Origin of the sequence: Agromyces mediolanus, assembly GCF_023715325.1 — a bacterium.
GTDB lineage: Bacteria > Actinomycetota > Actinomycetes > Actinomycetales > Microbacteriaceae > Agromyces > Agromyces mediolanus_A.
Window position 1 is genome coordinate 680031 of record NZ_JAMBNX010000001.1, and the last position, 54898, is coordinate 734928.

The 54898-nt window shown below is 71.9% G+C and carries 59 protein-coding genes, 2 tRNA genes and 1 other RNA gene (2 of these 62 only partly in view); 32 read left to right on the forward strand and 30 right to left on the reverse strand.

Annotation, left to right across the window (positions count from 1 at the left end):
* Positions 1–553: the 5' portion of a hypothetical protein gene (locus M3147_RS03135; protein ID WP_251201996.1), read on the reverse strand. The gene continues 389 nt to the left of window position 1, outside the view; only the first 553 of its 942 coding nucleotides appear in the window; it begins with the start codon at positions 551–553; the stop codon falls past the left edge of the window.
* Positions 554–681: 128 nt separating this feature from the next.
* Between M3147_RS03135 and thrC the strand changes: the two genes are divergently transcribed.
* Positions 682–2106 (forward strand): threonine synthase, encoded by a 1425-nt coding sequence (gene thrC / locus M3147_RS03140; protein ID WP_251201997.1) that lies wholly within the window; start codon positions 682–684, stop codon positions 2104–2106.
* A 19-nt stretch (positions 2107–2125) separates the two neighbouring features.
* On the opposite strand, the gene M3147_RS03145 is transcribed toward thrC, so the two are convergent.
* Positions 2126–2914 (reverse strand): ABC transporter ATP-binding protein, encoded by a 789-nt coding sequence (locus M3147_RS03145; RefSeq protein ID WP_251201998.1) that lies wholly within the window; start codon positions 2912–2914, stop codon positions 2126–2128.
* Positions 2914–3696 (reverse strand): ABC transporter permease, encoded by a 783-nt coding sequence (locus M3147_RS03150; RefSeq protein WP_251202151.1) that lies wholly within the window; start codon positions 3694–3696, stop codon positions 2914–2916. Before M3147_RS03150 ends, M3147_RS03145 begins: the two co-directional genes overlap by 1 nt.
* A gap of 98 nt (positions 3697–3794) precedes the next feature.
* On the opposite strand from M3147_RS03150, the gene M3147_RS03155 reads away from it, so the two are divergent.
* Positions 3795–4343, forward strand: a complete 549-nt coding sequence (locus tag M3147_RS03155) for an ECF transporter S component (RefSeq protein WP_251201999.1) — start codon at positions 3795–3797, stop codon at positions 4341–4343.
* Between the two features lie 86 nt (positions 4344–4429).
* Here the strand turns inward: M3147_RS03155 and M3147_RS03160 are convergent, their stop codons facing one another.
* Positions 4430–5122: an NTP transferase domain-containing protein gene (locus M3147_RS03160; RefSeq protein WP_243567939.1), complete on the reverse strand. Its 693-nt coding sequence runs from the start codon at positions 5120–5122 to the stop codon at positions 4430–4432.
* A gap of 283 nt (positions 5123–5405) precedes the next feature.
* On the opposite strand from M3147_RS03160, the gene M3147_RS19855 reads away from it, so the two are divergent.
* From M3147_RS19855 to M3147_RS03175, 3 genes are read left to right on the forward strand one after another with little or no spacing between them, the layout of a single operon-like run.
* Positions 5406–7136, forward strand: a complete 1731-nt coding sequence (locus tag M3147_RS19855) for an ABC transporter ATP-binding protein (RefSeq protein WP_439954178.1) — start codon at positions 5406–5408, stop codon at positions 7134–7136.
* Entirely contained in the window at positions 7112–8686 is a 1575-nt protein-coding gene (locus M3147_RS03170; RefSeq protein WP_251202000.1) for a hypothetical protein, read from the forward strand. Before M3147_RS19855 ends, M3147_RS03170 begins: the two co-directional genes overlap by 25 nt.
* A gap of 39 nt (positions 8687–8725) precedes the next feature.
* Positions 8726–9013 (forward strand): DUF3039 domain-containing protein, encoded by a 288-nt coding sequence (locus M3147_RS03175; protein WP_251202001.1) that lies wholly within the window; start codon positions 8726–8728, stop codon positions 9011–9013.
* Between the two features lie 30 nt (positions 9014–9043).
* Here M3147_RS03175 and M3147_RS03180 read toward each other — a convergent pair whose 3' ends face one another.
* The gene (locus M3147_RS03180; protein ID WP_251202002.1) at positions 9044–10363 is read right to left on the reverse strand and encodes a nicotinate phosphoribosyltransferase; all 1320 of its coding nucleotides are present in this window, start codon (positions 10361–10363) and stop codon (positions 9044–9046) included.
* 94 nt (positions 10364–10457) lie between these two features.
* Here M3147_RS03180 and murI point away from each other — a divergent pair, with 94 nt between their 5' ends.
* The 4 genes from murI (at position 10458) to M3147_RS03200 (ending at position 13681) form a co-directional block, all read left to right on the forward strand.
* Positions 10458–11297, forward strand: coding sequence for a glutamate racemase (murI, locus tag M3147_RS03185; RefSeq protein ID WP_251202003.1), 840 nt, complete (start codon positions 10458–10460; stop codon positions 11295–11297).
* Positions 11294–12058: a ribonuclease PH gene (rph, locus tag M3147_RS03190; protein WP_251202004.1), complete on the forward strand. Its 765-nt coding sequence runs from the start codon at positions 11294–11296 to the stop codon at positions 12056–12058. The genes murI and rph overlap by 4 nt, the downstream gene beginning before the upstream one ends.
* Positions 12055–12690 (forward strand): RdgB/HAM1 family non-canonical purine NTP pyrophosphatase, encoded by a 636-nt coding sequence (gene rdgB / locus M3147_RS03195; RefSeq protein ID WP_251202005.1) that lies wholly within the window; start codon positions 12055–12057, stop codon positions 12688–12690. The genes rph and rdgB overlap by 4 nt, the downstream gene beginning before the upstream one ends.
* Before the next feature lie 64 nt (positions 12691–12754).
* Positions 12755–13681, forward strand: a complete 927-nt coding sequence (locus M3147_RS03200) for a cation diffusion facilitator family transporter (RefSeq protein ID WP_251202006.1) — start codon at positions 12755–12757, stop codon at positions 13679–13681.
* 168 nt (positions 13682–13849) lie between these two features.
* On the opposite strand, the gene M3147_RS03205 is transcribed toward M3147_RS03200, so the two are convergent.
* Positions 13850–14596: a DedA family protein gene (locus M3147_RS03205; protein WP_251202007.1), complete on the reverse strand. Its 747-nt coding sequence runs from the start codon at positions 14594–14596 to the stop codon at positions 13850–13852.
* Between the two features lie 156 nt (positions 14597–14752).
* Positions 14753–15406 (reverse strand): heme oxygenase (biliverdin-producing), encoded by a 654-nt coding sequence (locus M3147_RS03210; protein ID WP_251202008.1) that lies wholly within the window; start codon positions 15404–15406, stop codon positions 14753–14755.
* A gap of 100 nt (positions 15407–15506) precedes the next feature.
* Between M3147_RS03210 and M3147_RS03215 the strand changes: the two genes are divergently transcribed.
* From M3147_RS03215 to M3147_RS03225, 3 genes are read left to right on the forward strand one after another with little or no spacing between them, the layout of a single operon-like run.
* Complete coding sequence (locus M3147_RS03215; RefSeq protein ID WP_251202009.1) at positions 15507–16376, forward strand: LLM class flavin-dependent oxidoreductase; 870 nt, start codon at positions 15507–15509, stop codon at positions 16374–16376.
* Positions 16377–16404: 28 nt separating this feature from the next.
* Positions 16405–17049 (forward strand): hypothetical protein, encoded by a 645-nt coding sequence (locus M3147_RS03220; RefSeq protein ID WP_251202010.1) that lies wholly within the window; start codon positions 16405–16407, stop codon positions 17047–17049.
* A 43-nt stretch (positions 17050–17092) separates the two neighbouring features.
* Positions 17093–17827 carry a YcnI family copper-binding membrane protein gene (locus M3147_RS03225; protein WP_285873033.1) on the forward strand — a complete coding sequence of 245 codons (735 nt, stop codon included), beginning with the start codon at positions 17093–17095 and terminating at the stop codon, positions 17825–17827.
* 106 nt (positions 17828–17933) lie between these two features.
* Here M3147_RS03225 and M3147_RS03230 read toward each other — a convergent pair.
* Positions 17934–18018: transfer RNA gene (locus tag M3147_RS03230), tRNA-Leu, on the reverse strand.
* Positions 18019–18130: 112 nt separating this feature from the next.
* On the opposite strand from M3147_RS03230, the gene M3147_RS03235 reads away from it, so the two are divergent.
* The 7 genes from M3147_RS03235 to M3147_RS03265 all read left to right on the forward strand — a co-directional run bounded on the left by M3147_RS03235 (position 18131) and on the right by M3147_RS03265 (position 22846).
* On the forward strand, positions 18131–19360 hold the full coding sequence (locus M3147_RS03235; protein WP_251202012.1) for a CpaF family protein: 1230 nt from the start codon (positions 18131–18133) through the stop codon (positions 19358–19360).
* Between the two features lie 35 nt (positions 19361–19395).
* Positions 19396–20271 carry a type II secretion system F family protein gene (locus tag M3147_RS03240; RefSeq protein WP_251202013.1) on the forward strand — a complete coding sequence of 292 codons (876 nt, stop codon included), beginning with the start codon at positions 19396–19398 and terminating at the stop codon, positions 20269–20271.
* Positions 20268–21191, forward strand: coding sequence for a type II secretion system F family protein (locus tag M3147_RS03245; protein ID WP_251202014.1), 924 nt, complete (start codon positions 20268–20270; stop codon positions 21189–21191). Before M3147_RS03240 ends, M3147_RS03245 begins: the two co-directional genes overlap by 4 nt.
* Before the next feature lie 72 nt (positions 21192–21263).
* Positions 21264–21440 (forward strand): hypothetical protein, encoded by a 177-nt coding sequence (locus M3147_RS03250; RefSeq protein WP_251202015.1) that lies wholly within the window; start codon positions 21264–21266, stop codon positions 21438–21440.
* 29 nt (positions 21441–21469) lie between these two features.
* Positions 21470–21871 (forward strand): TadE/TadG family type IV pilus assembly protein, encoded by a 402-nt coding sequence (locus tag M3147_RS03255; RefSeq protein ID WP_308201042.1) that lies wholly within the window; start codon positions 21470–21472, stop codon positions 21869–21871.
* Complete coding sequence (locus tag M3147_RS03260; RefSeq protein ID WP_251202017.1) at positions 21846–22343, forward strand: hypothetical protein; 498 nt, start codon at positions 21846–21848, stop codon at positions 22341–22343. Before M3147_RS03255 ends, M3147_RS03260 begins: the two co-directional genes overlap by 26 nt.
* Positions 22340–22846: a pilus assembly protein TadG-related protein gene (locus M3147_RS03265; protein WP_251202018.1), complete on the forward strand. Its 507-nt coding sequence runs from the start codon at positions 22340–22342 to the stop codon at positions 22844–22846. Before M3147_RS03260 ends, M3147_RS03265 begins: the two co-directional genes overlap by 4 nt.
* A gap of 165 nt (positions 22847–23011) precedes the next feature.
* On the opposite strand, the gene M3147_RS03270 is transcribed toward M3147_RS03265, so the two are convergent.
* Both M3147_RS03270 and M3147_RS03275 read right to left on the reverse strand, forming a co-directional pair.
* A complete protein-coding gene (locus tag M3147_RS03270; RefSeq protein WP_251202019.1) occupies positions 23012–23710 on the reverse strand; it encodes a hypothetical protein in 699 nt (232 codons plus the stop codon).
* A 4-nt stretch (positions 23711–23714) separates the two neighbouring features.
* On the reverse strand, positions 23715–24578 hold the full coding sequence (locus M3147_RS03275; RefSeq protein WP_251202020.1) for a hypothetical protein: 864 nt from the start codon (positions 24576–24578) through the stop codon (positions 23715–23717).
* 58 nt (positions 24579–24636) lie between these two features.
* Between M3147_RS03275 and M3147_RS03280 the strand changes: the two genes are divergently transcribed.
* On the forward strand, positions 24637–25035 hold the full coding sequence (locus M3147_RS03280) for a TIGR03618 family F420-dependent PPOX class oxidoreductase (RefSeq protein ID WP_251202021.1): 399 nt from the start codon (positions 24637–24639) through the stop codon (positions 25033–25035).
* Between the two features lie 33 nt (positions 25036–25068).
* On the opposite strand, the gene M3147_RS03285 is transcribed toward M3147_RS03280, so the two are convergent.
* Together M3147_RS03285 and M3147_RS03290 are read right to left on the reverse strand one after the other, a co-directional pair.
* A complete protein-coding gene (locus tag M3147_RS03285) occupies positions 25069–26355 on the reverse strand; it encodes an MFS transporter (protein WP_251202022.1) in 1287 nt (428 codons plus the stop codon).
* Positions 26356–26430: 75 nt separating this feature from the next.
* Positions 26431–27291, reverse strand: a complete 861-nt coding sequence (locus M3147_RS03290; protein ID WP_251202023.1) for a DUF3592 domain-containing protein — start codon at positions 27289–27291, stop codon at positions 26431–26433.
* An 86-nt stretch (positions 27292–27377) separates the two neighbouring features.
* Here M3147_RS03290 and prfB point away from each other — a divergent pair, with 86 nt between their 5' ends.
* Entirely contained in the window at positions 27378–28487 is a 1110-nt protein-coding gene (prfB, locus tag M3147_RS03295; protein WP_251202024.1) for a peptide chain release factor 2, read from the forward strand.
* 18 nt (positions 28488–28505) lie between these two features.
* Here the strand turns inward: prfB and M3147_RS03300 are convergent, their stop codons facing one another.
* Positions 28506–28805 carry a hypothetical protein gene (locus tag M3147_RS03300; protein ID WP_251202025.1) on the reverse strand — a complete coding sequence of 100 codons (300 nt, stop codon included), beginning with the start codon at positions 28803–28805 and terminating at the stop codon, positions 28506–28508.
* A 288-nt stretch (positions 28806–29093) separates the two neighbouring features.
* On the opposite strand from M3147_RS03300, the gene ftsE reads away from it, so the two are divergent.
* From ftsE to M3147_RS03320, 4 genes are all read left to right on the forward strand, one after another.
* Complete coding sequence (gene ftsE / locus M3147_RS03305) at positions 29094–30206, forward strand: cell division ATP-binding protein FtsE (protein WP_251202026.1); 1113 nt, start codon at positions 29094–29096, stop codon at positions 30204–30206.
* Positions 30203–31114 (forward strand): permease-like cell division protein FtsX, encoded by a 912-nt coding sequence (gene ftsX / locus M3147_RS03310; protein WP_251202027.1) that lies wholly within the window; start codon positions 30203–30205, stop codon positions 31112–31114. Before ftsE ends, ftsX begins: the two co-directional genes overlap by 4 nt.
* A 115-nt stretch (positions 31115–31229) precedes the next feature.
* The gene (smpB, locus tag M3147_RS03315; RefSeq protein WP_251202028.1) at positions 31230–31706 is read left to right on the forward strand and encodes an SsrA-binding protein SmpB; all 477 of its coding nucleotides are present in this window, start codon (positions 31230–31232) and stop codon (positions 31704–31706) included.
* A gap of 89 nt (positions 31707–31795) precedes the next feature.
* Complete coding sequence (locus M3147_RS03320; RefSeq protein ID WP_251202029.1) at positions 31796–32533, forward strand: tyrosine-protein phosphatase; 738 nt, start codon at positions 31796–31798, stop codon at positions 32531–32533.
* Positions 32534–32537: 4 nt separating this feature from the next.
* On the opposite strand, the gene M3147_RS03325 is transcribed toward M3147_RS03320, so the two are convergent.
* The 6 genes from M3147_RS03325 to M3147_RS03350 all read right to left on the reverse strand — a co-directional run bounded on the left by M3147_RS03325 (position 32538) and on the right by M3147_RS03350 (position 38021).
* On the reverse strand, positions 32538–33395 hold the full coding sequence (locus M3147_RS03325) for a siderophore-interacting protein (RefSeq protein ID WP_251202030.1): 858 nt from the start codon (positions 33393–33395) through the stop codon (positions 32538–32540).
* The gene (locus M3147_RS03330; protein WP_251202031.1) at positions 33392–34234 is read right to left on the reverse strand and encodes an ABC transporter ATP-binding protein; all 843 of its coding nucleotides are present in this window, start codon (positions 34232–34234) and stop codon (positions 33392–33394) included. The genes M3147_RS03325 and M3147_RS03330 overlap by 4 nt, the downstream gene beginning before the upstream one ends.
* Positions 34227–35288 carry a FecCD family ABC transporter permease gene (locus M3147_RS03335; protein ID WP_251202032.1) on the reverse strand — a complete coding sequence of 354 codons (1062 nt, stop codon included), beginning with the start codon at positions 35286–35288 and terminating at the stop codon, positions 34227–34229. The genes M3147_RS03330 and M3147_RS03335 overlap by 8 nt, the downstream gene beginning before the upstream one ends.
* Complete coding sequence (locus M3147_RS03340) at positions 35285–36337, reverse strand: FecCD family ABC transporter permease (RefSeq protein WP_251202033.1); 1053 nt, start codon at positions 36335–36337, stop codon at positions 35285–35287. Before M3147_RS03340 ends, M3147_RS03335 begins: the two co-directional genes overlap by 4 nt.
* Positions 36334–37272 carry an ABC transporter substrate-binding protein gene (locus tag M3147_RS03345; RefSeq protein WP_251202034.1) on the reverse strand — a complete coding sequence of 313 codons (939 nt, stop codon included), beginning with the start codon at positions 37270–37272 and terminating at the stop codon, positions 36334–36336. The genes M3147_RS03340 and M3147_RS03345 overlap by 4 nt, the downstream gene beginning before the upstream one ends.
* A 77-nt stretch (positions 37273–37349) precedes the next feature.
* Positions 37350–38021 (reverse strand): SIMPL domain-containing protein, encoded by a 672-nt coding sequence (locus M3147_RS03350; protein WP_251202035.1) that lies wholly within the window; start codon positions 38019–38021, stop codon positions 37350–37352.
* 195 nt (positions 38022–38216) lie between these two features.
* Here M3147_RS03350 and ssrA point away from each other — a divergent pair.
* From ssrA to M3147_RS03365, 3 genes are all read left to right on the forward strand, one after another.
* Positions 38217–38584: a transfer-messenger RNA gene (ssrA, locus tag M3147_RS03355) on the forward strand.
* A gap of 112 nt (positions 38585–38696) precedes the next feature.
* Positions 38697–39722 (forward strand): DUF3137 domain-containing protein, encoded by a 1026-nt coding sequence (locus M3147_RS03360; protein WP_251202036.1) that lies wholly within the window; start codon positions 38697–38699, stop codon positions 39720–39722.
* A gap of 75 nt (positions 39723–39797) precedes the next feature.
* Positions 39798–40853 (forward strand): aldo/keto reductase, encoded by a 1056-nt coding sequence (locus tag M3147_RS03365; RefSeq protein WP_251202037.1) that lies wholly within the window; start codon positions 39798–39800, stop codon positions 40851–40853.
* A 52-nt stretch (positions 40854–40905) separates the two neighbouring features.
* Here the strand turns inward: M3147_RS03365 and M3147_RS03370 are convergent, their stop codons facing one another.
* Both M3147_RS03370 and M3147_RS03375 read right to left on the reverse strand, forming a co-directional pair.
* The gene (locus M3147_RS03370; protein ID WP_251202038.1) at positions 40906–41289 is read right to left on the reverse strand and encodes a hypothetical protein; all 384 of its coding nucleotides are present in this window, start codon (positions 41287–41289) and stop codon (positions 40906–40908) included.
* Positions 41290–41369: 80 nt separating this feature from the next.
* Complete coding sequence (locus M3147_RS03375; protein WP_251202039.1) at positions 41370–42170, reverse strand: inositol monophosphatase family protein; 801 nt, start codon at positions 42168–42170, stop codon at positions 41370–41372.
* A gap of 152 nt (positions 42171–42322) precedes the next feature.
* Between M3147_RS03375 and M3147_RS03380 the strand changes: the two genes are divergently transcribed.
* Positions 42323–42398 (forward strand) — tRNA-Lys (locus M3147_RS03380).
* 49 nt (positions 42399–42447) lie between these two features.
* Here the strand turns inward: M3147_RS03380 and M3147_RS03385 are convergent.
* The 9 genes from M3147_RS03385 to M3147_RS03425 form a co-directional block, all read right to left on the reverse strand.
* On the reverse strand, positions 42448–43491 hold the full coding sequence (locus M3147_RS03385) for a YihY/virulence factor BrkB family protein (protein ID WP_251202040.1): 1044 nt from the start codon (positions 43489–43491) through the stop codon (positions 42448–42450).
* Between the two features lie 9 nt (positions 43492–43500).
* The gene (locus M3147_RS03390) at positions 43501–43974 is read right to left on the reverse strand and encodes an SRPBCC family protein (protein WP_251202041.1); all 474 of its coding nucleotides are present in this window, start codon (positions 43972–43974) and stop codon (positions 43501–43503) included.
* Positions 43975–44036: 62 nt separating this feature from the next.
* Complete coding sequence (locus tag M3147_RS03395; protein ID WP_251202042.1) at positions 44037–44630, reverse strand: energy-coupling factor transporter transmembrane component T family protein; 594 nt, start codon at positions 44628–44630, stop codon at positions 44037–44039.
* On the reverse strand, positions 44627–45352 hold the full coding sequence (locus M3147_RS03400; protein WP_251202043.1) for an energy-coupling factor ABC transporter ATP-binding protein: 726 nt from the start codon (positions 45350–45352) through the stop codon (positions 44627–44629). The genes M3147_RS03395 and M3147_RS03400 overlap by 4 nt, the downstream gene beginning before the upstream one ends.
* Entirely contained in the window at positions 45349–46473 is a 1125-nt protein-coding gene (locus M3147_RS03405; protein WP_251202044.1) for a thiolase family protein, read from the reverse strand. The genes M3147_RS03400 and M3147_RS03405 overlap by 4 nt, the downstream gene beginning before the upstream one ends.
* Entirely contained in the window at positions 46470–47693 is a 1224-nt protein-coding gene (locus tag M3147_RS03410; RefSeq protein WP_251202045.1) for an AMP-binding enzyme, read from the reverse strand. The genes M3147_RS03405 and M3147_RS03410 overlap by 4 nt, the downstream gene beginning before the upstream one ends.
* Positions 47690–48364, reverse strand: a complete 675-nt coding sequence (locus M3147_RS03415) for a biotin transporter BioY (protein WP_251202046.1) — start codon at positions 48362–48364, stop codon at positions 47690–47692. Before M3147_RS03415 ends, M3147_RS03410 begins: the two co-directional genes overlap by 4 nt.
* Before the next feature lie 133 nt (positions 48365–48497).
* On the reverse strand, positions 48498–48992 hold the full coding sequence (locus M3147_RS03420; protein WP_251202047.1) for a hypothetical protein: 495 nt from the start codon (positions 48990–48992) through the stop codon (positions 48498–48500).
* Positions 48993–49084: 92 nt separating this feature from the next.
* Positions 49085–49270, reverse strand: a complete 186-nt coding sequence (locus tag M3147_RS03425; RefSeq protein ID WP_189084681.1) for a hypothetical protein — start codon at positions 49268–49270, stop codon at positions 49085–49087.
* Positions 49271–49433: 163 nt separating this feature from the next.
* On the opposite strand from M3147_RS03425, the gene M3147_RS03430 reads away from it, so the two are divergent.
* The 3 genes in view from M3147_RS03430 to M3147_RS03440 are tightly spaced (at most 13 nt apart) and all read left to right on the forward strand, a layout consistent with a single transcriptional unit that may run on beyond the window.
* Positions 49434–50039, forward strand: a complete 606-nt coding sequence (locus M3147_RS03430; protein WP_251202048.1) for a TetR/AcrR family transcriptional regulator — start codon at positions 49434–49436, stop codon at positions 50037–50039.
* Positions 50040–50052: 13 nt separating this feature from the next.
* A complete protein-coding gene (locus tag M3147_RS03435; protein ID WP_251202049.1) occupies positions 50053–52998 on the forward strand; it encodes an MMPL family transporter in 2946 nt (981 codons plus the stop codon).
* Positions 52995–54898: the 5' portion of a YhgE/Pip family protein gene (locus tag M3147_RS03440; RefSeq protein ID WP_251202050.1), read on the forward strand. The gene runs 55 nt beyond the window's last position; the window shows 1904 of its 1959 coding nt (coding positions 1–1904); it begins with the start codon at positions 52995–52997; its stop codon lies beyond the right edge, outside the window. Before M3147_RS03435 ends, M3147_RS03440 begins: the two co-directional genes overlap by 4 nt.

Below are 54898 nucleotides of genomic sequence, written 5' to 3' on the forward strand. Positions count from 1 at the left end.
TCGGGAGGGTGTTCGTGATGAGCTCGCCCCAGTAGGCGCTGCGGGCGACACCGGTGCCGCTCGCCTGCGCGGCGAACTGGCGGACGAGGTCGCTGCCCTCGCTGCCGAGCATCAGCGTCATCACGAGCGCCCGCGCCCGCTCCGGGTTCTCCACCGGGATGCCGTGCACCTCCGCCACCGACTGGGCGAACAGCGCGGTCGCCTCGAGGAAGCCGGCGGTCTCGACGCCGGAGAGGGCGAGCGTGATGCCGGTCGAGATCCCAGGGATGACGGCGGTCGCGCCGACCGCGGCCCCGCCGGTCGTGACGGCGGCGAGGTAGCGCCGCTCGAGGATGCGGACGAGCTGGTCCGGCGTCGCCTGCGGGGCGCGCCGACGGATGCCTCGGAGATGCGCCAGCACGACGGGGCGATGGATCGCGAGGACGCGGTCGATCGTGCGCTCGACGCCGTGGGCGCGGCCCTCGTCGACGGGCGGTGCCGAGTCGTCGCCCGGGGCGCCCTCGCTCGGGGCGTCCCGTCCCAGGGAGGTGATCCGGTGCACGCGCTCGGGCATGCAGCGATTGTACGCACACGTCCATGCGCGGTCGCTGAGTCGCGCGTTGCGCGTCGTCATGCGTTCGTCGCTCCGCCGGGCGCCCGATACGATCGAAGCTCAGCCTCTCGTCGACCCGCAGGAGTCTCGTGAAGTACCGCTCGACCCGCGGCGGTCTGTCGCCCGCCCAGTTCACCGAGATCCTCATCGAGGGGCTCGCGCCGGACGGCGGCCTCGTGGTCCCCGAGGTCGTGCCGGCCGTCACCGCCGAGGTGCTCGAGGCCTGGCGCGGGCTGGACTACGCCGGTCTCGCGGCCGAGGTGATCGGCCGCTATGCGAGCGGGGTGCCGGCCGACGCGCTCGAGCGGATCTGCCGGGCGGCCTACGACCCCGCGGTCTTCGGCGGCGACCCCGTCGTGCCGCTCACTCCACTCGGCGAGGTGACGCTCGTCGGACTCTCGGAGGGCCCCACGCTCGCGTTCAAGGACATGGCCATGCAGTTCCTCGGCCAGCTCCTCGAGCACGAGCTCGCGAAGCGCGGGACGACGCTCAACATCCTCGGCGCGACCTCCGGCGACACCGGCTCGGCCGCGGAGTACGCGCTGCGCGGCAAGCACGGCGTCTCGGTGTTCATGCTGTCGCCGCAGGGCAGGATGAGCGCCTTCCAGCGCGCCCAGATGTACTCGCTCACCGACGAGAACATCCACAACATCGCCGTCGAGGGGGACTTCGACGACTGCCAGCACCTCGTCAAGGTGATCGCCGGCGACACGGCGTTCAAGCGCGAGCACCGGCTCGGCGCCGTCAACTCCATCAACTTCGCACGCATCGCGGCGCAGCTCGTCTACTACTTCTGGGCGTGGCTGCGGCACAGCGACGGCGTCGACCCCGAACGCCGTGCCGAGCACCGCGTGTCGATCACCGTGCCGTCGGGCAACTTCGGCAACATCTTCTCGGGCTGGCTCGCCCGCCGGATGGGGCTGCCGATCCACCGGCTCGTGCTCGCGACCAACGAGAACAACGTGCTCGACGAGTTCTTCCGCACCGGCGTCTACCGCCCGCGCACCGGGGAGTCCACCTTCGCCACCTCCAGCCCGTCGATGGACATCTCCCGGGCCTCGAACCTCGAGCGCTTCGTCTTCGAGGTCGTCGGCCGCGATCCGGAGGCCCTGCTCGAGCGCTGGGGCGGTCTCGAGCAGGGCGGTGTGCTCGACCTCGCGTCCGAACAGCCGCGCTTCGCCGAGGAGTTCGGGATCGTGAGCGGCTCCAGCACGCATGCCGATCGGGTGGCGACCATCCGCGAGACGTATCGCGAGACGGGGGTGGTGGTCGACCCGCACACCGCCGACGGTCTCGCCGTCGCCGCACGCCACCTCGAGCCCGGCATCCCGATGCTCGTGCTCGAGACCGCGAAGCCGCAGAAGTTCCCCGAGATCGTCGCCGAAGCGATCGGCACGCCGGCGGAGCTCCCCGAAGAGCTCCAGGCGCTCCTCGAGGCGCCGCAGCACGTCGTCGAGGTGGCCAACGACGCGGTCGCCATCCGGAACCTGATCGCGCGCGACGCCGCACGCTGAGCGGCCGCGCGGCTCAGCGTCAGCGGCTCGCGTGCTCCGCGTTGTAGCGGTCGAGCACGGCGTCGATCGAGGAGTCCAGTGCGAGCCGGCCGCGGTCGAGATAGAGGCCGCGCGTGCAGAACCGGCGCAGGTCGCGCTCGTTGTGCGACACGAAGAACAGGGTGCGCCCGCCCGCGAGGAGCTCGTCGATGCGTCGGTAGCACTTCTCGCGGAACGCCTTGTCGCCGACCGCGAGCACCTCGTCCACCAGCATGATCGGCTCCTCCAACTGGGAGATCACCGCGAAGGCGATGCGCACCTTCATCCCGCTGGAGAGGTGCTTGTACGGCGTATCGAGGAAGTCACCGATCTCCGCGAAGTCGATGACCTCGTCGAACTTGCCGTCGATCTGCGCCTTCGACATGCCGTGCAGGCCGGCCGTGAGGTAGACGTTGTCGCGCACCGTGAGGTCGTCGACGAACCCGCCGGTGATCTCGATCAGCGGCGCCACCCCGCCCGCGACGGTGACGGAACCCTCGTCGGGCAGCAGCACACCGGCGACGAGCTTCAGCAGCGTCGACTTGCCCTGTCCGTTCCGGCCGACCACGCCGATCGCCTCACCCGGTCGCACGTCGAAGGAGACGTCCCGCAGCGCCCAGAACTCGTCGGGTCTGCTGCGGCGCCGCCGGCCTGCGAGCAGGTCCTTGAACGAACGGCGCCCGCGACGGTTGCGGCGGAACCGCACGCCGAGATCGGCGACCCGGATGGCATAGCCGTCGGCACCCGGGACGTCGCTCGTCTGGCGGCCGGCCGTGACGGAGTGCGTCATCAGATCTCCTTCAGCACCTGGCGCTCGGAGGCGCGGAACACGAGCAGGCCGGCGATGAGGAACGCGATCGACATCAGCGCGGAGATCAGCACCTCGAACCAGATCAGCTGCTGCGGGAAGAACGCCGCGCGGTAGAGCGAGAAGATCCCCGAGAGCGGGTTGAACGCGGCCCAGAACTGCACGCCGCCCGGCAGATCCGTCGTCGCGTAGATGATCGGCGTCGCGTAGAAGAGGAACCGCAGGATGAGCTTCACCGCGCGCTCGAGATCGCGGAAGAACACGACGAGGGGGGCCACCATGAGGCAGATCCCGGCGGTGAGGATCGCCTGCAGCACGATCGCGAGGGGGAAGAACACGATCTCCCAGCTCGGCGGGGTGCCGAAGATCACGGCGAACAGCGCGAGCACCGGCAGCGCGAAGATGAACTCGATGCCCTTCGAGAGCACGATGCGGTTCACCCAGATCGTCCGGGGGATCATCGTGGACCGCACGAGCTTCGCGTCCTTCAGGAAGGCGCGGGTCGAATCGGAGACGGAGCCGTTGAACCACATCCACGGCAGCAGGGCCGTCAGCAGGAAGACGATGTAGGGCTGGAAGCCGGCCGACCGCTCGAAGACCTCGGTGAACACGAACCAGTAGATGCCGGCCATCACCAGCGGGTCGAGCACCGACCAGACGTACCCGAGCACCGAGGTCGAGTACCGCACCTTGAGATCGCGCGTCGTCAGCAGCCACAGCGAATGCCGGTAGCTGGCGAACGGCTTCCGCCGCAGCGGATGCACGTCGCCTCCGACGCGAGTGGTGGCAGCAGTCACGTCTCCCATCGTAGAGGCGTTCGCCCCGAGAACCGTCCGTGGCCGCGCGACGGTAGATTTGGATGGTGGCCCCTCGCACCAGCACCAGTACCCGAATCCTCCTGAGCTGCGCCGCGATCGGCGTCGCCGGCGGAGTCGTCGCCGGCGGGTCCGGGTACCTCGCGCTCGTGCTCGCCGCGATCGGGCCGATGTTCTACGGCGTGACCATCGGCGTGCACTTCCTGCCCAGCGTCGTCGCCTTCGCCCTGCTCCGCCGCCCCGGCACGGCGCTGCTCGCCGGGCTCATCGCCGGACTGGTGGGCGCGGCCTTCGCGCCGCACTGGCTTCCGCGGCTGATCGGCACGGCGCTCCTCGTCGGCGTGCTCGTCGAACTGCCCTTCCTGCTGACCCGGTACCGGCGATGGGAGCCGTGGCTCTACTACGCCTCCGGGCTGATCTCCGGCATCGTCATCGCCGTGGTGGTGTTCATCGCGCTCGGCGGAGAGCACTTCCCCGCTTGGATGTGGGCGATCGCGCTTCCGCTCTACGCGGGCAGCCCCGTCCTCTTCACCTGGATCGGACGGGTCATCGCGGCCCAGCTCGAACGCGCCGGCGTCGCCCGCGGCTTGCGCTGAGCCCCGCCGACACACAAACACGGGGCGGATGCCGTTCGGCATCCGCCCCGTGTCGCTGTGGTGCTGCAGGACGCAGCGTTTCCGGATCACACGAAGTGGTTCGCGCGCTCCAGGTCTTCGGCGAAGTCGATCTCGACCGCGTAGAGGTCGGAGACGTCCATCGGCTCGATCAGCAGACCGTTCTGCTCGATGGCGAGCTCGAGTCCGCGCTCGAAGTAGTCCTGCGCGCCGACGCGCTGGAGCTGAGCGAGGAAGGTCGCCTTGTCGCGGCTCGAGATGTAGTTGATGCCGACCGCCTCGCCGAGGCCGCCCTTGACGGTCTTCGAGAGCTCCTTGATGTAGCCCTCGGCCGTGGTCGTGTACTTCACCTCTTCGTCGGAGACCTTCGCGGTGTTCACCGTGACGAAGGACTGATCGCGGGCGATCAGCGCGACGGCGCGGTCGAGGATGCGGGGGTCGAAGACGACGTCGCCGTTCATCCAGAGCACGCCACCGCTCTGCGACGCCTGCAGGGCCCGCATGAGCGATTTCGAGGTGTTCGTCTGGTCGTACTCCTCGTTGTAGACGAAGGACGCCTGCGGGAACGCCTCGATGATGTGCTCGAGCTTGTAGCCGACGACGATCGTCACGTCGGCGTCGCCGCCGAACGCGTGACCGATGTTGTCGAACTGCTGGCGCATGATGGTGCGCCCGTCGCCGAGCTCGGTGAGCGGCTTGGGGAGGGATCGTCCGAGCCGGCTCCCCATGCCGGCTGCGAGGATCACGATCTGCGTGGTCACTGCATCTCCTTCGGTGGTGCGGGTGCCGGGGCGACCGAGCTCGAGCCGCCCGTTCGGAGCGGTGATCGAAACCTCGTGTTCGCCTTCGGTTCACCCGGAAGTTCACATTGGGACACGCCGTTATGCCGGTCTCAGCGTATCCGCTGTCACCCATCCGGGGCGGGGCCGGCGGAGGAGTCGTAGTGCGATCGTGATACGCCGCACAGGGAATGCACAGTTTTCCCACGGGCCGGCGGATCGGCCGGGGCACGGATCGGGCGCGTCCAGTTGGTAGGTTGGCTGGGTGACTTCCGTTTCTCGCTCCGATCCGAACGACGAGGCTCCCGAAGGCACCGGCACGGGGGTGCCCGAGCAAGCCGGCGAAGGGGAGCCGACGTCGAGCGCGCCCGGTCGGGCGAAGGCGGCAGGGGCGTCGAAGCGGAGTACCGCCGCCAAGAAGCCGTCCGCGAAGTCGGCGACGCCGACCGCGTCCGATGCCGCGGCGAAGAGCGCGGCACGCTCCGCCGCCGCGAAACGCGCCGCAGCGACGCGGGCGGCCCGAAAGGCGGAGGCGGCGAAGGCCGAGGCGGCGAAGGCCGGCTCGGCGAACGAGCAGCGCAGCGACGCGTCTGAGACGCAGGGAGCAGCGGGGCCGGCGTCCAAGCGCTCGAGCTCGTCGCGGAGTGCCTCCAGCCGCGGAGCGGCCGAGCGTGCGAGCGCCGCGAGTTCGGCTCGCGCCGCGAAGGGCGCGTCGAAGGCGGAGGCGCCGGGGTCCCCGGCCTCGCGCTCGCGTTCGGCGAGCAGCGTCAGCGCGAAGCGGCAGGCGCTCCGCGCCGCCGCCGCGGTCACCACCGACACCACGGCGGCCGAGCGCCCGAAGAAGGCGGCCGACACGGACGCCGTCGCGCCGAGCGCTCCGGTCGAACCGATGAACGGCGCTCCCGAGGTCGTCGCCGTCGCGGAAGCGATCGTCGAGAGCGAAGCGGTCGGCGGCGTGAGCGAGGTCGACGAGCAGACGCAGGAACGGGTGCCCGTCGCCGACGACCGGGTCGACGAGGAGACGCAGGAACGGGTGCCCGTCGCCGCCGACGTCGTCGTCGACGACCGGGTCGACGAGGAGACCCGCGAGCGCGGAGCGCCCGAGGCGCCCGCCGAGGCGCAGCCCGCTGATCGCGCGGCCGACGTCGCCATCGCCGTCGTCCCGGCCCCCGCGAAGAAGTCGAGCCGCAAGAAGCGCACGCTCCGCGTCGCGCGTGCGGCGCCGCCCGAGAGCGCCGACCGGGTGCTGGTGGTCGACTCGCTCGTGAAGCGCTTCGGCGAGAAGACCGCCGTCGACCACATCTCACTGCAGGTGCGGGCCGGCTCGTTCTTCGGCGTCGTCGGCCCGAACGGGGCCGGCAAGACGACGACGCTCTCGATGGTGACGGGCTTGCTGCGTCCCGACGAGGGCACGGTGCGCATCCATGACATCGACGCCTGGGCCGACCCCGAGGCCGCCAAGCGCGCCACCGGCGTCCTGCCCGACCGGCTGCGGCTCTTCGACCGCCTGACCGGCGGCCAGCTGCTGCACTACTCCGGCATCCTCCGCGGACTCGACGCGCGAACCGTCCGGGAGCGCAGCGCCGACCTCATCGCGGCGTTCGGTCTCGACGATGCGGTCGACCGGCTCGTCGCCGACTACTCCGCCGGCATGACGAAGAAGATCGCCCTCGCCTGCGCGATGATCCACTCGCCGCGCCTGCTCGTGCTCGACGAGCCGTTCGAGTCGGTCGACCCGGTCTCGGCGGCGAACCTCACCGAGATCCTCGAGCGCTACGTCGCGGGCGGTGGCACCGTCGTGCTCTCGAGCCACGGCATGGACCTCATCGAACGCGTCTGCGACTCGGTCGCGGTGGTCGTCGGCGGCAAGGTGCTCGCGGCGGGCACGCTCGACGAGGTACGTCAGGGCGAGACCCTCGAAGATCGATTCGTCGCGCTCGCCGGTGGGCGCAAGGCTGCGGAAGGCATGGAATGGTTGCACAGTTTCTCGGACTGAAGCTGCGCCTCCTCGCCAACATCTTCCGACGGAGTCCCTGGCAGGTCGTCGGCATCGTGGTGGGGCTCGTCTACGGGCTCGGCATCGCGGGGCTCCTCTTCTTCGCCCTCGTCGGCCTGCGCTTCGTCGACGACGTCGCCGTCATTCGTGATGCGCTCGTCGTGGCGGGGTCGGCGACGGTGGTCGGCTTCATCGTCTTCCCGCTGATCTTCGGCGTCGACGACACGATGGATCCGCGCAAGTTCGCGCTGTTCGGCATCCCCGGGCGGCGCCTCGCGATCTCGCTCGCTGTGGCGGCCCTCATCGGCATCCCCGCGATCGTGCTCGGCATCGTGCTGCTCGGCAGCGTCGTGACCTGGTCGCGCGGCGTGGGGGAGACTATCCTCGCGATCCTGTCGGCGGCCCTCGCCTTCGCGACCTGCCTGCTGCTCGCCCGGGTCGCCACCGCGGTCGCCTCCTTCCTCCTCGCCACGCGGCGTGCGCGCGAGCTCACCGGCGTGCTCGGCCTCCTCCTCGTCGTGGCGGCCTCGCCGGTCTTCGTGGCGCTCACCACCGTGGACTGGGCCCGAGACGGCCGGCAGGTGCTCGAGGGGCTGGCCGGCTGGCTCGGCTGGACGCCCCTCGGCGCGGCCTTCGCCGTCCCCGGCGACGCGGCGAACGGCGACTGGGGACCGGCCATCCTGAAGCTCCTCATCGCGGCGGCGACGCTCGGACTGCTCGGGCTCGGCTGGATCCGGCTCGTCGAGACGATGCTCGTCACGCCCGGCCGCGAGGGCTCCTCGAAGAGCTATCGCGGACTCGGGTGGTTCGACCGCCTGCCCCAGAACCCCACCGGCGCCGTCGCCGCTCGAAGCTTCACCTACTGGTTCCGAGACGCGCGCTACTGGGTGTCGATCATCATGGTGCCGCTGGCGCCGGTCATCCTCATCGTCGCCTTCAGCATCGTGGGGGTGCCGATGGAGTACCTCGGGCTCGCCCCGGTGCCGCTGATGTGCCTCTTCCTCGGCTGGTCGCTGCACAACGACACCGCCTACGACTCGACCGCGATCTGGCTGCACGTGGTGTCCGGCGTGCGCGGCACCGCCGACCGCTTCGGGCGTCTCGTCCCGGTGCTCGTCCTCGGGCTGGTCGTGATCGCGCTCGGCAGTGCGCTGACAGTGTTCCTGCTCAACGACTGGCGGCCGCTGCCATCCCTCATCGGGGTGTCGACCGTGCTCCTGCTCAGCGGGCTCGGCATCGGTTCCGTCACCTCCGCCCGCTTCCCCTACCCGGCGGTGAAGCCCGGCGACAGCCCGTTCCAGCAGCCCCAGTCCACCGGCAGCCTGTCCTCGCTCGTGCAGTCGATCACGATGTTCGGTTCCCTGATCGTGGCGGCACCCGCGGTCGCGTTCGCGCTGCTCGGTGTGTTCTCCGACCCGAGCTGGCATCTCGCCGCCTTCGTGTCGGGCACCGTGCTCGGGCTCGTCGTCCTCGTCGCCGGCGTCTGGCTCGGCGGGCGCGTCTTCGATCGTCGCGGTCCGGAGATCGTCGCTGCGGCGCTTCGCGCCTGAGCGGCCCGAGTCCTTCGGAGCGCGCGTAGAATCGAGCGCATGATCCACCCCGTGCGCGCGAGCATCGCCGACCCCGGCCAGCCAGGAGGCGGCACCGACGTCCTCGACCGGGAGCTCGAGAAGCTCCTCGAAGAGGAACTGATCGAGCCCGGCGATCACGAGCGTTTCTCGCACTACGTGCCGAAGGACAAGATCCTCGAGTCCGCGATCACCGGCAAGCCGGTGAAGGCGCTGTGCGGCAAGAAGTGGACCCCGGGCCGCGACCCGGAGAAGTTCCCGGTGTGCCCGGCGTGCAAGGCCATCTACGAGAAGATGCGCGGCAAGTAGGGCTTCGCCGACGACGAGGAGCCGACCGGCTCAGCGGTAGCTCGTCGGGATGACGGCTTCGCCACGACCGAGGCGGAACGCTTCGATCGGCAGCTCCTGCATCACCTCCGCGCGATGCGCGCGCGCCGCCTCGGTGCCCGCCCGACCGGTGTGCGCGGCATCCGCGGCCCCGCCCGACATCAGCTGCACCATGAGCGGTCGCAGCTCGTCGCCGGCCTCGAACTCGGCCTCGCCGGCCGGACCGTCGCCGACGAAGACGAGCTCCTCGCGGGCCGTGCGCGTCGAATCGAGTCGGCGGGCGGCGTTCTTCCGCCCCCCGACGCTGGCCTTCTGCGACGACGCCTTCGCGACGGGGATCCACTCGCCGGCGTCGTCGCGTCGGGCCACCAGTTTGTAGACCATCCCGGCGGCGGGGAACCCGGAGCCGGTCACGACCGAGGTGCCGACCCCGTAGGAGTCCACGGGGGCGCCCGACAGCCCGGCGATCGTGAACTCGTCGAGGTCGCTCGTCACGGTGATCCTGGTGTTCACCGCGCCGAGCGAGTCGAGCTGCTCGCGCACCGCGGCGACGACCGTCGGCAGGTCTCCGGAGTCGATGCGGACGGCGCCGAGCTCGGGGCCCGCGACGGCGACGGCGAGCTCGACGCCCTTCGCGATGTCGTAGGTGTCCACGAGGAGCGTCGTCGACGGGCCGAAGGCGTCGACCTGGGCCCGGAAGGCCTCCTCCTCGGTGTCGTGCAGCAGGGTGAACGCGTGGGCCGCAGTGCCCATCGTCGGGATGCCCCAGGTGCGCCCGGCCTCCAGGTTCGAGGTCGCGTCGAAGCCGGCGATGTACGCGGCGCGTGCGGCGGCGACGGCCGAGCGTTCGTGCGTGCGTCGCGAGCCCATCTCGGCGAGCGGGCGGCCGAGTGCGACGGAGACCATGCGTGCGGCGGCGCTCGCGACCGAGGAGTCGTAGTTCAGGGTCGAGAGCACGAGGGTCTCGAGCATGACCGCCTCGGCGAAGCTCGCCTGGATCGTCAGCAGCGGGGAGCCCGGGAAGTACGCCTCGCCCTCGCGATAGCCCCACACATCGCCCGTGAAGCGGTAGTCGGCCAGCCAGTCGAGCGTCGCCGGCCGCACGACCTCGTGCTCGCGGAGCCACTCGAGCTCGGCGTCCTCGAAGCGGAACCGTTCGATCAGCTCGAGCAGCCGGCCCGTGCCTGCGACGACGCCGTAGCGGCGGCCGTCGGGCAATCGCCTCGCGAAGGCCTCGAAGAGCGACTCCCGGTGGGCGGTGCCGTCGAGGAGGGCGGCATCCACCATGGTGAGTTCGTAGCGGTCGGTGAGGAGCGCAGCTGAGCCGGTCACGAAGGAGAGCCTAGTTGCTCGGGCGGGGGATGCCGAGGCATCCGCCGCCCCGTGGCGCAGCGCCGCCCGCGCCGCTCGCCTAAGCTTGGATCTCGTGACGGAAGCGCCGATCGGGATCTTCGACTCAGGGATCGGCGGGCTCACCGTCGCCCGGGCGGTGAAAGATCAGCTGCCGAACGAGTCGATCCTCTACGTCGGCGATCTCGAGCACTCGCCGTACGGGCCGAAGCCGATCGCCGACGTGCGGCGCTACGCGCTCGCCGTGCTCGACGACCTCGTCGCACAGGGCGTGAAGATGCTCGTCATCGCCTGCAACACCGCGTCGGCCGCGATGCTCCGCGACGCCCGCGAGCGCTACGACGTGCCCGTCGTGGAGGTGATCCAGCCCGCGGTGCGCCGCGCCGTCGCCGCGACGAAGTCCGGCCGGGTCGGGGTCATCGGCACGGCCGGCACCGTGCAGTCCCGTGCCTACGATGACGCCTTCGCCGCCGCGCCGCACTTGCAGCTGTTCAGCCAGGCCTGCCCGCGCTTCGTCGAGTTCGTCGAGGCCGGGGTGACGACCGGCGAGGAGGTGCTCTCGGTCGCCGAGGAGTACCTGGCGCCGCTGAAGCGCGCCGAGATCGACACCCTCGTGCTCGGCTGCACCCACTATCCCTTCCTGAAGGGCGTCATCTCCTACGTCATGGGCGAGGGGGTCACCCTCGTCTCGAGTGACGTCGAGACCGCCAACGACGTGTACCGTGTGCTCGTCTCCACGGGCACCGAGCGGCGGGCGAGCACCCCGCCCACGCATCGCTACGAAGCCACCGGGGAGTCCACGAGCGCCTTCCTCGACCTCGCCAACCGCCTCATCGGCCCGGAGATCCCGAGCGTCGAGCTCGTGCAGACCGGCTCGATCGCCCTGCCGTCCCGTTCCGAATGGAGATCCTCGTGACCGACCCCTCAGCCATCGTCCGCGCCGACGGGCGCACGCCGGACCAGCTCCGCGAGGTGACCATCGAGCGAGGATGGAGCGCGCACGCCGAGGGCAGCGCGCTCATCTCCTTCGGCGGCACGAAGGTGCTCTGCACCGCGAGCTTCACGAACGGGGTGCCGCGCTGGCTCACCGGCAAGGGCACCGGCTGGGTCACGGCCGAATACTCGATGCTGCCGCGCTCGACGAACACCCGGAACGACCGTGAGTCGGTGAAGGGCCGCATCGGCGGGCGCACGCACGAGATCAGCCGGCTCATCGGCCGCAGCCTCCGCGCCGTCATCGACACGAAGGCGCTGGGAGAGAACACCGTCGTCATCGACTGCGACGTGCTGCAGGCCGACGGCGGCACCCGCACCGCCGCGATCACGGGCGCCTACGTCGCCCTCGCCGACGCCGTCGAGTGGGCACGCACGAAGAAGTTCATCGGGCAGAAGTCGACGCCGCTCATCGACACGGTCTCCGCCGTCTCCGTCGGCATCATCGACGGCACGCCCATGCTCGACCTCGCCTACGTCGAGGACGTCCGCGCCGAGACCGACATGAACGTCGTCGCCACCGGCCGCGGCCTCTTCGTGGAGGTGCAGGGCACCGCCGAGGGCGCGCCCTTCGACCGCCGGGAGCTCGATGCGCTCCTCGACCTCGCGCTCGGCGGCAACGCCGATCTCGCCGCCCTCCAGCTCGCCGCGCTCGCTGCGGGCCGCGAGGCGGCCGGCGCGTGAGCGGCACCGACGCGCTCGAGGTCGTGCTCGCGACGCACAACGCGCACAAGGTCGCCGAGTTCCAGCGCATCTTGGGGGAGCGGATGCCGCAGCTCCAGGTGCTCGGCTACGACGGCCCCGAGCCGGTCGAGGACGGCACGAGCTTCGCCGCGAACGCCCTGATCAAGGCGCGCGCCGCCGCCGAGCACACGGGGCGAATCGCGCTCGCCGACGACTCGGGCATCACGGTCGAGGTCATGGGCGGCTCGCCCGGCATCTTCTCGGCCCGGTGGGCGGGCCACGGGGCGGGCGACGAGGCGAACCGCACGTTGCTGCTCGCGCAGCTCGCAGACGTGCGTCGGCCGAACCGTGCGGCCGCGTTCCACTGCACCATCGCGCTCGTGGTGCCGGCCGCGCTCGCCGGCACCGAGGAGCTGGTCGAGGTCGTGGTCGAGGGCACCTGGCCGGGCCAGGTGGCCTACGAGCCGCGCGGATCGCACGGTTTCGGCTACGACCCGGTGTTCGAGCCCGAGGGCCACGAGATCACCGCGGCGGAGCTGCTGCCCGAGCAGAAGAACGCGATCAGCCACCGCGCACGGGCGTTCGAGGCGCTCATCCCGGAGCTCGAACGGCTCGCCGCGACGCTCCGCTGAGAACGCTATTCATTCCCACTTCTATCTTGGGCTGACCAGGGAATTCTCGCCTAAGCTCGAAGTGATGTCACACGATCACTCCCACGACCACGCCCGGGGCGCGAACCGCGCGCGACTCATCATCGCGATCGCGATCATCGGCACCTTCCTCGTCGCCCAGCTCATCGGCGGTCTGCTCAGCGGATCGCTCGCGCTGCTCGCCGATGCCGGGCACATGGCGAGCGATCTGCTCGGCCTCGTCGTCGCCCTGGTCGCGGCGATCGTCGCCGCGAGGCCGGCGACCGACCGGCAGACGTACGGCTTCCGGCGCTTCGAGGTGTTCGGAGCCCTGGTGAACGGGCTGATCCTGCTCGGCGTCTCCGTGACCGTCGCGATCGGCGCCATCGGCCGGCTGATCTCGGGCGCCGAGGGCGAGGCGCACGAGGTGCAGGGCGGGCTCATGCTCGTCGTCGCGATCCTCGGCCTCGCGGCGAACATCGCGGCGATGCTCGTGCTCCGCGGCGGGGCCAAGGACTCGATCAACCTGCGGGGCGCCTACCTCGAGGTCCTCGGTGACACGATCGGCTCGGCGCTCGTCATCATCGCCGCGGTCGTCATCCTGCTGACCGGTTGGAACGCCGCCGACCCGATCGCCTCGCTCGCGATCGCGGCGCTCATCATCCCGCGGGCGTTCATCCTGCTGCGCGACGTCGCGCACGTGCTGAGCGAGTCGGCGCCGGCAGATACCGACGTGGCCGAGATCCGCGAGCACATCCTCCGCACGCGCGGCGTCGTCGCCGTCCACGACGTGCACGTCTGGCAGATCACCTCGGGCCAGCCGGTGTTCACGGCGCACGTCGAGGTCGAGCCCGAGGTGTTCGCGTCGGGGCGCACGGGGGAGCTGCTCGATGAGCTCGGCGGATGCCTCACCGCGCACTTCGACGTGGCGCACTCCACCTTCCAGCTGGAACCCGCGGGACGGGCCGAGCAGGAGCAGGGCTCCCACCGCTGATCGGCGGGTGCCCGCGCGCCCGCCGCCCGCATCCGCGCTTCCCGCGCCCGCGCCCCGCGCCCCGCGCCCGCGTCGAGGGGGTCTATTTCCGACAGGTCCTCCCGGAGGTACCGCCGTCGGTGTCGGAATCCGACCCTCTCGAGCCGGTGGTGCGGCAGGTGCCTCGGGCTATTGCTCTTCGTGACGCGGGCCGCGCTCGAAGACGTCCTGGTCCAGCACGAGGTGCTCCGCCTCCTGCTCGTCGGTCACCACGTCCTCGCCGGCCGCTGCGGCGCGCTTCGCCTTGTGGGCGGACTGGAAGTAGTGCCAGAGCGTCGGGATGAGGGTGAGCACGACGGCACCGATGAGGATCACGTCGATGTAGCTCTGCACGAAGTCCGCGACCGGCGGGATGTAGCCGATCAGGAAGCCGAAGTACGTCAGGCCCACGCCCCAGATGAGCGCACCGATGAGGTTGTAGAGCGTGTACTTGCGGTAGTTCATGTGCCCGACGCCCGCCGCGACGGGCGTGAAGGTCCGCACGATCGGGACGAACCGGGCGAGGATGACCGCGAGCGCGCCGAAGCGGTCGAAGAACGCGTTCGTGCGTTCGACGTTCTTGACGCTGAACAACCCCGACTCTTTCCGTTCGAAGATGCGTGGGCCGAACTTGTGGCCGATCAAGTACCCGACTTCTCCGCCGAGGAATGCCGCGAGCCCGATCGCGAGGCAGACCCACCAGATGTCAACGCCGAAGACGAGGCTCGTGTGGGTGAGGAGCCCGGAGATGATCAGCAGGGTGTCGCCCGGCAGCAGGAAGCCGACGAGCAAGCCGGTCTCTGCGAATACGATCAGGCACACGACGACGAGCGCCCAGGGGCCGGCCGCGGAGATGATGTTCTCCGGGTCGAGCCAGGGGATGAGTGCGGTGTTCATCACGGGAAAGCTCCAGTCGTCGGGCACGGGTCGAGGTGCCGCGGCGTGCAGTGTCGATGCAGTCTACCCACGCGAACACCCGGCCAGCCGGGTGTGGGGTGGGAAATCATCCCGTCGTAGGGGTGCGGGATCATCCCGTCGTATGACGGGCCCGGATCACGCGTCGAGGGCCTCGAAGATCGCGCCGTTGAACCGGAAGGATGCGCGCACCTCGTCGATGAGGGCGTCGACCTCTTCGGCCGTGAGCCCGAGCTCGTTCATCGCGGTGCGGTAGCGGCGCTTGTACTGCACCGGGCCGCCCTCGAGGTCGAAGGCGTAGAAGCCGAGCTGCTCCGACGTCGCACCGTAGTGCCGGGCGACGAGCGCGGCGATCGCCTGGCCGCCGGAGAGGTCGCCGAGGTAGCGCGTGTAGTGATGCGCCAAGTACCGCACGTCGTCGTCGGCGAGCCCGCGCAGGTGCGTCGCGTACTCCGCGGTGGCGGGGAGTGCGGGATGCGTCTCGCGCCAGTCCGGGGCGCCGAGCGCGGCGAGGTCGGCGTCGATGGCCGCCATGCGGGCGAGGGCGGGGTCGAAGACGTCCGGGTCGTCGGTGCGAGCGCCGCGGGCCTCGAGCGCCTCGTAGATCCAGGCGAGCTGGGCCAGGTAGCGCGTGTAGTCGTCGAGCGAGCGCTCGCCGCGCATCAGTTCCACGATGAAGCCGCGGGTCTCGGTCGCGCGGTGGTCGTCGGCCGAGGCGGCGCGGACGAGGGCGGCGACGTCGAGAGGTTCGGCGGCGGTCTCGCGGTCGATGACGGGCGGAGCAGTCGACATGGTGACCCTCGGGTTTCTCGAAAGGATAGGCAAGGGTTACCTTACCGTGCGCAACTCGGCATCGCATCCGAATGTCGGTCGGGCGGGGTAGCTTCGCCGCATGCGCTACGGATTCATCTTTCCCGGCACCGATCCCGAGCTCGCGGTCGAGCTGGCCGAACTGGCAGAGCAGCACGGTTGGAACGGCTTCTTCGTGTGGGAGGGCATCTGGGCGCCCGACCCGTGGTCGATCCTCGCTGCGGCCGCGGTGCGCACCTCGACGATCCGGCTCGGCACGATGCTGACGCCCGTCCCTCGGCGCCGGCCGTGGGAGCTCGCGGGGCAGACCATGACCGTCGATCGGCTCTCGAGGGGGCGCGTGGTGCTCTCCGCCGGGCTCGGCGTGCCCGAGGAAGTCGAGGGGCGTTTCTGGATCTTCGAGCACGACCCCGGCCGCCGAGTGCGGGCCGAGCAGCTCGACGAGACGCTCGAGCTGCTGCCGAAGCTCTGGCGGGGCGAACCCTTCGCCTACGAGGGGCGGCACTTCACGGTCCGCCGCACCGATGAGATGCTGCCGCCGCCCACCGTGCAGCAGCCCGGCGTGCCGATCTGGGCCGTCGGCCTCTGGCCCAGCACGAAGTCGATGCGCCGAGTGGCCCGGCTCGACGGCTGGCTGCCGAACTACGCGCCGCCGGGGGAGGGCGTGGCCGGCCCTGAAACGCAGCAGCAGGTCTTCACTCCGGAGATCGGCCGAGAGGCCTACGAGTGGCTGCTCGCCGAGCGCGAGCGCCTGGGTCTCGCCGAGCGACCGTTCGACTGGGTGCAGGAGGGCACCACGGGCGGGCTCGATCCGGCGGCGGATGCCGCGGTCGTGCAACCGTGGGCCGAGGCCGGGGCGAGCTGGTGGCTCGACACCGACTGGTCGGTCCCGGCCGAGCAGATCGAGACGTACGCGCGAGCGCGCATCGCCGCGGGCCCGCCGATGAGCTGACCGAGCAGCGCGCGGGCGACTAGGCTCGATGATCGTGCACCATGCGCGCGCCGCCCGCACCACGCGGGGACTCCTGGTCGCGTCCTCGTCGACCCTGCTCGCGTCGCTCGCGCACACGATCGGTGGCGGGAGTCCGCCCGGCTTCGTCGCGCTCGCGGTCGCTCTTGCCTTCTCGGTGCCGTTCGGCATCCTGATGGTGGGCCGCGGTGCGCGCTGGCCCGGTGCCGCCCTCGCTGCCGTGGTGGCGCAGCTCGCGCTGCACGCCACGTTCTCGCTTTCGGCGGGCAGCTCCCCGAGCGGACTCGCGGCGGGCGCCGACCCGCACGCGCTGCATGCATCGGCGGGCCCGGTCAGCCGAGAGGCCTGGCTCGCCGTCGCGGGCACCGGGCAGCCCGGACACAGCGAGCACTTCGGCGCGGCCATGCCGGTCGCGCACCTCGTTGCAGCCCTGCTCGCGGTCGCGAGCATTGCACTGGCCGACCGTACGGTGAGGGCACTCGCCCGGGCGGCGCGCGGCATCCTCGTCGCGGTCGAGCTGTTCCTCGTCCCGCTCACCGAAGCGCCAGCAATCGTCGCGCGAGTGGCGGACCGCCCCGTCCGGGTGTCGGCGCTGCGGCGGCTCGCGCAGGTCCTCGTGCGACGCGGGCCACCGTGCGGAGTAGGCGCCGCCTGAGCGGCGCAGGCCTCCACATTCCACTTCGCACGAAAGCATGAACATGACCACGAAGACCCACGTCCGCCCTGCCCTCGTGACGGCCGCCGCCCTCGGCGCCGGCGCCGTGATCGCCCTCGGCGCCCCGCTCGCCGCGAGCGCCCATGTCGGCGTCGACTCCACCTCGACCGCCGCCGGCGCGTACACGGTGCTGAGCTTCGGCATCCCGCACGGCTGCGGCACGAGCCCGACCACCAAGCTCACCTTCACGATGCCCGATGGCATCGACCGGGTGACCCCGACCGTCAACGCCGGATGGACGATCGGCACGATCGTCGAGAAGCTGCCCGAGCCGAAGATCGACTCGCACGGCGCGAGCGTCGTCGACCGGGTCGCGCAGGTCGTCTACACCGCGACGACGCCGCTGCCCGCCGAACTCCGGGACGTCATCGAACTCTCGCTCCAACTGCCCGCCGACGCCGAGGGCGAGACCCTCGCCTTCCCGGTGCTGCAGGAGTGCGCCGAGGGCTCGACCGACTGGAGCGAGCCTGCCGCCGAGGGTGAGGAGGAGCCGGAGCACCCGGCGCCTTCGATCACCGTCACCGCGGCGGAGGAGGGCGGCCACCACGGCGCCGCGGCTCCGGAGCACGGCGAGGGGCACGAGGCGAGCGACGCCGCCGCGAGCGACGACGGCACCGCGCGGGCGATCGGCGTGACCGGCATCGCCGTCGGCGTGCTCGGACTCGGCGCCGCGATCGCGGCGCTCGTGCTCGGGCGGCGCTCCCGCAAGGCGGAGTAGCGCTCAGGCCGCGCCCGGCCGGTCGGCATCGACCGGTCGGGCGTGGTCACGTGTGACGCCAACGCGGAGCAGCGGGCGAGCGTGCCTTCCACCACCAGGTGGACCGTGGTGCGGAAGGAGGGACTCGAACCCTCACGCCCGAAGGCACAGGAACCTAAATCCTGCGTGTCTACCGGTTTCACCACTCCCGCGAGTGCCCGACCAGTCTAGGTGCGTGGGCGCCTCGCGCAGCAGCGGGGGGCCCGATGATCGGCGTGTGGATAACTCTGCGCCTCCTTGCCCGCCGGTCTGGAGGATGAAGGCATGCCAGATGCCGTCCGCACCCTCTCCCAGTTCGTCCGGGAGCGCGCGATCCGTGAAGGGGTCGATCTATCCGCCGATCCGATCGCTGCGGACCGCGTTGCCCGAGCGGAGGTTCGCCGGTTCGGTGAGCGCGCTTTGGCGAGCGGCGGCGAGCCGATCGGCGACGAGCGGGCGGCCACGAGCGAGGTCCTGGCCGAGCTCACCGGCTTCGGCCCGCTGCAGCCCTACTTCGACGATCCCGAGGTCGAGGAGATCTGGATCAACGGACCCGACCGGGTGTTCATCGCCCGGAACGGGGTCGCGGAGCGCATCCCGTCGCCCCTCTCCGAGCGCGAGGTGCGCGAGCTCGTCGAGCGCATGCTCCGGCCCTCGGGGCGGCGGCTCGACCTGTCGCAGCCCTTCGTCGATGCCGCGCTGCCCGATGGTTCCCGGCTGCACGTCGCCATTCCCGAGGTGACGCGCGCCTGGTCGGTCAACGTGCGCAAGTTCCGTCGGGGACTCCACTCGCTCTCCGCGCTCGTCGGCCTCGGCGCCCTGAGCCGCGAGGCGGCCGAGTTCCTGCGCATGGCGGTGCTCGCCGGCGCGAACCTCCTCGTGTCCGGCGCGACCCACACCGGCAAGACGACGCTCCTCAATGCGCTCGGGTCCTGCGTGCGGTCCGGCGACCGGGTCATCACGGTCGAGGAGACCTTCGAGCTCGACATCCAGGCGGGCGACCTCGTCGCGATGCAGTGTCGTCCGCCCAATCTCGAGGGTGCCGGTGAGATCACCCTCCGCCGCCTCGTCAAGGAGTCGCTGCGGATGCGACCCGACCGCTTGGTCGTCGGCGAGGTGCGCGACGCGGAGAGCCTCGATCTGCTCATCGCGCTGAACTCCGGCATCGCGGGCATGTGCACGCTGCACGCCAACTCCGCGCGCGACGCGCTCATGAAGCTGTGCACCTTGCCACTGCTGGCCGGCCGCAACATCGACGCGGGCTTCGTGGTTCCGACCGTCGCCGCCTGCGTCGACCTCGTCGTCCAGCTGGGCATCGATCGGCGCGGGCGGCGGCGTGTCCTCGAGATCGTCGCGACCACCGGTGAGCACGGCGCGGCCACGATCGAGACCGTGCCCCTGTTCCGACGGGTCGACGATGAACTGCAGCTCACGGGCGAGCGGATGCCTCGCCTCGAGAAGTTCCGCGCAGCCGGCCTCGATCCCGTCATCGTCCTCGGCGGCGCCGCCGCATGAGTGTGTTCGATCTGCCCGTGTTTCCGGTGAGTGCCTTGCCCGTCAGCGCACTGCTCGGAATCTCGCTGGGGGCCGGCCTGCTGCTCGTCGCCGCACCGTGGGTCTGGCCCCGGGCCGCCTCGACCGCCCGCGGGGGAGCGCCCTCGGCTGCGCTGGTCCGCGTCCATGACGAGCTCGTGCTCGCGGGACTGGCCCGCGTGCCGCTCGCCGTGGTGGTCACCGCAAGCGTGTGCACTGCGTTGCTCTGCGGGGCACTCGCACTCGGCCTGTTCGCCGTTCCGTCGCTCGCCGCGGCCGCGGCCGTGCTCGGAGCGCTGTTCATCCCGATGATGATCCGTCGACGTGCCAACGACCAGCGGGCCGAGTACCGAACGCTCTGGCCCGATGTCGTCGATCATCTGCTGGCCTCCGTGCGCGCGGGACGTTCCCTTCCTGAAGCGCTCGCGGAGCTCGCTCGACGTGGCCCTGCCGGAGTCCGCAGCGCCTTCGCGTCGTTTGCAGACGGGTACGCGCGCACGGGCGATTTCGCGGGCGAGCTCGACCGGCTGAAGCACCTGCTCGCCGACCCGACGTCCGATCGGCTCCTGGAAGCAGTCCGGATGGCCCGTGAAGTCGGCGGCACCGAGCTCCCGCACGTGCTGCGCACGCTGTCGGGCTCCCTCCGCGAGGAGGGGGCGGTCCGGGCCGAGGTGCACGCGCGCCAGTCCTGGTTGCGCAACGCGGCGAGGTTGGGCTCCGCCGCCCCGTGGCTGCTCCTCGCCGTCCTTGCCACACGGCCCGAGGCGATCCGCGCCTACGACTCGGCGGCCGGAACCGCGGTCATCGTCGGAGGCCTCGCGGTGACGGTCCTCGCGTACCGACTGATGCTCGGAATCGGGCGGCTCCGCCCGGAACGGCGGTGGTTCCGGTGACCCCGTTCGTGTTCGCTGCTGGCCTGCTCCTCGGCATCGGCCTGTGGCTGCTGCTCGTCAGCGCGCCACGGTTCGGTCGACGATCGCTCGTCGAACGGGTCGCGCCGTTCGTGACGGACGTCTCGACCGAAGCTCGCGCGGTGCTCGAACGCCGCACGAGCGATCCCGGCCAGGTGTTCGCTGCGGTGCTCCAGCCCTGGAGCACCCGCCTACGGCGGGTTCCGATGCTGTTGGCCGGCAACCAGACGGTCGCGCTGCGCCTGCGGCAGGCGGGCTGGCGTCGCAGTGTCGAACGGTTCCGCCTCGAGCAAGTGAGCTGTGCGGCAGTGGTCGCCGGTGCGACCGCCGTGGTGCTCCTGGTGCTGCCGACGGCGAGCGCCGCTCCTGTCATCACGGTGGTCGGCCCAGTCGTGAGCGGATTCGCCGTATCGGCGCTCTCCGAGCTGGTGCTCCAGCGCGCCGCCCGGCAGCGACTGGCCCGTATCGATGACGAGCTGCCGACCGTGCTCGAATTCCTGACGCTCAGCCTGACCGCGGGCGAATCGCTGCTCGACGCCGTACGCCGCGTCGCCCGATCGGCTGGCGGGGAGCTCAGTGGCGAGTTCGGGCGCGCCGTCGCTGCTGCAGGGGCCGGGGCGCCGCTCGACGAGGCGCTCGGAGGGATGCGGGACCGGCTCGCGCATCCGCCGGTGACCCGCGCGCTCGACCAGGTGATCGGGGCCGTCGAGCGCGGGGCTCCGCTCTCGACCGTGCTCCGCGCTCAAGCGGCCGATGCGCGAGAGGCGGCGAAGCGTCGACTCATCGAGTCGGCCGGTCGCAAGGAGATCGCGATGCTGGTCCCGCTCGTGTTTCTCATCCTTCCGGTGACCGTGGTGTTCGGGTTGTTCCCCGGATACCTGGTCCTGCAGGCGGGGTTCTGAGCGTGGCGCTCGACCGCGGCGACGATGAGGCAACCAGATACAGCATGACCGAGGAGAGGGAACACTATGGAGATGAACCGGATGCTGCGCCGAGTCGCAACGGTCCGCGAGGACGAGCGCGGCGACGTGCCCGGGTGGGTGCTTATCACCCTCATGACCGCCGGTCTCGTGGCGGTGATCTGGGCGCTCGCCGGGCCGGCACTCGGCGGCATGTTCGAGCAGGCGATCGAACGAGTGAGCGGGCTCTGAGCCGCGGAGCCCGACTCAGCGGTCCCGTGGTGGCCGTCCGGCGCCAGTCGCGGCCCCGCGACGAGCGAGGCTCGGCGGTCGCCGAGTTCGCGATGGTCGCGATGCTGCTGACGCTATTGGCACTCGGGGTGATCCAATTGGCGCTCGCGCTGCACGTGCGCAATACGGTGCTCGACGCCGCCGCCGAGGGGGCGAGGTTCGCCGCGCTCGCCGGGGTGGCTCCCGAAGCAGGCGCGGCCCGCACGCGCGAGCTCATCAGCACGGCCGTCGGCGCGGGGTACGCCACCGAGATCGAGCAATCCCGTGTCGATCGCGACGGCGTCGAGCTCGTTCGTGTCACGGTCCGCGCGGCGCTTCCGGTGCTCGGCCTGTTCGGGCCCCCGGCGAGCTTGGAGGTGTCCGGGCATGCCGTGCGCGAGGCAGTCGGGTGAACGCTCGGAGCGGGTGCCGCGCGGTGTCGGCCGTGAGCGGGAACGGGGGTCCGCCTCACTCGAATTCCTCGGTGCCGCGCTGCTGCTCATGCTGCCGGTCGTGTATCTCGTGCTGGCGCTCGGTGAGCTGCAGGCGGCGAGCTTCGCGGCCGAAGGCGCCGCGCGGCACGGCGCCCGCGTCGCGGTGCAGGCGAGCGACGAGTCGGAGGTGCGTCGTTCGACTGCGACGGCGATCGAGCTCGTGCTCGACGACTTCGGACGGGAGAACGACGAACGCCGGATCGGGCTGGACTGCGGTGGTGCGCACTGCGTCACGCCGGGCGCGAGGGTCCGGGTGACGGTGCAGCTCCAGGTGCCGCTGCCCTTCGCGCCGCGGGTGCTCGGGCTCGACCGTGTCCTCGTGGTGCCCGTCGAAGCCAGCGCCGTGCAGACCGTGTCGCACTGGCGTGCGCCGGTGGAGGCGGGGGAGTGAGCCCGCACGACGGCACCCGGGCCGGCGCCCGCCCGCCCGGTCGGCGGCCCGGTCCGCCACCGTGGCCGCGACCGACGGGCGAACGGGGCTCCACCCTGCCGCTGGTGGTCGGCTTCGCCCTGCTCGCGCTCGCCGTCGTGTTGGCGGTCGTCTCGGCGAGCTCGCTCTACCTCGAACGGAAGCGTCTGCTCGCTCTCGCGGACGGCGCCGCGCTCGCCGCCGCCGATGCGTGGGCGGTCGCGGACGCCGTCGCCGACGGAGACGGGGTGCGGGTCGCTGCGGAGCACCGGGCGATGGACCGCGCCGCCGCCGACTATCTGGCCGAGGTCGCGCCGGCCGAAGCTGAGCTCGTGGCCGTCGAGTCGAACGACGGAGCCAGTGCGACGGTGCAGCTCCGCGGAGTATGGCGGGCACCGGTGAGCGTCGACTGGCTCCCGATCGAGGTCGAGCTCGCGGTGCAATCGACGGCTCGCTCGGTGTTCACCGTGCCGGCCGACCGATGACCGCTCGGTCCGCGCGGCCCATAGCCGCTCGGTCCGCGCGGCCGACCGATCACCGCTCGGTCCGCGCGGCCCATGACCGCTCGGTCGGCGCGGCCGACCCATGACCGCTCGGCCGCGCCACCCGCCGTGCCGCGCACACACAGGCGTCGGGCGACCCGTTCCGCGTCAGCCGGCCAGCGGGGACGGCGCCTTCGAGGAGCGGTAGCCGTCGCGCGCACGGGTCGGCTGCCACCGCCGCCAGTGCTTCGCCGACAGCCGGAACGGCAGGTGGTCCTGCACATGCCGCGCCGCCGGAGTCAAGCGCTCGTCGGCGGGCAGGCACAGCCACAGCGACAGGGCGGAACCCGCGGTTCCGTAGCTCGCTCGAACCCCGGAGGCGCCGAGCAGTCGGCCGTAGCCGTCGACGGCGAAGCCGCCGAACGCGTCCGGCGACAGTCCGTCGAACGGTTCGCCCGTCGACGGATCGACGAGCTGCACGGGTAGTGCCTGAGCGAGTGTCGCGAGCGATGCCCCGTACCTCGTGGTCGCGCCCGATTCGGCGGCGATCGCGTCGAGCACCTCGGGCACGGAGTCCGGCCGCACGTTCCAGTCGCGGCGAACCCGCTGCGTGCGCCGCGGCCCGCCCAGCACCTCGGCGGCGAACGCCGCCAGCCGCTCCGTGGCCGCCAGGTCGCTGTCGGCGGTGATCGAGAAGGTCCACTGCGCCGGCTCGGTCGGCACCGTGCACGCCGCGAGGAAGCGCTGTACCCGCTCGTGGGCATCCGCCGGGCGCTTCACGCGCAGCGAGTGCGCACCGCCCGCGGTGGCGGGCAGGCCGTCGTACGTGACGACCTCGGGCATCGTCGGGAGTGCGTCGTCCGTCATCGCCTCATCCTCGGGTGTGTCCGGCGAACTGAGCGGCGGCCCACCGCTCGGCGACGAGACCGGCGAGCGCGGCGAACGGCTCCGGGCCGTTGAGAACGACGAGTTCGACCCCCTCGGGCACGGGCAGTGCCGCGGGCGCACCCGGCGCCGAGGCATCCGCCGCACCGAACACGACGACGAGCCGCAGCGACGGGAACGCGAGTTCCTTCGCCGTCGCCACGGCACCGGCCGGCAGCACGAGCACCTGCACCGGGCCGCTGCGGAACGCGCCCGGCGCGGCCGTGGCCGCGAGCGTCGTCGCGAGCGAGCCGTTCAGCGAGACGGAGGGGAGCAACTCGGCGTAGCCGGAGAGCGTCAGCCCCTCCGCGGCGAGCGCCTGATGCAGCGCGAGCATCTGCAGCGCGATGACGACGGTCGGCCCGCCCGCCGTGGTGACGACCGTCGGCGGTGCGGCCGGGCCATCCGCCGTGATCCCGTCGCCGAGCTCCTCGGCGGCGATCGACCAGAACGTCTCGGCGTCCGCAAGCTCAGGTGCGACGACTCGCACGGCCGCGAGCAGGGACGCCTCGACGACGCGCAGCTCGTGCTCGTCGGCACCGTCGGTGCGAGCGAGGGCCTCGGCGTAGGCGGCGCCGAGCTCGGCGAGCGCAGCGGACGAGGGCGCGATCGGCTGGGCGAACCCGCCGGGCACCTCGACGGCGACGACGCGGCCGCTCGCGCGGTCGACCCGCAGCTCGGAGAGCCCGGCGTCGCGCGCGACGACGGCCTGCCGCTCGCCGTCGAACGGGGGCTCCAGCCACTCGCCGGGGTAGGGGATGGCGCGGGCGGATGCGGTCAGGGACGCGGCGATCTCGGCATCGGTGAGCACCCGTGCAGGCTAACCGAGGGCGGCGGGCGGATGGAACTGAGGTGCTTGACTGGTGACCATGACGATCGACATCCCCGAGCACCTCCTCCGCATCCTTACCGCGCCGGTCTACGGCCACCTCGCCACCGTGCGACCGAACGGCGAGGTGCAGGTGAACCCCATGTGGTTCGAGTTCGACGCCGAGGCGCAGGTGATCCGCTTCACGCACACCACGAAGCGCGCGAAGTTCCGCAACCTCCAGGACAACCCGGTGATGACCCTCGAGGCGCTCGACGCGGGCTCCCCGTTCAAGTACGTCGAGGTGCGCGGTCGTCTCGTCGACACGGTCGCCGATCCCACGGGCGAGTTCTACGCTCATCTCGGCCGTCGCTACGGCGACGCCGACGCGCAGCCGCCCGCGGACAAGGCCGACCGGGTCATCCTGGTCATGTCGGTCGAGAAGGTCGCCGGCCAGTAGTCGCGGGGCATCCGGACGCCGGGGGAGCCGGGCTCAGCCCGCTCCCTCGGCCTGGTCCGCGGTACCGTCGTCGCCGTGGCGCCGCCCCCGGCGGCCGGGCACGTAGCGCGGGATCCAGCGCAGCAGCATGCCCGCCCCCACGAAGCCGAGCACGCCGATGGCCGCACTCGCCGCAGCGAGCGAGACGAGCGAGGTGACGGCCGACACGACGAGTGGCGCCGCCGCCTGGCCGGCGTCGCCGATGGTGCGGTACGCGCCGAGGAAGGCCGCCGGATGCCGCTTCGGCGCGAGATCCGCGCCGACCGTCAGGATGACGCCGCTCGACACGCCGTTCGCGACGCCGAAGAGCACGGCCACGGCGATGAACCACGCTTCGTTGCCCGGCACGTCGTGGGTGAACGCGAGGATCAGATGCCCGGTCGAGAGTCCGACGAGGCCGGGGATCGCACCCCAGAGGCGCCCGAAGCGGTCCATCACCTGTCCGCTGACGTAGAACAGGCAGAAATCGATCGTCGCGGAAACGCCGATGACGAGGGCCGCGGTCTCGGGCGGCATGCCGATCGAGACCGCCCACAGCGGCAGGATGATCGTGCGGCTCGCACGCACCGCGGCGAGTAGGCCGATCCCCGAGCCCACTCGGGCGAGCACGCCGCGATGCTCGACGATCGCCCGGAAGACGCCCTGCGGCGCTTCCGCTGCGGAGACGCCGACGGCGGCAGACGACCCGCGCCCGAGGCCGAAGACCCGCTCGGGGTCCGGCAGCAGCACCAGCACCACCACGACCGCGAGGCACGCCGCGACGAGCACCCAGAACACCGGCTCGGAGCTCCCCGTCCAGGCGATGATCGCGGCGGCGACGAAGGGGCCGATCGCCCAGCCCGCCCGGAAGACCCCGGCGAGCGTCGATAGCGCCCTGGCGCGCACCCGTGCCGGCACGTAGCTCGTGAGGAACGCGTGCCGGGCGAGGCCGAACACGGCGGTGGCGAGGCCGAGCAGCAGCACACCGATCGCGAGCGCCGTGACGCTCGGGAGGGCGAGCGCCACCACGACGCCGATCACCGCGAGCATGGCGGCGCCGATCATGGCGTTCCGTTCGCCGATTCGGGCGACGAGCCAGCCGGCCGGCAGATCACCGAGCAGCTCGCCGATCATCAGCATCGCGGCGACGAGGCCGGCAAGGGCGATCGAGGCGCCACGTTCGGACGCGACGACGGGGATGACCGGGATGATCGCGCCCTCACCGAGCGAGAACAGCAGGGTCGGCAGGTAGGCCGGGAGAACGATCGAACCCCACGAGAACTGGGGCTGGGAGTCGGTCATCGTCTCCGACGCTACACCCGGCGCGGAACCGTCGGGGAAGCGTCGGGATCGCGGCCCGCCGACGCCGCGACGGGATCAGAACTCGTTGCGGCGGAAGTCGGCCGCGGTCTCGGCGGGGCCGCTCGAGACGAAGATGCGGGAGGTGTCGCCGGGCGCGGCCGGGTCGTACAGCACGGTCACGGGGGCGCCGACGGGCGGCACCTCGGCGGCGCGGTACTTCGCGACGCGCTTCACCCACCGGTCCGTCCCGCTCGTATCGGTGAACTTGACGGTCAGAGCGAACAGGACCGAGCTCGCCTCGCCCGACGGCAGGGTGCTCTCGGTGACGACGCCGCGGGCGCGGCGGCCGGTGACGAGCATCCGTTCGATGAGTGCGGTGCGACCGGCGCTGCGACGTCGGCCGGCCACCCCGGCGAAGAACGCCGCGATCGCGAGCACGCCGAAGAGGGCTGGCAGCCACCACTGCGCGGCGTAGAAGATCCAGGCGCCGACGCCCCAGACCTCGTCCTCGCCGAAGGTGGGGTCGATCTGCATGCCGGGCTGGTCGGGCGCGGTCCACGCGGCGCAGCCGATCCAGAGCCCGATCGCGAGTCCGGCCAGGACGAGGGTGAGCGGCCCGACCCCGACGAAGCGCGAGGAGTCGCCCGTGAAGCGGTGGTTCCACTTCGCGTAGAACGCCCACGCGGCGATGGTCGTGAGGATGCCGATCGGGAGGCCGAACGCCGTGTTCGGCATCTGCGACTCCCAGTTCGAGAACACGCTGTTCAGCTCCATGAGCCGGAAGGTGTCGAAGATGCCGGCGAAGCTGTAGCCGATCACCGCGGAGGTCGCGACGAGCAGCAGCGCGAACGCTGCGGCCGCGAGGGCGGCGCCGGTGCTTCCCCGCTGGCGTTCCAGGCGTTCGCGCCGTGCAGCGGCGGGGTCGATCGTGCTCACCGCGCCAGCCTAGCGACCCCCGGCCGGGGGGCGGAGGTCGATCGTGCACGATGGCGGCCCCGGCCACGACTAGGCTGGATGATGCCATGTTCGAACTTGACCTGTCGACCGAGATCTCCGCGCTCCGCGCGACCTTCCGCGAAATCCGCGCTGTCGTCGACACCGACGCGCTCGAGGCGGACATCGCCCGTCTCTCGGAGGAGGCCGGCGCGCCCGATCTCTGGGACGACCCGGCCAACGCGCAGAAGGTCACGAGCGCGCTGAGCCACCGCCAGGCGGAGCTCAAGCGCATCACCGGCATCGAGTCGCGCATCGACGATCTCGAGGTGCTCGTCGAGCTCGCCAACGAGGCGGGCGACGAGGACAGCGCCGCCGAGGCGCGTGCCGAGGTCGTCGCACTGCAGAAGACGATCGGCGACCTCGAGGTGCAGACGCTGCTCGACGGCGAGTACGACGATCGTGGCGCGGTCGTCACGATCCGCTCCGGTGCGGGCGGCGACGACGCGACCGACTTCGCCGAGATGCTCATGCGCATGTACCTGCGCTGGGCCGAACGTCACGACTACCCGGTGAAGGTGCTCGACACCTCCTACGCCGAAGGCGCCGGCATCAAGTCGGCGACCTTCGAGATCGACGCGCCGTACCTCTACGGCACCCTCTCGGTTGAGGCGGGCACGCACCGCCTCGCGCGCATCAGCCCCTTCGGCGGCGCCGACAAGCGGCAGACGAGCTTCGCCGCGGTCGAGGTCATCCCGGTCATGGAGGAGGCGAAGGAGGTCGAGATCCCCGAGAACGACATCCGCGTCGACGTCTTCCGCTCCTCGGGCCCGGGCGGGCAGTCGGTCAACACGACCGACTCGGCCGTGCGCATCACGCACATCCCGACCGGCATCGTCGTCTCGATGCAGAACGAGAAGTCGCAGATCCAGAACCGGGCTGCGGCGATGCGCGTGCTCCAGACCCGCCTCCTGCTCGCCAAGCGCGAGGAGGAGGCGGCACAGAAGAAGGAGCTCGCCGGCACGATCACGGCGAGCTGGGGCGACCAGATGCGCTCCTACTTCCTCTACGGCCAGCAGCTCGTGAAAGACCTGCGCACCGGCTATGAGGTCGGCAACCCCGCGGTGGTCTTCGACGGCGACCTCGACGGTCTCATCGCGGCCGGCATCCGCTGGCGCAAGCAGAAGCCGACGGACTGATCGCTCGCGCGCGGTGCGTCAGCCGCGCGGCCACTCGGCGCGGAGCCCGCGGAGCAGTGCTCGCACCCCGAGCGTGAAGCTGCGGTCGGTCGGGCGGATGCCTCGGGCCGACGCGGCCGCCGTGCGGGCCCGTTCGGCGGCGGCGAACGCGGGGGATCCGGCCCCGGCGTCACCGGGCGCCATGATGTCGTCGGGCGCCGCCGCATCGAGTGCTGAGCCGATGATGAGGGCCTCGAAGGTGACGAGGGCGTCGACCGCTTCATCCTCCGGGCAGCCTTCGGCCATCAGCCGTCGGACGATCGTGTCGTAGTTGCGCACCGGGCGCTCGGCTCGACGACCTGCCGGTACGGCGACGGCATCATCCTCGCTTCGCGCTCGACCGGCATCAAGCCGCTGAACCTGATGACGGCGATCCTGCCCTACGCGGCGATCGCGGCGGCGCTCTCGCTCGTGTTGTACCTCGTCGTCGGCTTCGCCGGCGCCCGAGGTCCGGCGAGCCGCTGCCGGCCCGCCGAACGGACCGATCGTCCCGAGTGCGGGCGGCGCGCTGGCGAAATCCAGTGTCGCTGCCCGCATTCCGCGCTCCGCTGCTTAGGCTCGAACACGATGATCCGCTTCGATTCCGTCACCAAGACCTATTCGGGCCAGGCGAGGCCCGCCCTGAACGACGTCGGGGTGGAGATCCTGCGCGGCGAGTTCGTCTTCCTCGTCGGCGCCTCCGGCTCCGGGAAGTCCAGCTTCCTGCGGCTGATCCTCAAGGAGGAGAAGCCGACGAAGGGCGAGATTCACGTCCTCGGCCAGCACCTCGGCTCGATCTCGAGTCGCAAAGTGCCGTACTTCCGCCGCGATCTCGGCGTCGTCTTCCAGGACTTCCGGCTGCTGCCGAACAAGTCCGTCTACGACAACGTCGCCTTCACCCTGCGCGTGATCGGCAAGTCGCGCGGGTACATCCAGTCGGCGGTCCCGGAGACGCTGAAGCTCGTCGGCCTCGACGGCAAGGGCAAGCGGATGCCGCACGAGCTCTCCGGCGGCGAGCAGCAGCGCGTCGCCATCGCCAGGGCGATCGTGAACAAGCCGCAGATCCTGCTCGCCGACGAGCCGACCGGAAACCTGGACCCCGTCACGAGCGCGGGCATCATGACCCTGCTCGAACGGATCAACGCGAGCGGCACGACCGTCATCATGGCCACGCACGAGGCCGGCATCGTCGACCAGATGCAGCGGCGGGTCATCGAGCTGTCCGCCGGCCAGATCGTCCGCGACGAGCTCGACGCGGGCTACGACGGGCAGACCGTGCGCGACATGAATCTCCCGCCGCGCACGACACCGGCGGCGGTCGTCGCGACGGCGCTCGAGCCGGAGGGCGCGGCGCGCGCGAGCGAGACCGGCGAGACGTCCCAGGCGCCCCTCGAGCCGATCGCCGACACCGGGATCAGCCCGGCCGCCCCGAAGGTGACCGCCGAGGTCATGCGCGAGGCGCAGCCGCTGTACGTCGAACCGGAGGAGACGCGCGACGCGGTCACCGAGGAGGCGGCCGCGATCACCGCGGCGGCCACCGGCCAGATCGACGTCGACCCCGAGCGCCTTCGCGCGCAGGCGCCGGCCCCCGCCGAGGATCCGGAGGGACCACCACTCACCCTCGCCGAACGGTTGGGCCTTCGCGCGCCCGGCGGCCCGCGAGCCGATGACGACCAGCAGGAAGTAGGGCCGACGAAGTGAGGATCGGACTCGTACTGAGCGAGGCCGCGAACGGGCTTCGCCGCAACGCCTCGATGGTGGTCTCGGTGGTGCTCGTCACCTTCGTGTCGCTCACCTTCGTCGGCACCGCCGCGCTCCTGCAGCTGCAGATCGCGCAGATGAAGAACTACTGGTACGACCGTGCCCAGGTCGCCGTGTACCTCTGCACCTCGCTGTCGAGCACGGCGGGATGCGCCGACGGGGAGGCGACCGACGAGCAGAAGACGGCCGTCGAAGACCAGCTGAACAGCAGCACCCTGGCCCCGTACATCGACAAGTACTACTTCGAGGACCACCAGCAGGCCTACGACAACTTCCAGGAGCAGTTCAAGGGCAGCCCCGCGGCCGACTACGTGACCCCGGAGGTGCTGAACGAGAGCTTCTGGGTCAACCTGAAGAACCCCGATCAGTCCGATGTGCTCGTCGAAGCCCTCGCGGGCATGTCCGGCGTCGAGTCGGTGAGCGACCAGCGGCGCCTGCTCGACCAGATCTTCGATGTGTTGAACGCCGCGAGCTACTCGGCCATCGCGGTCGCGGCGATCATGCTCGTCGCCGCCGCACTGCTCATCGCGACGACCATCCGCCTCTCCGCCTTCTCGAGACGGCGAGAGCTCGGCATCATGCGACTCGTCGGCGCCTCGAACCGGTTCATCCAAACCCCGTTCGTGCTCGAGGGCGTGTTCGCGGGCTTGATCGGCTCGCTGCTGGCGGGCGGGGCGGTGGTCGCGATCGTGCAGTTCTTCGTGCAGGGCTACCTGGCGCAGAACCTCGCGTTCACCTTCGTGGATCTCGGCGATGCCCTGCTCGTGGTGCCGCTGCTCATTGTCGTCGGCGTGCTGCTCGCGGCGATCTCCGCGGGCATCGCGATCACGCGCTACCTCAAGGTCTGATCGCCGGCCGGGCGGGCTGGTCGGTGCCGCCCCGCCCGGACCGGTAGACTGAACGGCTCGCCGCGGCGGAGGTCGCGGCATCCGTCAATCACATCGAGACCGTGAGGAGAGGGCCGTGCCCAGGGAACGCGGACAGAAGGTCGTCGCGACCAACCGCAAGGCGCGGCACGAGTACACCATCGAGGACACCTACGAGGCCGGCATCGTCCTCCAGGGCACCGAGGTGAAGTCGTTGCGCGAGGGGCGGGCGTCCCTCGTCGACGGGTACGCCTTCATCGACGGCGGCGAGATGTGGCTCGACGCGGTGCACATCCCCGAGTACACCGAGGGCACCTGGAACAACCACGCCCCACGGCGCAAGCGCAAGCTGCTCCTGCACAAGCAGGAGATCGTGAAGATCAGTCATCGGGTGAAGGACGGCGGGTACACGCTCATCCCGCTGTCGATCTACTTCAGCGACGGCCGCGCGAAGGTCGAGCTCGCGGTGGCGAAGGGCAAGCGCGAGTACGACAAGCGGCAGGCGCTCCGAGAGCGCCAGGACAAGCGCGAGGCCGATCGGGCGATGTCCAGCCGACGGCATCTCGGCGAGTAGCGCCGAGCGACTCGGGCGGGCGGATGCCTCGTGGCCCGCGGGTCGGCTGCGGGCCGGTGCGGCGGCGGCTCGGGGTAGGCTCGGATTCGATGGAGACTTCGCTTCGGATCCCCGTTCCCGGCACCTACAACTTCCGCGACGTCGGTGGCCTCGTGGCCCGCGACGGGCTCGTGCGGCCGGGGGTGCTCTTCCGTTCCGACGGACTGCACGCCCTCGGCGAGGCCGGCAAGGCGGAGCTGCGCGACCTCGGGGTCGGCGTGGTCATCGACCTGCGCGACGAGCAGGAGGTCGCGCGCATGCCCGACGACCTCACCGGCCTCGACGTGGAGGTGCTGCGGCTGCCCGTCTTCGAGGGCTCGGGCGCCTCGCAGGGCATGGCCGGCATCTCGCTCGACGCGCTCTACGAGCGCATCGTCGTGCAGCACTCCTCGGTGGTGGTCGACGCGGTGCGCGAGATCTCCACGGCCCGCGACCGCTCCGTCGTCGTGCACTGCACCGCCGGCAAGGACCGCACGGGCGTCGTCATCGCCCTCACCCTGCTCGCGGTCGGCGTCGACCGAGACCTCGTGATCGCGGACTACGAGCAGACCGAGCGCAATCTCGCCGGCGAGTGGCTCGACCGCATGGTCGGGCTCGCCGGCCAGTACGGCGTGCCCGACACCCCGGCGCTGCGCGTGCTCATGGGCGGCAGCCCGCCGGAGGCGATCGACGGCATGATCGAGCTCGTCGAACGCGATCACGGCAGCGCCCGTGAGTACCTGCTCTCGTCCGGTCTGGCCCTCGAGGAGCTCGCACGGCTCGAGCGGCAGCTCGTCGAGCGCGGCTGAGCGCTCAGCTGACGAGCGGCCCGCCGAGGGCCCAGTATCCGAGAAACGCCACGCGCGCCTTGTCGAGGCCGGCGGTCGAGGTCAGATAGCGGCGGATGCGCGTCGTGGCGCTCGCCTCGCCCGCCACCCACGCGTACATCTCGGAGCGTCCGGCCGCCGTGATGGCCGCGTGCTCGACCCACTCGACGACCGCTCGCTCGAGCGCGACTCCGGGGCGCGCCTCCGGAGCGACGAGTCGGATGCCCGCGCCCGGCCACCTTCCCCCGAGCAGATCGTCGGCGAGATCACCGAGCTCGAGGATGACGTCGACCGTCGTGTCGGTGGGCTGCGCCTCGAGGATATTGCGGATCGCGGGGAGGGCCGACTCGTCGCCGATGAGGACGAGCCGCTGCGGCGGCGACGGCGGCGTGTAGTGGATGCCGTACCCGGTGTAGCCCGCGCGGGCGTCGGGCCCGGTGATGACGATCTCGTCGCCGGGCCGGCAGGCGAGGGCCCACGCCGACGCCGGACCAGCGGGCTGATGGATGAAGAGATCGACGTCGATCTCGCCGTGCTCGGGCCGGACGGCCGCCGGGGTGTAGGTGCGCAGGACGTTCCGGCTCGCCTCCGGGAGTGCCTTCCAGCGGGTGTACCACTCCTTGGGGTGCGGAGTGGGGTCGTCGAGGAGGCCGAAGTCTGGGCGACTGCCGTCCGGCGCGGGAAGGACGAGTTTGATCCGCTGGTCGAGGCCCCAGGGGGCGAACTCGCCGAGTGTCGGGCCGGCGAGGGTCACCCGGATGAACCCGGGGCTCAGCCTCCGCGTGCGGCGCACGGTGACCGGGAACGCCCGGTACTCCCACGGGCGGGTCGCGGCGGCGGTCATCGCTCCACCGCTTCGGCTCGGGCGACGGGGACGCCCGGAACGACCAGGGGGCCGCCGGTGACGGGGTCGGCGATGACCACGTTCGGCAGTCCGAAGATCTCCTCCACGCGTTCGCTCGTGACGACGTCGGACGGCGGCCCCTCGGCGAGGATGCGCCCGTCGCGCATCGCGATGAGGTGGTCCGCGTATCGGGCGGCGTGGTTCAGATCGTGGAGCACGGCGACGACGGTGCGCCCCTGGCGGTTGAGCCGCGCGAACAGCTCCATGAGCTCGATCTGGTGCGCGATGTCGAGGAAGGTCGTGGGCTCGTCGAGCAGCAGGAGGTCGGTCTCCTGGGCCAGCACCATCGCCACCCAGACACGCTGCCGCTGGCCTCCGGACAGCTCGTCCACACGGCGCGGCCCGAGTTCCCGGGTGCCGGTCGCGTCGAGCGCCTCGGCCACGGCCGCGTCGTCGGCGTCGGTCCACTGCCGGAGGAGTCCCTGATGGGGGTACCGCCCTCGGGCGACGAGGTCGACCACGGTGATCCCGTCCGGCGCGGCGGCCGACTGCGGCAGGAGGCCGAGGCGCTTGGCCACCTCCTTCGCCGCCAGGGCGGAGATGGCCTTCCCGTCGAGGATCACTCGTCCGGCCGTCGGCGAGAGCAGTCGGGACAGACCCCGGAGGAGGGTCGACTTGCCGCAGGCGTTCGGTCCGATGATGACGGTGAACGACCCGTCCGGGATGGCGGTGCTCAGCCCGGTGATGATGGGGCGCGCGTCGTAGCCGAGGGTGACGTTCTCGGCGTGCAGACGCGAGGTGGTGGGCAGCGCACTCGGCGTAGCGGTTCGATCAGGCACGGCGACGGATCTCCTGGATGAGGACGGCGACGAGATAGGCCCCTCCCACCGAGACGGTCACCACGCCGACCGGCAACGTCACGGGGAGCACATGCTGCGCCACGACATCCGACGCGAGCAGGAGGAACGCGCCGACGAGCGCCGACAGCGTGAGGGAGAGGGACGGGGCGCCGGCGAGCCGGCGGGCGATCTGCGGGGCGGCGAGCGCGATGAAGGCGATCGGGCCGGCGACCGCCGTCGCGATCGAGACGAGGCCGACGGCGATGAGCAGCGAGAAGGCGCGGGTGCGCGCCGGGTGTGCGCCGCTCGCGTGCGCCACGTCGTCGCCGAGATCGAGCTGCCGGAGACGGGGGGTGAGCAGGACGAGCGAGAGCACGAGAGGAAGGCTGGCCACGACCGCCCCGCCGAGCGCGCCCGCGGTCACCCCGTTCAGGCTGCCGGCACCCCATGCGGAGGCGAACATCGCCGTGTCGAGCTCGACCTCGAGCAGCATCCAGGTGTTCGCGGAGGCGAGGATGGCGGCCACGCCGATGCCGATCACGATCAGCCGGAAGCTCTGCCCCGCGCCATGCCGTGAGAGGACCCAGATGAGGCCGGCGGTCGCGAGCCCGCCGACGACGGAGCCGGCGGTCATGAGCGGCCAGCTCGCGGAGAAGAAGACCACGGTCAGGAGCATGCCGGTGAACGCGCCGTTCGACAGCCCGAGGACGTCCGGACTCGCGAGCGGATTGCGGGTGACGGTCTGGAACAGGGCCCCCGCGATCGCGAAGAGGGCGCCGAGTGCGCATGCCGCGAGCGTCCGCGGAAGGCGCCACTCGAGGACGACGGTGCGGTCGAGGGCGTCGCCGCCACCGAAGAGCGTGCCGAGGACGGCGTCCGGGGTGAGCGGGTAGGTGCCGAGGCCGAGAGCGGCGATGGTGAGTACGGCGATCGCCGCGAGGAGCGCGGCGGCCACGGCGAGGCTCCGGGTGCGCACGGCGACGGCGATCGGGCCGCACCGGAGCCGGTGGCGTCGGTATCCGGGGTCGAGGCGGGGACGGTCGATCGTGCTCATGAGGGGGCGCTCGCCTTCGCGCGACGCGCGAGCGCGATGAGCACCGGGGCCCCGACGAACGCCGTGACGATGCCGACGGGAATCTCGGCCGGTGCGATGAGCAGCCGCCCGAGCACATCGGAGAGCAGCACGATCGCGGGGGCCAGGACGATCGAGACGGGCAGGATCTTCCGCTGGTCCACGCCGAACACCCATCGCGCGACGTGCGGGACCATCAGCCCGATGAACGAGATCGGGCCGGCGAGGGCCGTCGAGACGCCGGCGAGCATGGTGACCGCGAGGACGACCCCGATCCGGATTCCCGCGATGTTCGCGCCCTGCGAGCGCGCGATGTCCTCACCGAGCGCCACGGCGTTCAGACCGGGCGCCAGCAGGAGCGCGCCGAGCACGGCGAGACCCACGAACGGCAGGACGGGGAGGAGGAGGTCGAAGCCGCGCCCGAGGAGCGACCCGGCGTTCCACGAGCGCAGGTGTTCGAAGGCGTCCGGGTCGCTGAGGGTCAGGCCGGTGGTGATCCCCGAGAACACCGCGCCGAGGGCGACCCCCGCGAGCGTGAGACGGATCGGGTCGGCGGCGCCTCGACCGGACGAGCCGATGACGTAGACGGCCACCGTGACCACGAGCGCCCCGAGGAACGCGAGCCAGACGAGGTCGGCGATGTCCCGCATCCCCAGGAAGGCGACGCCGATCGCGACGGCGAATGCGGCGCCGGCGTTCACGCCCAGGATGCCCGGGTCCGCGAGGGGGTTCCGTGTGAAGGCTTGGATCAGCGCCCCGGCTGCTCCGAGCGCCGCGCCGACGACGAGGCCGGTGACGGTGCGGGGCAGTCGGAGCTCCTCGACCACGTATCGCGCCTCGGGGGAGCCGCCGCCGCGCAGCACGTCGACGACGGCGTCGAGCGACAGCGCATTCGAGCCGAGCGTCAGCGACAGGACGATCGCGGTCGCGAGGAGGGCGAGGAGGCCGAGGAGACCGATCCAGGTGCGGGCTCGGCCGCTCTGGGATCCGGTGAACGTGCCGCGCGGTCGACCGATGGCGGCGGCGGTCACCGCTCGGTTTCGAGGAGCGCCTCGATCTCGTCGAGGACGAGGTCGCCGCCCTTCGGCCCGACGCCGGACACCCAGTAGCTTGTGTCGACGAGCGTGAGCGACGGGAACGCACTGCGGTTCTGCGCGATCGCCGGCGGGATCGTCGCGTCGTCGCTCGGGTCGGCGCTCGTGACGAGGACGTAGTCGGCGGTGGCGTCGAGGACGTTCTCCGGGGAGAGGTCGGCCTGGAGGCCGTCCTCCCACTCCCGCGCGGGGATGGTGAGGCCGGCGCATTCGAGCGCGCTGCCGGCGAACGACGTCGGCCCGTACAGGCTCAGGGTGGTCTCGTCGCGCGGGCGGATGAGGTTGACGGTCTTCCCCTCGACGTCGAATTCCTCGGCGATGCGATCGCATCGCTCGTTGAAACCGTCGAGCAGGGCCTTCGCCTCCTCAGGCTGCCCCAGCGCGGCGCCGATGAGCAGCACATTCTCCTGCCACGGGTCGGCCTGCGTCTGCATGAAGACCGTCGGGGCGATCGCCGACAGCTGCTCGTACAGCTTGGAGTGCCGGGCCTCGGTGCCGAGGATGAGGTCGGGCTTCAGCGCCGCGATCGCTTCCAGATCGGGCTCGGGCACCGTGCCGACGGGTTGGACGCCCGTCACGCCGAGGTAGTCGGGGACACCGGCGACGTTGCTCGCGACGGCGGCACCGACCGGGGTGATCCCGAGCGCGACGGCGGTGTCGAGCTCGACCGGCTCGAGCGCGACCACTCGCTGCGGGGCCGCCGGAACCTCGGTGGTGCCGCGAGCGTGCTCGATCGGTTGCGTCCCGCTCGCGCTCCCGTTCGGTGCGTCCTCGGACTGCGCGGCGGGGGCGCATCCGGCGAGCGCCATGATCGTGCCCACCGCGACAGCGATGGACCGGGCGAGCACTCGCCGGGGCAGGGGGGATCGCATTCGGACAGCACCTCTCATCGTGAAGACGGCCCCGCCGGAGCGGCGTCGAGCCAAGACTAAGGTAAGCCTATCCTGGCTCAGCCGGCGGATGCGTCGAACCGCGCCTCCACCGTCGCCTGCACCACGAGCTCTGCCGGGGCGAGCTCGGCGATCGGGGCCGACGCGGCATCCATTCCGAACGCCGCCGCACGTGCCAGGTGACCGCCCTTGGCCATCGGACTCGGCCGGGCGTCCAGCAGCCCGGCATCTGCGAGTTCGACTGGTGCGGGGGAGCCGAGCCCGAGCGCGGAGGCGTACACGGTCGCCTTCGCGACCGCCTCGGCGACGGCGCGTCGTTGCGCCGCCTCCCGCACCCGGGCTGCGGTCGCCTCGGTCAGCCGCCACTCGATGCCGCCGACGGAGAGCTCCTCGCCGGCCGCCTGCTCGCTCACCCAGGCCGACAGCGCGGCGAGATCCTTGAACACGAGCTCCAGCTCGCCCCTGGCTTCGTGCACGACCGGGAGCTGACGCCCCTCCGAGTTGAACGGGCGCTGCGACCAGACCCGGAGCTGACCGGCCGACCACTGCTCGAGCGCGCCCTCGCCGTCCAGCCGGCGCACCTCGGCGAGGAGCCGCTCGTGCGCCGCGGCGGTGCGGTCGATGACCTGCTGCCGATCGGCTCCGGACGCCCCGACCGAGAGATGCACGGCGCCGAGCTCGGGCCAGGCGCGCTCCTCGGCGGTGGCGGTGACGGTGATGAGCGTGCCCACGGGCGACCTCCAGCTGGTTCGGCGCCGAACGGGCGGCGCGGCCGGGAATGGCGGAAGCATCCCGCCTGTTCTAGACTGTAAGGCCGCGCACCCCTCACCGTCCTGGTGAAGCGCGCGGAACATGGCAACTCCACAGCGTGCGACAACGGCCCTCCGAACGGACGACTCCACACGGACGACTCCACCGGTGCTCATGGGGATGATCGGTTTCGACATCGCCTGTGCGCCCACGAGAAGCGGGCCGAGGATGCAGGGTTATCTCGTGAACGCTCCCTGCGAACAAATAACTGCCAATAAGAAGCAGTCTGACTTCGCCCTCGCTGCCTAAGCGAGTCCGATAGTCCGTCAGTCCGGGTGGGTTCCCGCCCCGGTCCCTGGCGTCATTTAGGGAACTTGCTGCGCGTCGTCGCCTGAGCGACGTGCGGGACTTTTTCAGGCTGGGCTCGTCGACCGAGGTGCCTGTGACAACGGTCGGGGCCGAGCAGAACGCTTCACAGGATGCGCCCGGAGAAGGCGTGGAAACTCAGCGATGGACGGGGGTTCAATTCCCCCCATCTCCACCACAGGTCGTTGTCGCACGCGAACGCCAGCACGACGGGCCGCCCCTCGGGGCGGCCCGTCGTGCGTTGGTGCCGGGTCATCCTCGACGCCGTGGCATCCCCTAGGCTGGCGATCGTGCGTCCGGCCCTCGACACCACTGCGCTCACCGCGCCGTTCGGGCCGGACGACGCGCGGGAGCTCGCGCTCGCCGCCAGGGCCGACCGGCCGTCGCCGGCGGGCCTGCTCTGGCGGGCGCTCGGTGCCGGCTTCCTCGCCCTCGTCTTCACCGCGACGTTCCTCGGCGTCCTCGACGAGTGGGTGGAGCGAGGCCCGTGGCCCGCGGCGTTCTTCCTGCTCGTCCTCTGCGGCGTGGGTGCCTTCGTCGTCGCGATCACGATCTCGTCGCTCGGTGCGGCGCGGCGGCGTCGAGCGCGCCACCTCCGGCTCGAACGCTTCGCGCGGGACAACCGGCTGTATTGGATGCCCGAGGGCAACGCGCCCCAGTACCCGGGGGCGATCTTCTCGGTCGGATCCACCCGTCTCGTGCGGGATCGGCTCTTCGCCGGCTCCGGCGAGTTCTTCGACGTCGGGGTGCTGCAGGCGGTGACCGGCAGCGGGAAGGACCGGCGCACGGTCGAGTGGTCGTACCTCGCCCTCCGGCTCACCCGCGAGTTGCCGCATCTCGTGCTCGACTCGACTCGCGACAACGTGCTCGGCCAGAGCTCGCTGCCGGAGACGATGCACCGGGCGCAGCGGCTCTCGCTCGAGGGCGACTTCGACCGGCATTTCGCGCTGTACTGCCCGGCGGGCTACGAGCGCGACGCGCTCTACGTGTTCACGCCCGACCTGATGGCGCTCCTCGTCGACGAGGCGGGCGACTTCGACGTCGAGATCGTCGACGACCGGATGACCCTCTTCACCCGGCGCCACATCGACCTGCTCGACCCGGAGACGTGGCGGCGCTACGAACGGATCATGGCGCTCGTGCTGCCGAAGGCCAGGCGGCAGACGCGCCGCTACCGCGACGAGCGTGCCGACGAGGACGAGACGGTCGCCCTCGAGGGGCGCAGGCTCCGCACGGGCGTCGCCTGGAGCGGCATCGCGATCGGCGTCGGCGTGCTCGGCGGCTGGGTCGTGCTGCGCTTCCTGCTCGGCACCTGACCGGCGGGTGCGTCCGTGCCCCGGGCAGAGCGGATGCCTCGGCTCGGCGTCGGCGGCCGCGGCTACGATCGAGCGATGAGCTACTCCGCGGCGTCCGACCGCTACGACCAGATGACGTTCCGCCGTTCGGGCCGTTCGGGCCTCCAGCTGCCCCTGCTCTCGCTCGGGCTCTGGCAGAACTTCGGCGACGACCGGCCGGCTGAGCGGCAGCGCGACATCCTGCTGCGCGCCTTCGACCGCGGCGTCATCCACTTCGACCTGGCGAACAACTACGGCCCGCCCTACGGCGCCTCAGAGGTGAACGTCGGGCGTGTGCTCGGCCGTGAGCTCCGTGCGCACCGTGACGAGATCGTGGTGTCGACCAAGGCCGGTTGGGACATGTGGCCCGGACCCTACGGCTCCGGCGGCAGCCGCAAGTACCTGATGTCCAGCCTCGACGCTTCGCTCGGCCGGCTCGGCCTCGACTCGGTCGACGTGTTCTACCACCACCGGCCCGACCCGGGCACACCGCTCGAGGAGACGGCGTCGGCGCTCGATGCCATCGTGCGGGCGGGCAAGGCGCACTACGTCGGCATCTCCTCGTATTCCGCGGCCGACGCGCGCACGATGGCGGGCCTGCTCGCCGAGCTCGGCACCCCGCTCACCATCCACCAGCCGTCGTACTCGATGTTGAATCGCTGGATCGAGACGGAGGGGCTGCTCGACGTCGCCGGCGAGCTCGGCTTCGGGGTCATCGGATTCACGGCGCTCGCGCAGGGCCTGCTCACCGGCAAGTACCTCGGCGGCGTGCCCGAGGGCTCGCGTGGCGCCTCGGACGGCTCGCTCGACCGCACCGTGCTCACTGACGAGGTGGTGGGCCATCTGCGGGCGCTGAACGAGATCGCGGTCGCGCGTGGGCAGTCCCTCGCCCAACTCGCGCTCGCGTGGGCGCTGCGTGACGAGCGGGTCACGAGCCTCGTCGTCGGGGCGTCGAGTGTCACCCAGCTCGACGAGAACCTCGACGCGCTCGGGCGGCTCGACTTCGACGAGGCGGAGCTGCGCGCGATCGACGAGCACGCGGTCGATGCGGGCATCGACCTGTGGGCCGACGCCCGCAAGGGTGGGCCGTTGCCGGCGCTGAAGCCCGAGTGACCGGCTCGCGCTCGGCACGCCGATCCGAGCGCGTTGCCCGCGGGCAGACCGCTCAGGGGTTGTCGATGCGGTGCGCGAGCACCTGACGCGCGACGAGATCGTTGGCGACCGCGTCGCCGGTCTGTCCGAAGATCGTGGCGGTCTTCGCAGCGCCGATCGCCCCGCCGAGCAGCGCCCCGCTCGTCATGTCCCGGTGCAGTCGGGCGACGAGCAGACCCTGCGCATCGGTCATGAAGTCGACCGCCAGGTTGATCACGAACTTCGACCCGGCCATCGCGCCGAGCCAGACCGTGCGCGCCGTGCTGCCTCGTTTGGCGAAGAAGCCGCCGTTCGGGGTCTCGGTGATCGCGAAGCCCTGCGCCTCGAGGGCCCCGCGCATCGCGGTGCGGGCGGCGGCGTGGTCGCCGAGGAGGAAGTAGTCGTACGACGAGGCCATCTGGTGCTCCAGTCGGGTCGGGTCGGATGGATGCCGATCGACTCTATCGGGCAGCCGCCCCCGTTCGGGTGGTGGCGCGCTCAGCGCAGGGCGTCGAGCACGAGCTCGTGCAGTGCGCCGTTGGTGGCGAGCGAGCTGCCGTGATGGGGGCCGACCTCGCCCGTGATCGAGGTGAACCGGCCGCCGGCCTCTTCGACGATGGGGATGAGGGCGGCGAGGTCGTAGATCTTGACGTCGAACTCGCCCACGATGTCGATGACGCCCTCGGCGAGGAGCATGTACGACCAGAGGTCGCCGTACGCGCGGTCGCGCCAGACACGCTCGGAGAGCGCGAGGAGCCGGTCGAGGTAGCCGGCGTCGCGCCACTGGGCGAGGCTCTGGAAGCTCAGCGAGGCATCCGCGAGCGAGGCGACGGCGGACACCGCGAGACGGCGGGGCGCCGGGCGTGCACCGGACTCGTCGGGCAGTTCGAGCGTCCAGGCGCCTTCGCCGACCGAGGCCCACCAGCGACGGCCCATCGCGGGCGCGGAGACGACGCCGACGACGGGGACGCCGTCGATCGCGAGCGCGATGAGCGTGCCCCACACGGGAACCCCGCGCAGGAAGTTGGCGGTGCCGTCGATCGGGTCGACGATCCACTGCCGGCTCGTGCTGCCCTCGGTGCCGAACTCCTCGCCGATGATGCCGTCGTCCGGGCGGGCGAGGGCCAGGCGGTCGCGGATCGCGCGCTCGACGGCGAGGTCGGCCTCGGTGACCGGCGTGCGGTCGGGCTTCGTCCGCACGTCGAGGTCGACGGCACGGAACCGGGAGAGTGAGATCCCGTCGGCGAGATCGGCGAGTTCGAGGGCGAGCGCGAGGTCGTCGGCGAAGGATTCGGTCACCGAATCAGCGTATCGGCCGGTGGTGAACGGCGGGTTCTCGGTGCGGCATCCGGCGACGCGCCCGGGGTGCGGACGGGCCCGCGCTCGATTGGCGCGAAGGTGGCCGAGCTGATAGCGTGGTCTCTCGGTTCGGTTCGCAAGATCCGCACTTCGCACCTCTAGCTCAATCGGCAGAGCAACTGACTCTTAATCAGTGGGTTCAGGGTTCAAGTCCCTGGGGGTGCACCAGAGCGAAGGCCCCGGCAGCATGCCGGGGCCTTCGTCGTTTCCGACTCGCTCAGCCGCGCTCCCGCTCGACCGCCTCGCGCGCCGACTCCACCTCCGCGACCGCAGCCATGGCCCGGCGCTCGGCGCGCTGCAGGCGTCGCACGGCGATCGTGGGGCTGCCGTAGCGGGCGGCGACGCGATCGTGCTCCTCGTCCACGCCGGTGATGATGTAGGCGCCCGCGATGAGTACGACCTGGCTCGAGAGGTTCAGCCAGAGCAGCAGCGCGATGATCGAGGCGAACGAGGCGAGCAGCGGGTTCGAGGACGCACCGCCGATGAACAGGCCCGAGAGCACCTGCAGCACGGTGAGCCCGACGCCGCCGAGCAACGCCCCGGTCCAGAGCGAGCGGCGGCGGGGGCGCAGCCCGGAGAGCAGGCGGAAGAGCGCGGCGACGGCGACGGTATCGATCGCGAGCACGACGAGGATCGAGAGTGCCTGTACGCCGAGGTCGGCGAACCCGGAGCGAGCGGGCACGCCGAGCCAGTCGAGCACCGAGCCGATCGCCGCGGTGCCGGCCATCGTCACGACTGCTCCGGCCCCGAGCGCCACACCGAAGCCGACGGCGATCGCGAGGTTGCGCAGCACCGCCCAGACGACGAAGGTCTGATCGGCGGCCTGGTCGGCGAGCTCCCGGAACGCGATGGCGAGCGAGCCGACGGCCCCGATCGCGGTGCCGACGAGACCGACGAGGCCCACGATCCCGGCGACGCTGAACGCGACCGGTTGCACGAGCGAGCGCGGGTCGATGGCGCCGCCCTCGCCGACGAGCCCCGGGATGGCCCGGCCCACCGCGTCGATGAGCGCCTGCATGGCCTCGTCGTCGCGGGAGAGCCAGATGCCGGCCAGCGAGAAGCCGAGGAGCACCCCGGCGAACACCGAGAACAGCGCCCGGTAGGTCACGCTGTCGGCGAGCATCGGGCCGTGGTGCTCCTGATAGAGCAGGAACGCCCGCACGGGCTTCCGTTCGAGCGCCCAGGCCACGAGCCGCTTGAAGCCGCCCGCCTTCGGCGGCGTCGCGGTCGCGGGGTCCGTCTCTGGTTCGGCAGTGCGCATACCGCCAGGCTAGCCAGCGTCCGGAATCCGGGGCGGAGGGTTGACGACGACGGCCGCGCGCCCCTCCGCGAGGAACGCGAGGCGCCGCAGGGTCTCCCGGTTCCGCACGCGCAGCGCTGCATCGCGCAGCGGTCGGGGCAGCCAGTGCGCGGGTCCCGCCGTCGGCTCCTCCTGGAGGCGGACGAGGCATCCGTCCCCGCTCGCCCGCACCTCGACGCGTACCCGGGCCTCCCCGAGCAGCCATCCCCTGGCGCGCACGGTCAGTGCCGTCGGGGTGCGCTCGAGGCTGATGGTGCGGTCGTCGATCAGCAGCGGCCAGGCGCCGACGGAGTGATGCAGTTCCGTGCCCGGGTCGGGCCACCGGGCGTCGACCTGCCGCATCCGCGACGCTCCGACGACCCAAGCGGGGTAGAGCCAGCCGTCGGCGAGTACGGCGAGGACCGCACCCGGCGGGCAGTGCATGCGGCGTACGTTCTGCGACATGGCGTCATGCTGGCCGATGCCCCGCGTCACCGGCAGGGGCTTGACGGGTGCCGGCCGGTGCGTCAGTCGTCGAGGCCGCGGGCGACGAGCGCCTCGCCGAGGTGATCGGCGGTGCGCAGCGCGCGCACGATCACGGGCACGGCGACCGCGCGGATCGAGCCTTCCGCGCCGCGAGCCCGGCGGGCGTCGAGCACCTCCGCGACGATCTCACCGAGGAGCGGGATGGCGCGGATCGCGAGGGCGAGGGCGAGTCCGACCCGGTCCGGGTCGATCCACCGCCGGAACGGTCGGAGCAGTCGCTGGGCCGCGTCGAGCGTCTCGGTCACCGGCGTCGTCAGCGAGTAGACCCCGGCGAGGACGACCGCGAGCAGCAGCCGCAGGGCGACCGTGACGGCGAGCTCCCAGCCCGCGAGGAGCAGTTGGATCGGCACGGCGATCGCGAGCAGCCAGAGCAGCGGCACGAGCTGGCGCCAGAGGAGGCGCAGCGGCACCCGGGCGAGGGCGACGATCCCGGCGACCACGAGGCACGCGCCCGCGAGCACGAGCACCGAGTGCTGCAGCGCGATGGCCGTGACGAGCGCCGCGAGCAGCCCGAGCTTCAGGAGCGCCGGAGTGCGGTGCACGAGCGAGTCGCCCGGGTGGAAGACGCCGATCATGGGGCGGTCCGCTCCGATGCGGAATCATCCGCGTCGTCGTCGGCGTCGATGAGGGCGCGGTACCGGGGGAGCGCCACCGCGGGGACATCGTCGCAGACGACCCGGCCGTGCTCCATGACGATGATCCGATCGAAGTCGTCGAGGAGTTCCAGCTGGTGGCTCACGACGACGAGCTGCTCGTCGAGTCCGGCGAGGTGGCGTGCGACGCGGCGCGCGTTCCTCGCGTCGAGGAGCGTGGTCGGCTCGTCGGCGACGAGGATCGCGGGATGGCCGACGAGCACGCTCGCGAGCGCGAGGAGCTGCTTCTGCCCGCCGGAGAGCCGGTGCGCGGGGCGCTCGGCGAGCTCGGTCAGCCCGAAGCGGGCGAGCGCGGCATCCACCCGTTCGTTCGCCTCGGCCGGGGCGAGCCGGTGGCGGCGCAGGGTGAAGGCGACGTCCTCCCGCACCGTCGGCATGACGATCTGGGTGTCGGCGTTCGTGAACACGAAGCCCACGCGGCGGCGCACCTCGCGGCCCTGCTTCGCCACGTCGAGCCCGTCGACGAGCACGCGCCCGGCGTCGGGTTCGACGAGCCCGTTGATCATGCGCGCCAGCGTGGACTTGCCGGAGCCGTTGGCGCCGACGATCCCGATCCGGTGCTCGACGAGCTCGAGGGAGACGTCGTCGACGACCCGCCGTCCGTCGAAGCTGCGGCTCACCCGCTCGAACACGATCGCGCTCATGCGATCCGCTCCACGATCATCGCCACGCCCTGGCCGCCGCCGATGGAGCACGCCGCGAGGGCGGGCCGATCGTCGTCGTCGGCGAGCAGACGGGCGGCGAGCCGCACGACGAGCACGGCCCCGGAGGCGCCCCAGGGGTGCCCGAGCGCGATCGCACCGCCGTCCGCGCCGATCGCCTCCTCGTCGAGCCCGAGCTCGTCGCTCACGGCCAGCAGCTGCGCGGCGAAGGCCTCGGTGATCTCGACCGCCCCGAGCGCGCTCGGGGCAAGGCCCGCGCGGTCGAGCGCGATGCTCGCGGCGTATGCGGCCCCGAGGCCGGGCAGCGCGGGGTCGGATGCCGCGACCGCCGCCGCCCGGACCCGCAAGGCGGGCAGGCCCAGCTCGCGGGCGATCTCGGGCGTCGTCACGGCCATCGCGGCAGCGCCGTCGGAGAAGCCGCAGGAGTTGCCCGCGGTCACGCTGCCGTCGTCGCGCGCGGTGAACGCGGGCGCGAAGCGCGCGAGCACCGCCTGGGTCATCCGGGCGCTCGGCCGCTCGTCGGCCGTCACCTCGCCGATCGGAACGAGTTCGGCATCGAATCGCCCCGCGGCGCGCGCCGCGACGGCTCGCTCGTGGGAGCGCGCAGCCCACGCGTCCTGGCGACCCCGGTCGATGCCGCGGAGCGCCGCCACCTGCTCGGCCGCCGGACCCATGTCGGGGTCGGGGAATCCAGCCGGGGCGAATGGCGCCCGGGTGAACCGGGTGCCGTCCGGCCAGCTGCGGTGCGGGGCGGTCGAAGCCGATTCGGCGCCACCGGCGAGCACGAGCCGGGCGTCACCCGCCCGCACCCGGGACGCGGCCTGCAGCACCGCGTCGAGTCCCGAGCCGCACTGGCGGTCGACGGTGACCCCGGGCACGTCGTGACCGAGGCCGGCGCGGAGTGCGGAGACGCGGGCGAGGTCGCCGCCGGGGCCCATGCAGTTGCCGAGGATCACGTCGTCGATCGCCCGGCCGGCGGGCTCGACGAGGCGTGCCACCTCGGCGAGCACGGGTGCGGCGAGCTCGTCGACGGTGCGCGTCGCGAGACTGCGCCCGGAAGTGCCGATGGGCGTCCGCCGGGCAGCGACGATGACCGCGGTCATGCGCCGCGCTCCGGGAGGTCGATGCGCGGGTATACGCCCGAACCGAGTGCGTCCGCCACTGCGCCGCGGGCCGGCTTGCCGGAGTCGGTGAGCGGCAGCGACGCGGCGTGGTGCCACCGTCGAGGTCGCCAGGCGGCGGGCAGGTCGCGGGCACGGGCGAGGGCCGGCGCCGGGTCGGCGCCCTCGGCGAGCTCGACGACCGCGACGAGGCGCTGGCCGAGCAGGCCGTCGGGTTCGCCGAGGACGACGGCGGCGCGAACACCGGCGAGCTCGACGAGGCGCCGTTCGACGTCCTCGGCGAGCACGGTCTCACCGGCGACGGTGACGGCGGCGTCGCCGCGCCCGAGCACCCGCAACCGCGGCGCCTCCGAACGGTCGCCGCGCGCGACCGGCTCGGCGAGATCGCCGACGGTGGCGAAGCCGGACGCGTCGCGGCGGAGCATCCCGCCGCCGAGCACGTCGAGGGCGAGGTACGGCGAGCGGGCCCAGAGCTCGCGTCCGGCGGCGGCGGGCCGCAGCTCGACCTCCACGCCGGGGAACGCGTGCATCCCGGCGCCGTCACCGATGAGCACGAAGGAGAGCTCGGCCGCGCCGTAGTACTGCACCAGCCGTACGCCCCGCTCCGCCGCGCGTGCGCGCAGCCCGTCGCCGGGGGCCGCGCCGGCCACGACGGCGGTGGCCGGCACCGCCGTGCGATCGAGGAGCCGGGCGAGCTTCGTCGGCGTCGCGTGAACGACCGAGGCGGCGGTCGGCTCGTCGCTCGCCGTGCCGCCGAGGTGCAGGGCGTGCAGCGCTGCGTACAGGTGCATCGAGACGTGCATCGGCCCCGTGATGAGCACGACGGCTCCGCGGGCGGCGCCGCTCGCCTCGGCGAGCGGAGCCGAGGAGGCGAGCCACGAGGCGGCGGTGCGCGCGACGATCCGGGGTCGTCCGGCCGCGCCGCTCGACCCGGAGGTGGTCAGGGCGAGCTCGGTCGCACTCGGCAGCGGTTCGTCCGGCCGGGTGTCGGTGCCTACGAGCACCGGTCGACCGCGCTCCAGCCCCGCGAGCACGGAGACGATCGCGTCGACCGGATGCGTGCCGACCGGGACGAGGAGCGGTGCGCCGTCGGCCGGGAGATCGAGCGCTGTGACCGCCCGGCCGAGGGCGCGGTAGTCGAGCGTCCGGCCCCCGAGTGCGAGCGCGACGCGATCGTCCGGTCCGCCGAGCCAGCCGCTCATGCGGTGCCGTCGACCGAGCCCGCTGCCGAGCGGCGGCGCCACGGCCACGGCTTCGGTTCGATGAGACCCGGCCACGCGCGGTGCACGCCCTTCGCGACGAGCACGGTCGCGACGACCTTGATCGCGTCGCCGATGAGGAACACCACGGACCCCGCGGCGGCGAGGCCGATGGGGGTGGAGGTCACCAGGGCGAAGACGGGGATGCCGACCGCGTAGACCGCGACGATGCCGCCGAGCGCCGTCCAGAGCAGGGCCGGCACGAGCCGGTAGCGGGGGAGGAGTCGTGCCGTCGCGCAGCCGATCACGGCGGCGCCGAGCAGCCACCCGAGCAGGTAGCCGACCGACGGGCCGACGAAGACGCCCAGGCCGCCGCGCCCGCCGGAGAGCAGAGGCAGTCCGGCCGCGACGAGGGCGATGAACAGCAGGACGGCGAGGGAGCCCTTGCGTGCGCCGAGGATCGCGCCGGCCAGCATGACGCCGAGCGTCTGCAGGGTGATCGGCACGCCCTCCGGGCCGAGCGGGATGGCCCCCGGAACCCCGAGGGCGGCGATGAGGGCGGCGAACACGGCGATCTGCGCGAGGTCCCTCGCGGTCGTGCGGCGGCGGGGGGCGGGCGGCGCGGTCTCGGCGGTGGTGTCCTGCGCGGATCCGGTGCTCGGTGCGGTGCTCATCTGCTGCGTCCCTCTCGCGGAGTCGTCGGGCGGGTTCGCCCGCTTCTCACGCTAGAAGCGCGGGACGACGGCGCGCGCGGATCGCCGTACAAGAATCCGCTCGGGAATTTGGACGCCCGAGGCCGGAGTGCCGTCAGGCGGCGCGAGCGTGCTGCGGTGCCTGGACGGCGGATGCCTGGACGGCGGATGCCTCGACCTCGCCGGACGCCACCGCCTCGTCGGCTACCTGGGTCGCGGCGGCCGCCTCGGCCGTCTCGACGTTGGCGACATGAGCGCCGAGCGGCTCGGCCCAGACCACGAGGGGAGCCGGTTCCCAGTCGAGCGCGAGCTGCTGCTCGCCCTCGGGGACGACGACGGCGACGTTCTCACGCTCGTCGAGGATGCTGCGCGTGAGCTCGGCGGCGATCTGATGGGTCACGATCGCGTGGAAGATCCGGTCGGAATCCGCGTCGGTGCGACGGACGAGCGTCCACTCCCCGGAGGAGCCGATGAACTCGGAGAGCTTGCCGTGCAGCAGCTCGAAGATGTGCTCGCCGCGGAGCTCCGCCGCGGAGGGGCGGGGCGCCGGCGCGGCGACGTGCTCCGAGGCTTCGGCGGTGAGCCTCGCGCGGCGCCAGCGGCGGAACATCATGGAACCCTCTCGATCGCGTGCAGTGCCTCAAGTCTCAGGCACCGACGCGCCATCGCGCGGGGGACACGCCGCAGAGCGGCAGGCGGAGCCTACTCCAGTTCTTCGCGCTTCGTCTCGTCGGCGACCGTGCCGATGGCGACGGCGAGGCTCGCGGCCCAGGCGATCCACATCATGAGCAGCCGCCAGTCGCGCGGGCCGGACATGGTCGCCTTGACGACGCCGATGCCGCTGATGGCGGCACTCAGCACGGCTCCGCTGAAGAGGTACTTGCGCATGCCGCAACGCTACCCGGCCGAGCGCGTCCACGTCGCCCCCTTGACGGGATCCGCGCGGTGGGGCATCCGCCAGACGGTCCTGGAGGTGAACGGGCGCTGGGAGTCGACCGAGAATCTGACCGATCGGACAGAGTCTGACCGATCGGTCAGCTACCGTCGAAGTATGCCCACCGACGCCACCCTCCCCGCGCGCCCCCGCGCCGGCGACGAGCTGCGCCAGGCCGCGCTCGAACAGTTCGCCACCGCAGGATTCGCCGCGACCTCGCTGCAGCAGATCGCCGACCACGCCGGGTACTCGAAGTCGAGTGTGCTCTACCACTACACCTCGAAGGAGGCCCTGCTCGAGGCGGCCGTCACGCCCGCCATCGACCAGCTCGAAGTGCTCGTCGCGGAGTTCGCCGAGGGCCGCCGTTCCGATGCGGCCCGAGGGGCGTTCATCGGCCGCTTCGTCGACCTTCTGCTCGGCGAGCGGCTCGCCGTGCACCTCTTCGTGAGCCAGGGACACTCCCTGCGCGGCATCCCGGCGATCGAACGCGGCAACGCCGCGATCCGCATCCTCGCCGACGCGATCTGCACGGGTGCCTCGCTCGCCGAGCAGATGCGCTTCGGCGTCGCGCTGGCCGGAGCGACCTACGCGCTCGTCGCGGACGCCACCTTCTTCGACGATGACGAGATGACCCAGCTCGTCACCTCCTACTCCGACGAGGACGTGCGCACCGCGCTCGTCGACGTCCTCACCGAACTGCTGATCCCGGCCGCCGGCCGCTGACCTGGAAGACACCATGGCACTCCTCCTGCACCGCATCGGCCGCTTCGCCTACCGTCGCGGCTGGCTCGTCATCGTCACCTGGGTGCTCGCGCTCGGCGCGTTCCTCGGCGCCGGCATCGGGCTCGGCGGTCAGCTCCAGGAATCGTTCGCGATCCCCGGCACCGAGTCGCAGTCGGCGATCGACCAGCTCGCCGCGGTCTTCCCGCAGACGGCCGGCGCGTCGGCCCGCGCGGTCGTGGAGGCGCCCGACGGCGCCTCGGTCGAAGACGCGCCCTACCGCCACGCGATCGACGAGATGTCGAGCGAGCTCGCCGACATCGACGGCGTCGCGAGCGTGCTCGGCCCCTTCGACGAGTACGCCGGCGACCAGGTCTCCGACGACGCGCGCACCGCGATCATCCAGGTGCAGTTCGACGGCCCCAGCACCGACGTCACCCAGGGCCAGCTCGACGCCGTGACCGCCACGAAGGACCTCGCCACGGAGGCCGGCATGGAGGTCGCCTTCGGCGGCGAGGTGTTCCAGGACACGAGCTTCGGCCTCACCGTGACCGAGGCGCTCGGCGTGCTGTTCGCGGGCGTCGTGCTGTTCATCACCTTCGGTTCGCTGCTCGCCGCCGGCATGCCGCTCCTCACCGCCCTCGTCGGCGTCGGCCTCGCCTTCGGCGGCATCTCGATCGTCGCCGCCGTCACCCCCGTCTCGAGCACCGCGCCGATGCTGGCCGTCATGATCGGCCTGGCCGTCGGCATCGACTACGCGCTGTTCATCCTCTCCAGGCACCGAACGCAGCTCGCCCGCGGCCAAGACCCCGAGGAGAGCGCCGCCGAGGCGGTCGCCACGGCGGGCGGCGCGGTCGTGTTCGCGGGCCTCACCGTCATCATCGCCCTCCTCGGCCTGCTCGTCGTCGGCATCCCGTTCCTCAGCGTCATGGGCGTCGGCGCCGCCTTCGCGGTGCTCATCGCCGTCGTCGGCGCGGTGACCCTCCTGCCGGCCCTCCTCGGCGTGCTCGGCAAGCGGCTCGTGCCGAAGCCCGGCAGTCGCGCGCACCGGCGCGCCAACGCCGACGACGACGGCGGCAAGAAGCCCCTCGGCCGACGCTGGGTCGACACGGTGCTGAAGGCCCCCATCGCGTTCGTCGTCGTGATCGTCGGCCTCCTCGGTGCCGCGTCGGTGCCGGCGCTGAGCCTCGACCTGAACCTACCGAGCGCGGCGACCGACCCGGTCGGCTCGAGCTCGCGCGAGGCGTACGACCTCATCTCCGACGGCTTCGGCCCCGGCTACAACGGCCCGCTCATCGTGACCGTCGACATCACCCAGACGACCGACATCTTCGACGACCTCGACGCCATCGGCGCGCGCATCGGCGCCCTCGACGACGTCGCCTACGTCGGCGACGGCATGCCGAACCCGACGGTCGATACGGCGATCATCCAGGTCATCCCGGAGAGCGCGCCCGACGACCCGGCCACGAAGCAGCTCGTGGAGTCGATCCGCGAGCTCGAACCCGGCATCCAGGCCGACTTCGGCACGCCCATCGCGGTGACCGGGTACACCGCCGTCTCGATCGATATCTCGCAGCGCCTGAGCGACGCGCTCGTGCCGTTCGCCCTCATCGTCGTCGGACTCTCGATCGTGCTGCTGCTCATCGTGTTCCGCTCCGTCTTCGTGCCGGTGAAGGCGGCGCTCGGCTTCCTGCTCTCCGCGTTCGGCGCGATCGGCGTCACGGTCGCGGTGTTCCAATGGGGCTGGTTCGCCGACCTCCTGCACATCGAGCCGGGTCCGATCCTGAGCTTCCTGCCGATCCTCTTGATGGCGGTGCTCTTCGGCTTGGCCATGGACTACGAGGTGTTCCTCGTGTCCGGCATGCGCGAGGAGTTCGTGCGCTCGCAGCGGCAGACCCCCGGCGGCCGGCCTCGCGAGGCGATCGTGCACGGATTCCAGCACGCCGCCCGCGTGGTCACCGCTGCCGCGCTCATCATGTTCTTCGTCTTCTTCGCCTTCGTGCCGGAAGGATCGGGCCCGATCAAGGGCATCGCGTTCGCGCTCGCGATCGGCGTCGCCTTCGACGCCTTCCTGGTTCGGATGACGCTCGTGCCCGCCGCGATGGCGCTCGCCGGACGCGGGGCGTGGTGGTTGCCGAAGTGGCTCGGGCGGGTGCTGCCCGACGTCGACATCGAGGGCGAGGGACTCCGCGCCCACCTCGACCAGGAGGAGTGGGCGAGCGCTCGCCCGGCGGCGGTGCTCGCGGAACGCGCCGTGTTCGGCCTGCCCGAGCGCACCATCGGCCCCGTCGACCTCCAGGTGCCGGAGCACGGTGCGCTGCTCGTGCGCGGATCGGCCGTCGACCGCCGAGTGGTCGTCGCGACGCTCGCCGCGCGCCTCGCCCCGGTGTCCGGTCGGCTCGCGGTGCTCGGCCGACCGCTGCCAGGCTCCGGCGGCGAAGTCCTCCGTCGCGTCGCCATCGCCGAGCTCTCGGCCGATCAGGCGCTCGACGGCGGCACGGTCGGCGAGCTCATCGCCCGTCGACTCGACGCCACCCGCCCGTGGTACCGGCTCGCTCCGGCCTCGCGGACGGCATCGGAGTGGTCGCGCAAGGCCGCGCTCGCGATCGGCGAGCGCTTCGACGCGGACACCCCGCTCGAATCGCTCGGGGCCGTCGCGCGCGCCGTCGTCGCGACCGCCGCCGCACTCGCCGAACGACCGAACGCGGTCGCCATCGACCTCGACGAGGCGCCCGGTGCCGCGACCGCCGAACTTTGGGACGCCCTCGCCGTGCTCGTGCCCGCCGACGTCGCCCTCATCGTCGGCATCGGTCGCTCCGCCCAGGGGCCGGCCGCCGGCAGCCTCTTCGCCGCGCGCGGCGTCGAGACGATCGATCTCGCGGCCCTCCCGGCTCTCCCGGCTCTCCCGGCCGAACCTGATTCCCCCGTTTCCCCCGACCACCAGGAGGCCCTGCGATGAGCGGCCGACTCTCCCGTCTCTTCGGCACCACCCCGGCCCAGCGCCGGCTCCGCTACGGCGCGCTGCTCGCCGCCGTCGTCGCCGTCCCGCTCGCCGTCGCGGGCCTCGTCTCCGGCGCGGTCGCGGGCGGCAGCGACCAGCTCGAGCAGATCCCGGCGATCGTCGTGAACGATGACGAGATGGTCACGACCACCGACGCCGACGGCGCCGAGCAGCAGGTGCTCGCCGGCCGGCTGCTCGTCACCGAGCTCACCGGCGGCGAGGCGAGCGGCTTCGACTGGACCATCTCGAACGACGAGGAGGCCGCGAAGAAGCTCGCCGACGGCGAGGCCTACGCGGTGCTCACCATCCCGTCCGACTTCTCCGCCTCGGTCACCTCGCTCTCGGGCTCGAACCCGACGAAGGCGAACCTCGAGATCCGCACCGACGACGCGCACTCCTACCTCGCCGGCTCCGTCGTGCAGTCCGTCGGCGACGCCATGACCGCCGCCTTCGGGCGCACGCTCACGCAGCAATACCTCGAAGGGCTCTACGCGGGTCTCGCCGACTTCGGCGGCTCGCTCGACCAGGCGGCCGACGGCGCCTCGGAGCTCGCCTCCGGTGCCGGCTCGCTCTCGACGGGCGTGGGCCAGCTCTCGACCGGCGTCGCGTCGGCGGCGTCCGGAGCCTCGGATGCCGCGAGCGGAGCCTCGCAGTACGCGGACGGCGTGCGGCAGTACACGGACGGTGTGGCGCAGTACACGGGCGGCGTCGATGGCGTCGCGGGCGGGCTCGGCGAGCTCGCCGCGAAGACGACCGGACTCGGTCAGCTCGGAACCGGGGTCGGCGGGTACGTCGGCGCGGTGAACACCTACTCGGCGCAGTTGGCCGACGTGACCGCGCGGATCCTGGCGAACACGGACCCGGCGGCGATTCCCGGGCTCTACACCGAGCTCGCCAAGGTGAGCGGCACGATGAGCGCCGTCGCGGCGGGGGGTGAGCCCCTCGCGGCGGGTACCGCCGGACTCGGAGCGCTCGAGAGCGGTATCGCCCAGGCGGCGTCGGGTGCGCAGCAGCTGGCGGCGAGTTCCTCCGGTATCCGCGACGGTGGGACGCAGCTGGTCGACGGCGCCTCCGGTCTCGCGTCCGGCGTGGGCGAGCTGGCCGGCGGCCTCGACCAGCTCTCGAGCGGCGCCTCCAGCGCCGCCAACGGGGCCGGCGAGCTCGCGAGCGGAGCGACCCAGTTCGCGAACGGCCTCGCGGATGGCGCGGAGCAGGCGGGCGCACTCACGAACGTCGACGGCAAGGAGATGTCGGACGTCGTCTCGCAGCCGGTCACGGTCGACACCGCACGCGACCACGAGATCGCCTCCACCGGTGAGGCGGTCGGCATGTGGTTCGCCCCGATCGGCCTCTGGGTCGGTGCGCTCGCCATGTTCCTCGTGTTCCGTCCGTTCGGGCGCGAAGCGCTGCGGAGCACCGCATCGACCGGCGGGCTCCTCTGGCGGGCGCTCGCCCGAGCCGGGCTCGTCGCGCTCGGCCAGGCCGTCGCCGTCGTTGGGCTGCTGCACCTCGCCCTCGGCGTCTCCTGGTCGCTGCTGCCGCAGACCCTCGCCTTCTCCGCGCTCGCGGCGCTCGCCTTCACGGCGGTGCACGCGTGGCTCATGACCTGGCTCGGACGCGGCGGCATGATCATCTCGCTCATCCTGGTGACACTGCAGCTCACCGCGACGGGCGGTCTCGTCCCGATCGAGGCGCTGAGCGGCCCGTACCAGACGATCAGCCCGTTCCTTCCGCTCACCTGGGCGGTGCAGGGCATGCAGCTCATCGTCTCCGGCGCCGGGGGAGCGGGAGTGGCCGGAGCCGCGGGGGTGCTCGCGCTGTTCGCCCTGATCGGGGTCGTCGGCACCGGTATCGTCGT

Excerpts from the sequence above, each read along its gene's own strand:
- M3147_RS03145 (WP_251201998.1), bottom strand. The coding sequence starts at position 2,914 with ATGACGCACTCCGTCACGGCCGGCCGCCAGACGAGCGACGTCCCGGGT.
- M3147_RS03170 (WP_251202000.1), top strand. The coding sequence starts at position 7,112 with ATGGTTGCACAGTTTCTCGGACTGAAGCTGCGCCTCCTCGCCAACATC.
- M3147_RS03175 (WP_251202001.1), top strand. The coding sequence starts at position 8,726 with ATGATCCACCCCGTGCGCGCGAGCATCGCCGACCCCGGCCAGCCAGGA.
- M3147_RS03200 (WP_251202006.1), top strand. The coding sequence starts at position 12,755 with ATGTCACACGATCACTCCCACGACCACGCCCGGGGCGCGAACCGCGCG.
- M3147_RS03205 (WP_251202007.1), bottom strand. The coding sequence starts at position 14,596 with ATGAACACCGCACTCATCCCCTGGCTCGACCCGGAGAACATCATCTCC.
- M3147_RS03210 (WP_251202008.1), bottom strand. The coding sequence starts at position 15,406 with ATGTCGACTGCTCCGCCCGTCATCGACCGCGAGACCGCCGCCGAACCT.
- M3147_RS03215 (WP_251202009.1), top strand. The coding sequence starts at position 15,507 with ATGCGCTACGGATTCATCTTTCCCGGCACCGATCCCGAGCTCGCGGTC.
- M3147_RS03220 (WP_251202010.1), top strand. The coding sequence starts at position 16,405 with ATGATCGTGCACCATGCGCGCGCCGCCCGCACCACGCGGGGACTCCTG.
- M3147_RS03225 (WP_285873033.1), top strand. The coding sequence starts at position 17,093 with ATGACCACGAAGACCCACGTCCGCCCTGCCCTCGTGACGGCCGCCGCC.
- M3147_RS03235 (WP_251202012.1), top strand. The coding sequence starts at position 18,131 with ATGCCAGATGCCGTCCGCACCCTCTCCCAGTTCGTCCGGGAGCGCGCG.
- M3147_RS03250 (WP_251202015.1), top strand. The coding sequence starts at position 21,264 with ATGAACCGGATGCTGCGCCGAGTCGCAACGGTCCGCGAGGACGAGCGC.
- M3147_RS03260 (WP_251202017.1), top strand. The coding sequence starts at position 21,846 with ATGCCGTGCGCGAGGCAGTCGGGTGAACGCTCGGAGCGGGTGCCGCGC.
- M3147_RS03270 (WP_251202019.1), bottom strand. The coding sequence starts at position 23,710 with ATGACGGACGACGCACTCCCGACGATGCCCGAGGTCGTCACGTACGAC.
- M3147_RS03280 (WP_251202021.1), top strand. The coding sequence starts at position 24,637 with ATGACGATCGACATCCCCGAGCACCTCCTCCGCATCCTTACCGCGCCG.
- M3147_RS03285 (WP_251202022.1), bottom strand. The coding sequence starts at position 26,355 with ATGACCGACTCCCAGCCCCAGTTCTCGTGGGGTTCGATCGTTCTCCCG.
- prfB (WP_251202024.1), top strand. The coding sequence starts at position 27,378 with ATGTTCGAACTTGACCTGTCGACCGAGATCTCCGCGCTCCGCGCGACC.
- ftsE (WP_251202026.1), top strand. The coding sequence starts at position 29,094 with ATGATCCGCTTCGATTCCGTCACCAAGACCTATTCGGGCCAGGCGAGG.
- M3147_RS03320 (WP_251202029.1), top strand. The coding sequence starts at position 31,796 with ATGGAGACTTCGCTTCGGATCCCCGTTCCCGGCACCTACAACTTCCGC.
- M3147_RS03325 (WP_251202030.1), bottom strand. The coding sequence starts at position 33,395 with ATGACCGCCGCCGCGACCCGCCCGTGGGAGTACCGGGCGTTCCCGGTC.
- M3147_RS03335 (WP_251202032.1), bottom strand. The coding sequence starts at position 35,288 with ATGAGCACGATCGACCGTCCCCGCCTCGACCCCGGATACCGACGCCAC.
- M3147_RS03345 (WP_251202034.1), bottom strand. The coding sequence starts at position 37,272 with ATGCGATCCCCCCTGCCCCGGCGAGTGCTCGCCCGGTCCATCGCTGTC.
- M3147_RS03365 (WP_251202037.1), top strand. The coding sequence starts at position 39,798 with ATGAGCTACTCCGCGGCGTCCGACCGCTACGACCAGATGACGTTCCGC.
- M3147_RS03370 (WP_251202038.1), bottom strand. The coding sequence starts at position 41,289 with ATGGCCTCGTCGTACGACTACTTCCTCCTCGGCGACCACGCCGCCGCC.
- M3147_RS03385 (WP_251202040.1), bottom strand. The coding sequence starts at position 43,491 with ATGCGCACTGCCGAACCAGAGACGGACCCCGCGACCGCGACGCCGCCG.
- M3147_RS03390 (WP_251202041.1), bottom strand. The coding sequence starts at position 43,974 with ATGTCGCAGAACGTACGCCGCATGCACTGCCCGCCGGGTGCGGTCCTC.
- M3147_RS03395 (WP_251202042.1), bottom strand. The coding sequence starts at position 44,630 with ATGATCGGCGTCTTCCACCCGGGCGACTCGCTCGTGCACCGCACTCCG.
- M3147_RS03400 (WP_251202043.1), bottom strand. The coding sequence starts at position 45,352 with ATGAGCGCGATCGTGTTCGAGCGGGTGAGCCGCAGCTTCGACGGACGG.
- M3147_RS03405 (WP_251202044.1), bottom strand. The coding sequence starts at position 46,473 with ATGACCGCGGTCATCGTCGCTGCCCGGCGGACGCCCATCGGCACTTCC.
- M3147_RS03410 (WP_251202045.1), bottom strand. The coding sequence starts at position 47,693 with ATGAGCGGCTGGCTCGGCGGACCGGACGATCGCGTCGCGCTCGCACTC.
- M3147_RS03415 (WP_251202046.1), bottom strand. The coding sequence starts at position 48,364 with ATGAGCACCGCACCGAGCACCGGATCCGCGCAGGACACCACCGCCGAG.
- M3147_RS03420 (WP_251202047.1), bottom strand. The coding sequence starts at position 48,992 with ATGTTCCGCCGCTGGCGCCGCGCGAGGCTCACCGCCGAAGCCTCGGAG.
- M3147_RS03425 (WP_189084681.1), bottom strand. The coding sequence starts at position 49,270 with ATGCGCAAGTACCTCTTCAGCGGAGCCGTGCTGAGTGCCGCCATCAGC.
- M3147_RS03430 (WP_251202048.1), top strand. The coding sequence starts at position 49,434 with ATGCCCACCGACGCCACCCTCCCCGCGCGCCCCCGCGCCGGCGACGAG.
- M3147_RS03435 (WP_251202049.1), top strand. The coding sequence starts at position 50,053 with ATGGCACTCCTCCTGCACCGCATCGGCCGCTTCGCCTACCGTCGCGGC.